Here is a 56,116-nt window from a genome sequence, read left to right as displayed (position 1 = left end):
ATAAAATTTATTTTAAATTAATGCTCCCTTAATAAACGAACAAAGAAAAGAGCGTGTTTTGAAAAATGATTGTTCAAAACCTGCTCTTATAATATTTAATCGAAATATTCTTTAATAAAAAAGATTGATAATTTTCGTGTTCCTTATTTAATTACGCTACCCGTTAACTGAATAAGAATTGTCTCAAAAACTACTTTTTTCCCAATGTTCTTTAGCTTGGTTCAAATGAATTAATACTTCATTTGCCACCTATCGTATACATCCAATATTCATTATTTTCTTAAATGTATCTAAACCAGTCCCAATATTATTTATTTATCGCATCAACGAACATACTCCATTGAATTTGCTTTAGCTAACTGATGAAAACCAAGTTCTTACCCAATTCGGGCCAACGGTACCAATAGGAGCAGTTATCCGAATACTTTGTCGCTATTCCTTGAAAACCTCCCTTCCCATGTTTCAAACAGTGGTGAAAGGTATTAACATGCTGTAGGGGGAAAATCCCCTTTTTTACAGGGGAACATTAGCATAAATAGCCCTCACAAATGAGAAGAGTTTTATCATTATTTTATACAAATGAACTCTTACTTTTTATTTGAACCATTTTATTTCCATCGCATACATTATCAAAGATAAAAGCCCAATGTGTTTTGGTTATCAGGAGGAAATTATATGAGAAGAAATTTAAAGAAATACGGGCAAACTCTACAATTGGTGGGAGGAAATTTAGTTTATATCTCTAATATGGTACATCCTACTTATATTGATGGAATAATTTCTGATTATGACCAGTACTGTATAGATTTAAAAAATGCGATTAGTGTAGGACAGTGTAGTGTCCAATCTCTAGAGACTATTGTTCCCCCATATCTTTTGGATGGGGAACATGGATTATTAATAAAATCATTCAAGGAAATTTTAGATTGTTTGAATAATTTATTATGTAGAATTGATAATGAAACCCTAACAGAATTGAATGAAGACGATATACAAAATGAAATTTCCAAATTAAAAGACATCGAACAAGAGCTAAATGTGGCAACATTGAGCTTATTAAAAAAAATAAAGTAACAGCCAAGAAGGTGAGAAGTTTTGAACCAGTGGAAACCCGAAGAAGATCATATTTTAAATTCCTTACCTACTAATATTGGAGATAAGATTGATTTATTTGGTTCATTGATTGTTAACATAGGAAACATTCTTACTGTTCTTGGGATTGCAGTAGAAGCTCAAGAGGTAGAAGAAATTGAAGAAGTAGAGGAGTTAGAAAACCCCGATACATCAGGAGCAGGAACAGGTTCAGGAACAAGTTCAAGAAAAGGAAAAGGAAAAGGAAAAGGATCAGGTTCAGATTCAGGTTCAGATTCAGGTTCAGGTTCAGAATCAAATGTAGGCTTTGCATTAGCTTTAATAGGTGCCATTATAATTACAATTGGTGACTTAGTTTCATCAAGTGGTGTCGCGATTGAAATAGAACAATCCGCTATATTAGAAAAAAAAGAAGAACAAGAAGCAAAGGAACAAAGTAGGAAAATGAGGAAAATGGAAAATCAAATCACCTCATTGCAAAAGGATGTGAATTCATTACTCCAAGTTTCCGAATCCCTAAAAAGAGAAGTGATTTTCTTACAAAACGTCATCTATCCTAATTATCACCAATAACAATCATTTTGTGTTCACCAAAACGTGATAATATAAATAGCTATCAGTTTGTAGGAAATTCATAATGAATATTCGACATAATGGGCACTTCCCCTCTGTATATAGCAATTATATTTCGTCCCTAAAAAACCTTTATATATTTAATAAATTAATATACTCCTTTCATAAGGAGTTTTTGCTATTTAGCTCTTTTTCTCTAATGAAAACTGCTGAATTTTATCAAATACATATTATTCTAATTCAATATGGAAACTTATTCACTTTTAGTTGAACATATAGAAAGGGACCTTTATATAAAAAAACCGCCCTTGAAGGACGGTTATCAAAGAGAATTTAAGGTATAACCTTTAATTATTCATCTATCTCCAATTGAATCTCCTGAGTTTCTTCTTTAATTTGTCCAATTAAAGACAACACCGAACCGATTGCTTGAATCCAACTTCCGATTACCCCAATTTTTTTGTGCGTCTTTATTGTTGATCTTCTCAAGTTGATAGACCCCACCCAACGCTAGCATAGAGTTCCCTATTCCTTGTAATAACCCTCCTATGATATTCTCGGCTCGACCAGATGGATTATTATCTTCAAATTCATCGGTAAGCCCCACCAAACTACCTAAAGCTTGGAGCCAATTCCCTGTAATTATTAACTTTTGATTAACCTCATTTTCAATTTAATTAGCAGGCCCATTATTACGGTTGCATCGCCCGTAGCTTAAATTTCGTCGCCTAGTAATTCTAGAGATATCGTACCTTGACCATCAGCTGAGAGCTCACTTCCACCATTTCAAAGGAAGGCACTGATAAATCAAGAAAAGAAATTGACGTTTCAATGGATGAGTTATTTGAAGATTAATGATCGTGCCTCTTCTCTATTAAGAAGGGTTTTTCTTTTTTAATCCACAACCAATAGATCAATTATTTCTGTAAATTGAATATACTCAATAGAATTATCTTTCTTCTGAACTCGTAGCTCCTTAATAATCGGGTGTATATATACGCAATACCCCTGTAGTTCTCTTGGAAACCCGTCATTATATAATTGAAACTTTATCGGCAAATGGTTTTCCATCGAGTAGTGAATTTGATTTTCATGTTCTTCAATCTGGTATTCATCAAGAATTGGTTTCTCTATTCTAAAATAATCTTCGTTCATTTGCTTTTGAAATGCTTTATGCTCAGGTAAAATCAAGGCTGGCTGCCACTTTTGAATTCCTCGGTCACGTATAGACATCTTAAGAAGACCTCCCTTTTTTATATCATACGCGAACAAACGTTCTTTTATGAATAGAAAAAATCCCATCCCTATATTTGATTCAACCTTTATGAAAGATCTTTAGTTTTCATTTGCAATTGCCTGATTGATATACAAAACGCTATAAAAAAGCATGGGAAATCAACTGTAAATAAGGGAGTTTCAGTGTGAAAAAAGCTGCATCAAAAGATTTATCTAAATTAAGATTCACTAGTGTAGTTGTTTTAAAGACCGGACATTTCATCTTTCACTGGTTGAATAATAATGGCATTAGCAATCTGCAGCATATTTTTTCTCCTCATTGCTACCTGGCGGATAATACCAAGAGCTTCTAGTTTTTTATCATACAAGTTCCAAAAACGACTAAACGATCGAGCTCCGATTGAATATCCAATCTCGATGGCTATCTAGTCTTTTTTTATAACTGTCTGTTTGACAGTGATAAGTACATACATGGGTCTTTTTCTTACAGGTTTAAATAATTTTCATACTGAGTTAGCAATTGCAGATAGTTTTCAGTGGGTTTTATATCAGGTTTTTTTTGTTTAACCAAGTAAAGGGCCTCTTCTCGATTTAATCTATATTTTTGCATATAAAATGCAGTAATGATAAAGCCCAATCGTTGTATTCCTAAAGTATCGTGAATTAATATTCGATAGCCCTGGTCAAACAATTGATTAAGCTGTTTGATCAAGTTATCGACCAATTCTAAACTAGGAGTTACCCATATAGTAATAGGAACCCATATCATTATTCTTCTTGAAAAATCAAATGGAGGACGATCAGGTTTCGTACGTAGGTTCACGATGACTGATATATTTCTCTGAACAAAACCCCAATCATCGGAAGAAATTCGTCCTCCAATGTACATTCGTCCTGGTATCATCTCCACAAAACCCATTTACATTGCCACCTACTCCATATTTTTAACTAATGCATATTATGATGGAATACAATTTAGTATTCTTAAAAAATCACTCTCGACTTTAGAGTACGAGAAGACCTAAGCTTTGTTTACTTAGTAGAGGGAAAGTCTTCTAGTGTAGTTCTTTTAATTGATAATTCCCTCCATATTTTGATACCTCCATGAATAATGGTCATGCAATTTCGTATATTTTTATGATCATATTGCCATTGATTTTTTATACGGAATTTAAAAGGAAGGAATATATGAATCAAAATATTTATTAAACAAACGGGGGATAAAAGAAGAAAATTTCATTACCATCTCTCTCTGGAGATGGACATACGTGGATTGTAGAAAAAATAAAATTGAACCAGAAATAACTTTTTATAAGACATCGAAGCGAATAAAACAACTGTAATCTTTAGGTCATTCATAGAAATATTTAATAACCTCTACGAACACATAGAAGATGATATTGAAGTAAGTGAATTTGAATATGAGATACCTGCTAAACGCGCTAAAGAGTTATTGAAAACCTGCTATAAAGGAAAAAGCCGATATTAGATACTTGTAAATAGAAAAGAAGATTTTTGATCTTTAGAGGTTACTCTGAAGTGGAAATTGAAGAGCTTTAAGAATTATTACGAGTTACAAAACATTAACCACCCTTCACAATCCCGAAAAAATAAAAAGGGAATAGTAGCAGCCATACAGAATTAGTATGGCTGCTTATAAATGAAATCGGGATGTATGAGCTGCGAACTGCTTGTGAATCTCATTTCACATTGGATTCATTGTTGCTAAGAAGGCTTCTAGTGTACTTGGTTTAATCCATTGACTATTTCGAAATCTCCTTTGAATTTAGAGCTTTGGCAAACTCGCTTTTTCCTTAGCTAGTACTTACAAAGCACCTAGTAATTCTATGTGATTCCTAGAAAATTTTGTGAAAACATAGACTAAATCATCCTACATCTTTTTACCTTCCCTTACTTAGGGAGCAGTTTTATTTAGTTATAATTACATTTGCTACTATATCGTATAAGTATAACTTGAGTTTAAACCTCTCTGGATAGATATATTGCCTCAACCTCTTTTTCAGTAAGATTGAATTTTACAGAAGCTTTTTTAATGGATTCTTCCATGCTTTCAATCTCTCCAAAGGTATTTCTAACAAAATCATAGATCATTAATTGGACCTTATCTCTTTTAGCGTCTATATTAACTTTATTTGGATGTAAATCTGGTGTAAGTTGTACAGCTCTACCATTAATAGCCTCTATAACTTCACCAACTATTTTCCATCGATATTTCATTGTTAAATGTGCTACTTTTACGTAATAACCTATTTCATCCTTATTTACTACCCAATCACCATTAGGATGTTTTTGTTTTAAAAATTGGTTTACACTTACACCTGTACTTGTTTTGTGATTTTTTAGTGTTTCCAACGTAAAAATTGATAATTGACTACTATCCATTTTATCAACTCCCTTTGTCCTATAAATTCGGCACAAGGAGATAATTTCCTGCAAATGAAAAGCACCCATTATTATGCTTTCGAATTATCATTTTAAAAAGTCTCTCATTTCTCTAGCCATTATTTTAAATTTATTAATTATTCTCTTCTAGACTTGCATCCTTTTAACGTAGGTATAGCCTCGCCCAAACCGGCACCAAGTTTGATTATTGCTGATTCATGCACCATTAATAATTTATTAATTTTGGTCGTTCCTCCTCGTTTTTTTCAAGATCATTTAATATTACATAAATAAGTTTCAATGTATTCATGTCATTAACTCCTGTCGCCTACTCATTTTGACAAAAGAGATAATCCCCTTTTATTAAAAAAGGCAAAAGCACCCAATGAAATGAGTGCTTTGAACTAAAATGATTACGATTCATTTAGGTATGTTTTGAGTTTCTCTTTATCAGAAACATGAATCCAAGGTAAATCAAGATTATCATCATTAATTCCAGGCGTGATAACACGGGTATATAAAAGGTCATAAATACAATCATTAATTAAAAGGGTATCTTCATCTGATATTCTTTCTCTATTGGTTATAGTACCGCCACCTGAATGTTCAGTTACCCCAAATATTAAGCCTTGTTGTTTTAAAGAACTCCTAATCACTTCTCTAATAGCCTCTAGACTAGTTAACGGGAATACATCAAGGTGTTTAACAATCATTCTTAAAATATCCTCTTTAGTTAAAACCAGTTCACTATTTTGTCGCAATTATCCCACCCCCTCTCGTCATATTCTCCAAACGACAGGTTATTTCCTTCTTTATCCATAAAAAGACGACACTCTCTTCATGAGTGCCGTCCCTTTGCTTATTATAAATTTTCTATGCCTTAATCAAACAACATTTCGACTAAAGGAGATAATTTCCTGCAAGTAAAAAACACCATCGCAAGGATGCTCCTACATTGGTTCAAAGCTTTTCATTTTAAATTCATTTACAGGCCGATTAATCGACTTTCCTAACTTTATATTAAGTTCTTGGTAATCCTTAGTATCATCAGGATCAATATCTTCTCTGACGTTTAGTATCTCGTATCGGTCATATTTCTCGGGAGTAAGACCTCCGTCAACATGAATAAAAAGCCTATATTTAACTCTCAGATTCATTTTTACCATCTCCTTTATCTAACAGTTCGATATTAGGAGATAATTTCCTGCTTATTTCCTCCTGACAGCTCTATCAAATTACTGATCAGCATTATAAATAGCTATATCTCTCGTCTGATCACTAGTCTAATTAGTCGGTATGGATACGAAGAAATACATAATTATTTTAATCCTAGATTGAGAAATAGATGTGAGGAGTTATTAAAATTTTATTTAGGTGATAGAACATGAACATTAATATTGAGGTCAACTTACACGCAAAGGGAAATATTTTTTACAGAGTGGTAGTTTTCCAGTCGTCGGTTCACACTACAAGAATGATCCAGATTGGACAGCTGCAATTACCGCCTACGAATGGATTCAGCAGATGAAAAGGGAACATGCTTCTAGTGATATTTTAGGATTGATAAAGTCTTTATAACGGAGACGATGATATTACGAAGTTAGAAAAGAAGGTTAGGCCTGTAATTCAGGATAATTTACCTTTTTAAATAAAAATAAGCCCTTCTTAATAGAAAAGGGCTTTAAAATTAGAAGTATCTGTACAATTTCATATACGCGCTCTCAAAGTTTCTATTAGCCACTAACGTCTTTTTCAATAAGGGTAGTATGAATATGCATCTGGGTATGGGTATGGAGCATATCCTGGATATCCATAATCATATCCATAATAGCCATCATATCCATAGCCACCCCCATAATAGGGCCCTGCAAGCAACGCTCCTGCAGCAAGACCTCCTAGAAAAGGAAATCCAAAACCAAATGGTCTTCCAAAACCAAATGGTCTCCCAAATCCAAATGGTCTCCCAAAACCAAATGGTCTCCCAAAACCAAATGGTCTCCCAAAACCTCCAAAGTGACCTCCACCACCAAAACCAATTCTTCTTAAATCATTTGCATTTATATCTTCATTTATTATTAAATCATACATTTTTAATAATTCCCCCTCAATTCTTTATTTGATTTAGATTATGTAAAGATAAGGAGGATGTTTAGGTTCATTACCTAGAAATATGTACATTCGTGGAGTTTTTTACTTCTTGTTACTAACTACATTTATCAAGAAATATAATACCCCCTCTCGGTAGGAGAGGTCCTGTTAGTTTTTAATGAGTAATTTTTATTATTCCTAGATTGAGAAATAGATGTGAGGAATTATTTGAATTTTGTTTAGGTGATAGAACATGATCATTAATATTGTGGTCAACTTACACGCAAAGGGAAATAACTTTTTACAGAGACGTAGTTTTCCAGTCGTCGGTTCACACTTGAGCAAATATGTTTGAGTGAATGGAGAATATTTATTAGGTAAACAGTGAAATCAAGGTTTGTTCAATGACTAGAGGATCTAGTACAGGCAAGTTTATCTATGCCTTGTATCACCCTCTAAATTTTTTACTTTTAATCTCAATTTCTATTTTTTTAATGCGAATCCATATTTTTACGCTTATCAAAAAAATAAATCAAACTAGCAATAATCACCATAATAATTGAATAAAGAACAGCCTTAATAAAAGTGAAGTCTAAAATAAAATAGGAAACCATTAATAAAACAACAAATAATAATATGTGCTTCATCATCTCATCACCTCATTTTTAACAAATTAGTATTTTTAGAAAAACGGTTCCACGATAGTGGACTTCTTATATCAGTTCTTAACCTGCCCCCCGGATCTTTTTTAAAGATTTAGTAATTATCCCCACTTTTCCGATCTCATAATTCACCATAATATTAGAGGTCTCTTTCAAAACTTCTATGCTATTACTATATCAGGGGTAAACCAAAAATTAGCCAAACACTTACTCAAGTAATTCAACATCATCATATGCATCAAAATCAATAAAAACTAACCTTGAATCATTTACACCACCATGATTTAAATCTAGTACTTTGCAGAGATGGTGGTAGCTTCATGCCAAAGTCTATTTTATTTAATGCATTCAGTCGTATATTAAAAAAATCTGAGTTGCCTTCTCTGCCCATCCATTCCTTACGTCATACATATGCGGTGCCCCTACTTAAAGCTGGAGCAGATATGAGTAAAGATTAGTTTATGGCAGCCTTGCTATAACTTCTGATGTTAACGCACATTTAAGCAAAAAGATAGAAAAGACAAACATGGACAAGTTTGAAAAATACATCAATAGAATAATTGATGTATTTTTTTTGCTCAAGTTGGTGGGCAATCGATGGGCAATTATCTATTTAATATATTTCCGGAAAATCTGCCCACCAAATAAAAAAACCTGACACGAAAGGCGCCAAGGGTTTTAGTTATTAATAAGTTGACATATATTGTTCGCGTTCCCATGGGTGAACTTGTGTGCTGAACATATCTTCGCCTTTCGTACTTTTCAGAATGATACATAAATGCTTATTTAATAAGGTTTTACATAGCTTGTATACAAATTCCCATTAAGTCTTTTCACCTTTTAATTTTTATTATGTGGTCAGATGGCGGTCAATTATATTTTGGTGATCACCTATAGGTCTTCATGATTTGTTTTTATAAATTCAGCAACCTCCATTTTTGAAGCAAATCACTTAATCCAATAGCATACATTTTAAATGAAGTAACGTGATTCCCATAAATACGCCAAAAGTAGTCCCATTTTTAATCATAAAATCATTGTTCGAGCTATAAGTACAGGCAACTTGTCCAGTATGTTAATAGAAATATAGTAACTTGAATTAGGAGGTGCTAGTAATTTGAGTGAACAAAAAAAATGTTCAGATTGCAAGCACAGTAAATGCAGATGCAAGCATGAAAAATGTAAAGTTTGTGGGCACAAAAAATGCAAATGCAAAGTCGAGAAAAAAATCAAAGTGAAAGTAAATGTACCTACAGAAATGTCAGGACCAATTGTATGCAATAGCACATGTGGTAATCTGTTATTGACCGATCAGGTTCCGAGTCTAGAAATTTGGAAAGCGAGAATTGCGATGGACGCTACCGTAACAATCTCTGTATTCAATAGCGCTATGAGCACTGCATCGGTTTCGGTTCTAGTGATTCGAAATGATGGAAGTCCAGTTGAATTCTCCGTTCCTTCTGGCAATACGCTTTCAGCAACAGTAGATGCTGCCGAATCGATTATCGTATTTAGGGTAGACACAGGGAGAACTGAGGGTAAATATTTTTTAGAAGTATGCTTTCCTGTTATTTGCGATGACCAACGTAAACATAAAAAAGATAAATAAGAAAAATGCAACCAGGAACGCAGCCATTGTAAAATACAAAATAGTTACTGAAATGTAAACTTTTCTACAAATGATCAAACTATCTTTTAGATCCTCAAGGGGTTCTAATCTATTCTTTATCCTTCCCCTGTATTCCTCATATTTAAGGGAAATTGCCTTCCACCTTTTCTATTTCTATTAATAAAATAAAAATAATTCAGCAAATATTACACTGATGTCAGTTGCAAGATTGCAAAATTTACATTCTATAATACTGAATGGCTATTACAAGCTGTTTAATAGTAAATAGGAGGAATTCATAATGTGTGGTTCAAATGGAATTAACGGAGGTTGCTGCCCTCCTGCACAGGTGTTTCAAGAAAAAATTTGTGGTAATTTTAACGGACCTTTAGCAGGTGTTGAAATATGGTCTGCTCCAGCAGGCGCTTATTCTTCAGGAACTTTTGAAATTTTCAACTCAGCTGCTAGTACGGCTACAGTAACGGCTACGGGGACATCAACTCCAGCAATAGCTTTAAGTGCTGCTCCAGGAAATGCTGACTCACAATCAGTTAATCAACCTACTAGTTTTACTATTACAGCAGGTGCTGGAGATAGTGGATCATATTGTATCAATTTGTATAAGCGTGTTCTAGCCTAATATAGATATAAAGAAATACCTTTTTCTAAATTATTACTCTATATCTTTTAAAATGGACAAGATATATAAGAAATTTCTATAAATCTTTCATACTCTATTACAGGAATGAAGATCAAGTATCGCACAGATAAAACGTATCTGGAAAAAATCATTCGAAAGGAGAAATATACAATGTGTTTTAATGACTCTTGTTGTCCTCCTGCTCAGATATTTCAAGAAAGCATTTGTGGTAATTTTAATGGTCCAACAATTGGAGTAGTAGATGAGACGGTATTTACTGCTCCCGTTGGCGCTTACATTGAAGGGACTTTTGAGATTTTTAATTCGGCTGCAAGCGTTTCAACTGTAACAGGTACAGTCAATTCATCAACAGCTCCTGTTACAACTACGATTGGGCCAGTACCACCAGGAAATACGATTGGTAAAACTGTGCAAAATCCGACTTCTTTTGTTATTCAAATGCCCGCAGGAACAAGTGGGACATACAGTCTGACGCTATACAAGCGTATTCTAGCTTAAAACACTTTATGTGCTGCCCCAGGAAATTCAGACTCATAATCAGTTAATCAACCTACTAAAATTGCTATATCCTCACTAGCAAATGGGTTCTGGTGCAAATATAATTTGTTAGGGTTGATGAAGGAACACAAAAATAATCAATCTTTTCTCAAAACATGCTTTTGTTCATTTATCAAGAGTTATAGCATAAATTTGTTTAACCTATATTTCAAAGAGCTACAGAAGAATCTGCGCCAATAGTTCAAGAAGAAAACTCACAGCCTTCTTTAACAGAAAAACATGCCCCTCTCAACTATGAGAAGGGCTTTTTTTTAATCCTCTACGATCACACCAATAGGCTCATCAAACTGAATATATTCAAATGAATTATCTTTCTTTTGAATACGTAACTCTTTATTAATTGAGTTTATGTATACACAATGACCCTGTAATTCTTTTAGGAAACCCCTTATTATATAATTGAAACTTTATCGGCAAATGGTATTCCATCGAGTAATGAATTTGATTTTCATATTCTTCTTTTTGATAATCATCAAGAATTGGTTTTTCTTGTCTAAAATAGTCTTCGTTCATTTGCTTTTGAAATGCTTTATGCTCAGGTAAAATTAAGGCTGCTTGCCACTTTAGAATTCCTCGGTCACGAATAGACATCTTAAGAGGACCTCCCTTTTTATCATAATAAACGAACGCAAGTTCTTTAGAAAACAAAAAGATCCCTTCCCTTTTTATACAGAAATAAGCCTCTCTCTAATGAGAAGGGCTTTTAAATTAGAAGTATCTATAGAATTTCATATTCGCTCTCTCATAGTTGCTCTTAGCCACTAACTTCTTTTCTCAATAAGGGTAGTATGAATATGGGTATGGGTATGGGTATGGGTATGGGTATGGAGCATATCCTGGATATCCATAACCATCATATCCATATCCATATCCACCATAATAGGGGCCTGCAAGCAACGCTCCTGCAGCAAGACCTTCTACAAAAGGAATTCCACCTCCAACGGGAGCTCCACCAACACTACCTCCAACACCACCACCGTGACCAACGTGACCAACACCACCAAAACCTCCGACGTGACCAATACCACCAACAGCAATTCTTCTTAAATCATTTGCATTTATATCTTTATTTATTATTAATTCATACATTTTTAGTAATTCCCCCCAATTCTTTATTTGATTTAGATTATGTAAAGATAAGGAGGATGATTAGGTTCATTACCTAGAGATATGTACATTCGTGGATTTCTGCTTCTTGTTTTCCGTAATAGATAGGATGTCTTTATCGATTTCCCACCGTTTATCTATGTCTTCCCTTCTTTTAGGCAGGATGTCGATAAATCGACCAGTTATCCTATTATCCTCAATTTCCACACGGTCCCTAAGTTCACCTCCCCACGTATTAATACATTCTGTTATCGCTTCAGTCGGTGTAATGTAATAATAATTCGTGGAATCTAAACCTAACTCTGCCACTTCTCCGACTTTCCACCTTACACCTTCCAGTGCTTTTGTGTGACCTCCTTTTGGACTTCTCTTAAAATTTCAATCAAAAAGTGGTAAGGCATACTCAGTATTTCATTGATATCCTTTCCATCTTTCATGAGATCAAGGATGAGTTTGTCCATGTAATCCTTTTGCCTGGGTGGGAAAAAGTTCTCATCCATTAACCTTTCTTCGCCAAAAACTTTTTTGTTTCATCATTTTAACGTCCTTGTGCAACAAAGATGATGTGTTCTTGCAGAGTTTGGATAGCATCTGGCGGTTGAAGACCATTGAATAGTTCTTCTTTTGTGAATTGCTTGTTATAATTCTTGTTTGCTACAAAATCTTACAGTTTTTCAATCAATTCTTTTTCTGATATAGCACTTTAAGCCTCTTCGCTTTTATCAATTTCTTGTGTCATATCGATTGCTTCATAAACTACTGAAAAAGGAATGAATACAGGTGTGAGATACTTTACCGTTTCAATTTCGCCTTCCTTCACTTCCTTTACCAATTCGATCATGTTTCTTTTTAATTTGCCATTTCAAAACATCTCTTCGTTTTTTAAATTAGGCTTTGATAAACATTGATGTTGATTTTTGACAAATAAAAAGAGACCACTTATTGTGGTCTTCTTTAGTTCAACCTGTGGAACTATTTCAACTGTTAGTTCAATAAGGAAAGCATGCCTTATTAAAGAACTGCACCCTTTAATGGTATAACACCTAAGCTTCTAATAGCGTGTATTGTTAAGATAACTATAAAGGTTTTCATGAATGGTTTGTGTAAAAATCACAGAATTTCACACAAGTTACTTTTAAAAAAACACCCAATCTTAGTTTGGTCCATCATTTTTTGTGAACTTTGGCGATTGTTAGTAATAACAATGGTAACAGAAACCCGAATGTCATAGCATAAAAAGGCCAGATGTCTAAAATAAAGTTACTATAATAGACGGTATTGGGTGCCATAATCAATGTAAAGACAATCAAAATCATACCAAATGGAAAAACCAGAGGACGATAATCTTGCAATTTTAACGTTTGTGCCAGACCTAAAACGGTCACATAAAAAGACAAACTAAATCTAATAAAAATTGTGATGAACCATATTATGGCTAGTATTGCTTCCAGCCTCGTCAGGAAATTAGCGATATTGATTTTCTGAGCCAATTTATAGCTTGGATAAATTTCTTTTGCTGTTAAATCGACACCAAGAACAAGAATGGCTAACATTGTTATTATGATCAAAACACTTCCAGCCAACAATTGACCGACAAACAGACTTTTTCTTATTCTGTCTTTTTGACTCACGAACGGGAGGATCATCAGAACCGCAACCTGTTCTATAAAGGGAATGACAATAAATGGTATGGACCCCCGTATAACTGGTTTCACTCCTCCCTCCCAGACGGGTTGCAGATTTTGAAATTTAATCTCAGGCAATAGAAGAATCATCAATGATGATAAAAGTATTACAACAAAAGGAAACAATATTTCCGCGCTTCGGGCCAAAGGTTCCAAACCGAGACGTGCGGACATGAGGACGATACTCATAAAAAGAAACATGATCACTTGAATTGGAGTATCAGGCATAATCTGACTTGTCATAAAATCACCAATTTCTCTCAGGTAAGTCGCTGTGGTTATAAAAAAGTAGCTTATAAATAGAAGCGAAATCGCTATTCCCAGCCACTTACCCAAAATTTTTTGGCTGTATTCCACTAATGTTAAATCAGGATAGCATTTCCTTAAAGCGTCATATAAAAAGACAACCACTAGCGGTGCTATCGCCACGCTAAAAATACCAGAAACCCAACCATTTTGTTTTGCTTCAGAAGCGACAATGGAGGGAATAACTAAAATAGAATCACCAATCGTATATAATATCACTAATATCGTCAGTTGACGGCTTCCGATTTTACCCTTCTCGAGCATTTTGATAAGTTCCTTTCACTACATAACGGTAAGTTATATACAAACGGTAAAAAAACAAAGAAGAGCAAAATTTGTTTCCTTTTTTTCTGGCTCACAAAGCTCATTTGTGATTTCATAACCATTATTGACAGAAGAAGAATATACAAACCCTTTTGAGGACAAGTTATTCAACAACATCCTTTAATAGAGCATTAAATTAAATAAAGATATAGCAGGAGTATTCCAGCTCTTTATCCTTCTAGTGTCTCTACTCTCGCTACTATTTCGTTCCACTGTTCTTCCATCAGCACCCTTGTCTCTTTGAGCCCTTTCGGACCCGGAACACCTTCTTCTCCGTTCTTTACATTACGGACATAGCTAACAACTTCTTTTCAATTGCCGCATTTATTGAATATCCGATGGGAGGCGCATCTTCTCCAAGAGCTTCAACGATTTTTCCATCTTCACCAGTTCCAACAGAAACACCTGCTTGAATGTCTTCTCCCGCTGCTGCTTATTCATACTGTACGGTAATTTTATCCCTATACATACATATGAGGTCCAGTCAATAATGATAAGGGTCTAGTTATAGTTGTTTGATAAGATTTTGTAAATCTCTTGTCTCTTTGTTAAATATTATCTATAATATTACCTATTGATTTTATTTTTTGAAGATTATTACAAATGAACAAGAGAAAGGTTTTGAAAACTGAAGTGTTATCCCTTAATGAAATGAAAAGCAATATTGATTGCTTGAGAGCCCATTTGATTGAAATTGGAACCTTAAAAGGACTTTCTCATCCCGAAACGATTAAATCTAGTCAAGAGTTAGATAAGTGGTTGTACAAATATCAAAAGTCCATATCAAACTGATCCTATATTCCGGAAGTTACTTTTTCTACACTCTTCCTTCACAGTCATTGTCCACTATTCTTCAGCCACTTTAAACGCAATCCAAGTATTCTTTTAATCGATTTGTTTCTTTGATTTTCCGATGTTCTCTTTTGGAACAGCATTATCGTTTTGCCACATAATCATTGTTTCCCCGAAAACTCCAATTGGTAAAATCATCGGAGTGAGTTTTCGGTTGCTCACAATATAAATCATATTTTCTTCTAAACTAATTTTCGCTTCCTATACCACTTGATCCACCCCCTATTTTTCTTCTGCGAAAGTATTTAAATCAATAATTTTCGACATTTGCTTTTCCTCCTAAAACCACTTATTAGCGTCACTGGTTGCATTGATTTCTTTATACGCTGCTAGAACTAACTCATATTTCAAATCATCATAATCCAGTAATTCAATGGACTTTCCGTGATGGGAGTGAGTCACTTCAAGTGCTATCAACTTTCACAAGACAAAATTCCTTTTCATTTGGTTTTGAGATTGAGATTGTGCAGCATCATATAGCTGACCCATAAATACTTTTCTGATATTCTTTCAACAACTCATTCATTCTCGGCCTATTATTCTCCTTAAAAAAAAGATCGAGTACGATTTATCGTCAGTAAAGTTGACCGTGTTTTTTTCGTATTTCGTATACCAGAAATTCAATCAACAAACGGAGTGATGTATGCTTGTTTTTGACGGACTCATGATAAAGTTCTCTAACCGTCATGTCTGCGCTCCAGATTGAGGAACACCCCATATTCTTTGATGAATGCAAGTGATATGGTTCGAATGGGACCATTTCTTTGTTTACCAATAATAATTTCTATAATGTTTTTGCTCTCCGATTGCTGTTTTATTTAAGGGCGTAATGTAATTTTCCGTAGCAACATTTTCCCCGCAATTTGGACAATGGGCCTTCTTACGAGGTGCTAGTTTCCCATGGGTTAATATGTAATCATTCCAAATGTACTTCAGTTTAGCACCCTCCTTAATTGCCTAATGTATGGCTTATTCGAACTGTGCAGTAATAAAATCAATTTATGGTTTTAAAACCAACTTTGTCATGTTAACCTTTTTATAAATATATTTTACATATATAAGGAGGGAATAAAATGTCTATTAGCGTACGCCTTTTTATAACCATAGTTACTGCTCTTTTATTTGTCATTCTTGTGTTCATGAATTTTTTGGGATATTGGAAAGCCAACTCAGCAATACAAATACTTTTTTTCTTTATTATGGTAGTATCTATTTTCAATGCGGGTACTGAAACCGGTAAAAATCTAAAAAACAGGAGCTGATTGGAAAATTCCAATTGGCTTTTTTACTGCACAGTTTGTGTCTACTCTTCGATTCTTCTTAACTTAGCAATCCAAGGAGAAGAAAAATCTTCTACCTTGAATCTCCTCTGTTCGAATGAAAGATTATGAAGCACTTCAGATTGAGGATTTTGCTGTTTAAGAGGAGAAATAACCTCAAATCCTCTCGCCTCTAAATCCTTGATATCTTGTTCAGCTACATAAAAAAACAATTAATCCATATACATAAAAATTCACCATAGGAAGGATTCTATAAAAAGGTAGAATATTACACCGAGGTGAATATGAAAACAAAAAAACACGAAGTTCCAAATAAGAACTTTTCAATTCTAATATGGAATATGGCAATAGGTTCTACTCTGTCCTGGGAATTATCAAAACTATTGGGTTCTGATCATCCTTACTTAGCTCCACTCACGGTCATCCTATGCCTTCAATCAACAATTGACATAACGGTCCAACGATCCATACAACGTGTAATTGGAACCATGATTGGTATTTCCGTAATTGTACTCATTGCAAGACATATGAGTATAAATGGATGGAATTTAGGACTATTAATTCTTTTAGGATGTTATATCACACAGTGGTTAAAATTTAACAAAACAGTAATTCATCAAGTCGCACTCACGATATTATTTGTCTTTGTACTTGAACACCAAACGAAACATTATGCCATAGATAGAATGACAGATACTCTGGTCGGTGTAATTATTGCAGTTTTGATACAGTTTGTTTGGTTCCGTCTAATTTTCAAGAGAAAGCAACAAGCCCGGTAGAATAGATTTACACAAATGACGTTACTTTTTATTAGACATGTATTTTCCTCGCTTTTGCTTTTTCAGTATCAAATATGCTTTCTAATTCGGTAAGGAAAGTTCATATAATTGTCGACCCTCAGGAGTTTTGAAATAATCCATTCTCAAAAGTTCAGATTTATAAAAATCCCTTTGCAAAACTATGGATTTATTTAATTGATTAAATGAAGAAATAAATACATATAAATTCAACTATATTAATCCCGACTTAGATGAAGCGATTAATAATGGTTTTAAAAATCACCCTAATTTCCCATCACTTACAGATGATTATGAAGTGACAGGAAAGCTTTTCAAGGATATAAAAAGCCGATTACCACAACCACGACGTCCTGATTATGTAGATATTTTAGAACGTTATGGTCTTGATTCATCAAGTACTGAAATGGAAGTTTTAGAGGCAACTCGTGGAAGAACGGCAACCGATAATTTCGAGTTTGTTAAGGAATTCAAATATTTACATGATACACCTTTTTATTTTTCATTTGATTTGGCTGGTGCTCGCTATCATAAATTTTTGAATGTCAAAACTGAGTTAAAAATAGGTGATTCAATTGAATTAATAAAACATGAAGAAAATATTTATGACGCCTACGCTGTAGAGGTATTTTTTAAGGGGATGAAATTAGGTTATGTCCCTATGTATTATTCAAAAGAATTTTGTAATATGATTGATGATAGCGCACCTTATATTGCTATAATTTCGAGGTTAGATATCGAAAATTCATCAACTGATGAATGGGCGCAAATTAGTATTAAAATTAATATGGTTTAGTAATAAAAAGCCCCTCTCAAATGAGAAGGGCTTTTTTAAATGATAATTTTATTATAATTACATTTTTCCAACTTTAATTAGACTTTCTCTTATCCAATTTAGTGTCCTTTTATCTTTTTCCTCTTCTGTCATACTTCTTGGGAGTTCTACCCATTGATCTTTTTCAGGGACTAAATGAATCTGCCCTCTTAATGAATTTGGCTCTTCCCTGTCCAATAAACGTATCTCTTTATCATTATTAACAGTTACATATATATGCCCAGTATATTCGATTTCTTCAATTTTCAAATTAAAGTGACCTCTTGTATTGGGCCTGCACCAAATATGATTTCCTTTAAGTTTTCTCAAAGAGTGCTCAAAACCTAGAAGTTGTGCTTCAGTTAAATAATAATCTTTGATGTAATACAAATTTTCACTATGTTTTTTGTCATTCACATCATACACATCATACATAAAATGTATAGTTGAATCTTTTCTTATTTTGGTATTTTCGTCGGTCCATTTGTTGTTTTTCTTTATTGGTCGTACATAAGGTTCAAGCCTTTCTTTTACTAAATATTCAATATTGCTATGATCCAGATTACAACCAAAAGTTAATAAAAAATAGTCTATCATTTACTTCGATCCCCATTTCGGTAATGAATCATGATCTAATTTAATATTCCCTTTATGATCACTCCAATCATCTTTTGTATGATAATGCCAATTTGTTGAATTTCCAGATTGGCTTTTAAATACATGGAATCTTAAGTAAGAATTTCCATTGTCACCGTATAACTCAAAAATATGCTCTCCTTGTTTGATACCATTAGGTGCTGTACTGCTTACTGGTCCTACACGTCTAGAATACCCATACTTATCATATCCTTTTTTTTCCTCTCTTTCTATTTTAGGCCATACTTTCTTACTCTTTATTATGTGGACCAAAATAGTTCTGATTTAACAGAAGGTACATCTGTACAGAGTAGAGGTAGAATTTTATGGAGTGTTCTTAGGACCGCCTTAAAAAAAGATGCTAAGAAAAAAATGGGACCCAAAGTTGAAAAAAAGATTGGAAATGATTTTGATGCATTGATAATAGGAATAATTTTAATAATTTATCAATATCATCATTCAAAAGAATTTAAACCTTATGTACTTTTAGTACCCTTGGTCTTCTGGCTGTTCTATTATAGTTGGATATATATTGAAAAGAGGAAAATGAAGAAGTTCAAATAATTATTTTAAACTCGCTCGGTTAGGTTAATTTTTCTCACGAATGCTAACCTAACTGGGGCAAACCACATTCAGTAATATATCTCTTAAAAGGTAGTGAAAATTCCTAAATAACGGGGAGTTGAATAAGACTTAAATACTAAAAAGTCCCCTCTCAATTAAGAGAAGGGCTTTTACTTATTTCACACGTAATTTTTGACCGACATAAATTTTATCGATATTCTTTAAACTATTCCAATTTTTAATTTGTGCTGTGGAACTTCCGTATTTTTTAACTAATGCTGATACGGTGTCGCCACTTTTAACAGTATGATACTTTTTGGTACTATTTGTTGATACTGATCCAGTGACTTTAAGTTTCAGACCGATATTAATTTTGTCTGGGTCTTTAATCCCATTAAAACTTACTAGGGCTTTTACGGTTGTTTTGTATTTTTTTGCAATCAAGCTAAGTGTGTCGCCTTTTTTTACAGTATAAGTTGTTGTGGATGTATTGGGCGGGCTAACAGTATTTTCTGTTTCCGTGAAATCCCTATAGGCTACATTTAAATCTACCTTTGTGCTAATACCATTTATTTTACCTGAATCAGAATGTTGCCAAATATCTGCGCTACGTCCCAATGTGCTGTTGTATCGAGCAATCCACAAAGTATACTTCTTCAATCTTGATTCATCTAAAGCATTTTCAAGAAAACATTTACCTGTATATAACATAGCAGTATGTCCTGCATCTTCAATGGCCTCTAAAAATGCAATAGCGGCGTCAGTTAGTGTCTTTTTCTTTGCCTTTTTTTTGTTTTCTTCAAGGTCAAGAACAGCAGGGTAATTTAAACCAATAGAAATGATAGAATCTATAAAATACGCAGCCTCAGCCTTTGCTTCTGCTACAGTAGCAAACTTAGCATAGTGATAGGCCCCCACTTTTAATCCCGCTGACAATGCTTTAGGAACATTTTCTTTAAAGTAGGAAAGCTTAGAATAACTCGTTCCCTCGGTTGCTTTAATAAATACAAACTTCACACCATCTTTTGCGACTTTGTTCCAATTAATTACACCTTGCCAATGTGAAACATCAATTCCTTTTATAGTTGTCATATTAATATCCTCCTCTTTTTTTAAAAGAATAGCCACCCAACGGGCAGCTTTTTTTTTGAAGTTCCTTCTCTTTTTGCTATTAACTCATTAAGCCCTGTTCCACCAAGACCAGCGAATGCACCAGCCCATAACCTTAAGACAATATCCATATCTGTGAAAGGAAAAGCAACAGAACCTACTCCTAGCCCGATTACTAGACTTAGTATAGGTAAAGCGTTGTTTGGTAAATTGACTGTTTGCTTTACGACCTGAACCACGGCCGCGACTATGGGAGCCAATATAGTTGTAAAGATTAATACTTGCTGCATGATTTCGTTATCCATTTTAAATCTCTCCCTTTTTTTCGATTTGATCAATACGTTTATGTGCCTGTTTAGTACTTTTATCTATGCGTATTACTGTCTTTGACAATGCAGTCCACCGTTGGTCACTAGCTTTAAAATCAATCCTAATTGAATCAACTGATTAACCAATATTGTCTAATTTTGTTCTTATAATTGCCGATTCTGTAGCATCACTTTTAACATCCTTGTCCCTATTTCTGTTAAATGTAAAGAAACCAATAATAACACTAGCAGTTGCGATTATTACACCGATTTCAATTGTCAAAACATGACCTCCTTGAACGCTCTATTTATGCATAATAAAAAGCCGTTTCAAAATTTAGAGACGACTTGAAATTTGTTGCGATTTAGTTTTTTAGTTACCGCACAGTTTGTTCCTATTGGGGTCCTACCAACAAAACGCGGAAAACATACGCTAAGGGAGTAACATCAGGAAAATACAGATTTACAACTGTAAAGAAATCCAAATATAAAAAGCCTAATTTCTCGCTTTTAACACCGAGAAATTAGGCTTTAGTTACTTCATTAAAGCGCCCGTTAACGGAGTAGCGAAAATGATCCTAATATGAGTATACTTTTAACAAGAAATTCTTTTGTGACTAACATCTTATTAAACTATATGAACCTTTACAAAGAAAGAGTGCATGTCATATTCCTATGCTCCCTAAACTTGCTTATCTATTTTTCCCCCATCAATTTATACCATTTCTTAAAGATAAACCTGCTTAATTCAACCCATACCCAGCTATATATAAAAGAAAAAATGTAAATAAATCCTATAACCTTTAATGAAAGAGATGTACTGGCGATTGGTCCTAAAACAGGGAAATGGACAATATATAAAAGAAAACAAATTCCACCCATTAATAATATAGACGTAAAAACTATGATGCCAATTCGTCTTTTTAAAATAAGAAGAGCTATTCCAAGTCCTAAACCTACCATCCCTGTTGTAAACGGGAAAACAAATGATTCGCCAGGTTGGATCAGAATCAATAAAAGAAACGTTAAAACATAACTTTGAAGCCCAAAGGGAATAGATATAATGGTACAAATCAAGATAGGGAGAGTGGCAAAAGGACTGATTAAATAACCGATCCCTGGGAGAAAGTTTCCGGTTGACTGCAAGATAGCTGCAAGTGCAGAAAAAAGGGCGGCTAATACGAGCTTTTTAGAATAAGAAAACGTTTTAAAATAATGGTGGAGCATGTATGGTTCATGTGATAAAATGCTAAACCAATTCATGAGTTCCTCCTTCTCTTCATACAGCACATAAGCTTTATTACTCCATCTTTTTTTCGGTACATAAGAAACGTCACATAAAACGCATTTATCTATGCAATCGCCATCATTACATCACTTATACCTACTAACATCACTAAAAAAAGAAAAGAAAATCAATCATATTTCGAGTGGTATTTCAGAGTAAACAGCAGTCATTTCAATTAAAGTCCAGGTCCTCTATCCTTCTTAACGCGTCATATAGAACCGGTTTTAGGGATCGTTTTTCCCAATAGTCCGAATTCCTAAGATTCCAAAATCGACAATATATAAAGACTTTCCCTTCGGACTAAATTTTGCTTGAACTGGACGAATACAACCATGGGAATTCTCCTCACCTTTTTTATTCACAAGGAAGTCCTAATTTGCCGGTTTTAAGATTGACTCGTACGACTTTAAAGCCAAAGTTCTTTCCGATGATACAAAGTCCATATCCCTGGTTTGGTCGATAAACATTTCACCGACATGACCGAATGACTGTTGAGTTGAAAAATCGAATATATTTGATGAACTGTGACGTTCAAAACGAGCCAACGTTTGTCCGGCTATTTTTATCGTTAACTAAAAAATAATACAAATGACTACGAAGAAGCATCATATGCAGCAGGAATGAATTTTGGTCTTGAAGAGGTAGAACTTTTTTTAAACCGTTATCATCCTCAACATTGGATTCAGGTTTTAGTTAAGACGAAATCAATACTATTTAATGAAAGAAGACAACGAAGTAAAAGAAATTGGAACCTTAGATGTTATTTATGAAGGACAACCTACAAAAATACGGATTCAAGCTGAAATTCATATTGAAGATGTTTAGAAAGAGATTGTTCTATATATGTTTATATTATTAAGTAAATTCCCGAAATTCCCCGGCCCTAATTTGATTCTAATAGAACAGTTCTAATCATATTCTTATAAAAGAAAACAATAAGAAGGAGTGTAAAGTTAGTTGATAAAAGTTAAGGTTAGTTTACGGCCCATTGTAAGTAAAATAAATTTACCCACTGTTTTGAAAACAGCAATACTTCCGGGTGACTCAATTGAAAGATTATTTATTGCAACTCAGGTAGGAGAGATCTTTTACATAGGGGACGGGGTTATAAGGACTTTTTTAGATATTCGCCCGCGAATCATAAAACTTGGTGATTCTGAACTAGGTGTTTCTCGTGGTGGATATGATGAACGAGGATTGCTAGGGCTAGCGTTTCATCCAGAATTTTATTATAACGGTCTGTTTTATCTTCATTATTCAGTAGCTGGAACACAAGGTCCAGGTGCTCTTTCTGAACCTTTTAGGCCTAACCCGTGTGATCCCAGAACTTTAAACCTAAGATGGATAAATAGAGAAAATCAATATGATCATATTGATACAGTTGAAGAATGGATTTTACAATCGAATGGTCAACCTCAAAAACGACGAACATTACTTAACTTAAGAAGACCATTTTTTAATCATAATGGTGTCAATAGCTTAAACTTTTCACCTGAAACCGGAAACCTTGTTTTAACAACCGGAGATGGTGGATCTGGCTATGATCCATTTAATTTAAGCCAGGATGATATGGAAATCGCTGGTAAAATAATCGAAATTGATGTAGTTAAGAATACATTTATCTATAATCCACCGGTAATCACACGTTTTAATGAACTTCCCGCACCTATTCAGGAAACGCTTACGGTAATTGCCAAAGGGGTTCGCAATATACCAGGCATTTCATTTCAAAGGTTTTATAATCAGTATATCAAATATGTGGGAAATGTCGGACAGGATTTGGTAGAGTCGATTTTTTCATTCGTTCATTATAAACCAATACCGGTTACTCAGCTTATTCAAGCTTCTTTAATGAAATCTAAACCTGACCTAGAAGGATTTATTAACTTTGGCTGGCGAGGGTGGGAAGGTGCTTTTCCTACTTCGTTTATAAGGGGCTGCTCTGCAAATCCAACTTTGGATGAGAAAACAATTGCTTATTACAATGAAGCAATAAATTCTTCAGTGAAGCGTATTCAGCCTATAACTAGTTATTTTCATAAAGATCCCCGACCCGATAAGTTTGGAGGAACTGCACTTACAGGAGTTCAGCCATATATGGGGAATGGAATCCCCAATTTAACGGGAAGCGTTGTGTTTACCGATCTTGCCAAGGATAAAGAATCTCAGCCTCCGGTTAGAGGGGTTTTAGCTTATACCAGGGTAGGTACAGATTGTAAACTAAATGATTTTAGTGTTATTGAAACCGATTATAATTTTGGGTCTCAATCTTCTTATTATGTTAATTTGGGAACGAATCTGGATCAAACAAGACTATATTTAGGGGTTTATGGCTCTATGAAAGTGACTGATTTTAACCAAGGTACAGTTTTTGAAATTGTTCCATGATTTATAACTATAAAATTCTACTTAATACCAGATAAATCTCTTTCTTGGATTTAATTGAATTGAAATATAAAACAAACAAGAGAGCAATCATGTTCCTTCGTTTGTTTATTTTTCAGGAAATTTAAAAGCCGAACATCTTAATTTCATCCCAAATATTTGTATTTCTCTTACAATAGAACAAATATTATGTTGCTTGTCCTCTTGAGATAACTCGTCGTCTTTGAAGAAGTTATATTCCGCGACTTCTTAGACAAGGTTCTCCTGTATTTGGAACTTAAGTATAATTCTCCACAATCTTCTCCATAGTTTTCACATAAATATCCAATTTCTAAAAAGAGTTATTCCACAAAATGGCCCGATTGTTGAACAAAATTAAAAAAGATATTTAATTCATTAGTTCATGGATAAAATCACTCTTTTTCTTAGTGCTTAATTATTTTTATTTTTTATTTCATCTTCTAATTCTTCAATTTCTAAACTCCTTAAGGACAATAAAAAAAGCCTTAAATTAGGCCTTAGTGTCTTCAGTGTATAAATCTTCCTTCAAAATTTCTTGTTGTTTTTGCAAGGCTACAAAGCCTTCTGAAATTTCTTCTAATTTAACAGATAAAATAGTATTCTCATGTTCTTTCCTTGCTATCTTCTCTATTAATTTATTTTCGATTTTAATCGATTTATTTAGATCATATTCTAAGCATTTGACTCTCTGTTGCAATTCCTCTTTTGTTAATTCCTTTTTCTCACTCATACTACTTACCTACTATGCAGCTTCTTTTGTAGCTTTTAAATAAAGTTTAATCAAAAAATATCTCGCAAACCCATATTTTTCGTTTAATAAAAAGAATCCATTTTGAAAAAAGATTGATCAAAATGGATTCTTCTCCAGCAGATTTAAGATTGTTTTTGTTAAAAAAGATTGATCATTGTGGAACTTTGGTTTTTCCAAAGGAACAGGCGTGGATGAATGGGATACATAAAATTCTGATTGGCTGATAGTACGGCCAATCATATTGATACATGGTTGAATGGACAATTGTTTCATGTGAATTTTCTTGGAAGTATCTTCGATTAAATCAAAGTCCAACATGAATTCAAGTTCTTTATTTCTGCTTTTCACTAAATCCAGAAATCCCAATTTCTCACCTCCTTTTTTTAAGGCTTTGTTTAACATTAATGTTGATCTTAGTCGCACTATAATGCGGGTTATTGGAAGTTGTTACTTCCTACTAACAATTCCAGATATCTGAATACATAAAAAATGATAAATGCAAAAGATAGATTTAAAATTTAGGAGGTATACTTTGCGGAAAGTGGAATAGATTTTCGGGATCATACTTGGCTTTTATTCTTTGTAATCTATCAAAGGTGGTTCCATAATTAGCCGGTCCAAAGTTTATAATATTCTGATCTGAAGAATTTACGTAGGCCCCTTCAATGAATGAATGGCTTTAGGATTACGGATAAATTCTAATTCAAATCCCTCTGCTTCTAATGCGGTTCTTACTAAATCCAAACGGAAAGTATCAGCTACAAAGCTGAATATTAGCAAGTTACTTAAATTGAGTTAAAACCTTTTGAATAATCCTTTGGCATATGGGCTCCTTGGTTCGCTGAACATAGGATCCGCCTTTTCCCAAAAGTCGGGATTATCAACCTCGTTAGGGTCATCAATTTTGCAGATGAAAGGGAATAAAGGGTCATCCAGGTCTTTTCCTTCAAGGATGTTCATAGCTCGTTCTTTCATTTTGTCTAGGGATCCTTCACGCACCTGTTAGCTCAATAAGAAAAACGATACCTCTTATTGAAGTATCGCTCTCATTAGTTTAAGAAGAACATCATTAATCAATTAATTGGTTCTTTTCAATTTTCTTTCTTATTTGAATCTGTAATTATATTAAAATTAGGATTATTAGGCTTATTCCAAGTATAATTGTACCTACCATACTTACTCCCATTCCTGCAAATCCCCTAATTAACTTCAAAACTAACCTCCCCCGAAAAGAAGGTACGCTGACATGAACAAGTCAGCTTCCTGTTTTTTCTCTATTAAACCAATTGAATTAAATGTTTTTTTGCTTCGTAATCAACAAGTTTTTTATCCTGCTTAATTCGTGCAAGATAATCCGGATTGGCGATAAGCGGACGGCCAATCGCGGCAACGTCAATGGTGCCTTTTTTTAGTGCGTCCTCTGCTGTTTCAGCATCAAGCCCGCCTACACCAACTATAACTCCATCCCAGTGGCGACGTACCAATTCATGCATGGTTAACCCTCTGGCAATCGGTTTGGTAAATTCCATTGTAGAAGGGTGAATCATTTTGACGCCTGTTTCTTTAAAAGCTGCAATAAACGTTTGAATCGCTGATTCAGGATCTTCCCACATGTAAGATGGCTGGTCAATTTTCAAAGCCGAGAAACGAATAAGGGTACGGTCTACTCCAACCGTATCAATGACTGCTGTTAGCACTTCCTTCATAAATGTCAGGCGTTGTTTTAAATCACCGCCGTACCGATCCGTCCTTTTATTGGAAGTGTCAGAGTTAAACTGGTCGATTAAGTAGCCGTGTGCACCATGAATTTCCACGCCGTCAAAGCCAGCTTCCATCGCATTTTTTGCAGCTTGCGCATATTGGTTGACTACTTCTGCAATATCTGTCTCTGTCATTTCCTCAGGAATATCAAAAGGTTTTCCGAATCGTGAAACCTTTCCTTCAGCAGCAAAAGGGGAAGGAGCCTGTGGTGGAAGTCCTCCTGCAATTTCGTGGTGGCTTGCACGGCCGACATGCCAGATTTGCGCAATAATGGTTCCGCCTTCAACGTGTACAGCTTCGGTAACTTTTTTCCAACCATTAATTTGTTCTTGAGTGTAGAGCCCAGGAACGCCAGGATTACCCTTTGCTCTTGGTGAAATTACAACACCTTCCGTAATGATAAGTCCGATTCCATCTTGAGCTCGCTTTCGGTAATACTCTACGGTTAGGTCATTCACAACACCAGTTTTATCATCAGCAAACGACCGTGTCATAGGAGCCATTGCTGTTCTTGTTTTTAAGTCCCATGCACCAATTGTTACAGGTTCAAACAGCTTAGTTTTTATTTGATTCATTTGAATTCCTCCTGTTAACCTCTTATTTATTGAGAAAGCTAACTTTTAGTAACCATTATGTGTAAGATTATATGAAAAGTGGTTAATTTTCAAATGATTCACTCCATCACCGGAGCTAATCGCGACCTGTTGACTAAGCCATACACATAAAGCAATTAATTCTTGTGCTTGATATTTACTTGTACGTTGAACAAAACCAACTTCTTTAGCTAATTGTTATAGAGAAGATGGAGATAAGTAGTTTTGAAGTTCTTGAGAAAAGAGATTCATTTCGTCTAAAACAGAAAAACTCATAGAAAACGCCATCCTTCCTGTATATTTCTACAAAAAGAATAGCGTTTTTTTCGTTATGATGATACAAATTCACCTTAGCTTGATGGCGATGTGGCGCTATCCTAATAAGTAAAAGGTTTAAGCTGAGGATGGTCTTTTTTACAATGTGACCAGGGTTGCGAAAAAAACATCTGCATAATCGAATGAAATACAGTCATTGGCATGAATTTTTTTTCACACCCTTCATTCGGAATGTGTTTATTGCTAACAATAACATTGGAAATACAAATCCAAATGTAAACGAATAAGGAGCCAAAATGTACTTATTGAATTTTTCAATAGCAACAATATTTGGGCCTGAGACCAGGGCTAGGACCATTAAAATCATTCCTAAAGGCAAAGTAAGAAAGCGATAATCTTTTAGTTTCAATGTTTGTGCAAGACTCAATGCTGATGCATAAAAAAAGACGGTTAGTTTAATAAAAATGGTTACAAACCAAATTCCAGCCAAGATCGCTTCGATTCGTGTTAAAAAGTCAGCGACATTTATTTTCCTAGCTAATTCATAGCTAGGATAAAGATGTCTTGATGTTACTTCACTGCCCATCGTCAAAATTGCTAAGAGTGAAATGAAAATTAATATAATTCCTCCTATGAGGGTTCCTGTAAGAAAGGATTTCCTTAACTGATTTGTTTTGTTGGCGTAAGGAAATATCATTAGAAAAACAACAAGCTCTAAAAACGTAGAACCAATAAATGGAATAGCCCCCCGAATTATTGGCTTTATTCCTACTTCAAACACAGGTTGAATGTTTTCGAATTTTATTTGAGGAATAAGGGACGTCGAAAAAATGATAAAGAGCAGGATAACCAACGGGAATAAAACCTCTGCTGAACGAGATAAAGGTTCTATTCCGTTTCTCGTCCCTATGATAACAATAGCTAAAAAAACGATAAAAATAGCTTCAATTGGAGTTTCCGGGATGAATTGCGTTGTCATAAAATCCCCTATATTTCTAAGGGTTAATCCAGCATTGATCATAAAATATGTAAAAAATAGTAAAGATATGAGTTTTCCTACCCATTTTCCTAGTAGTTCCTCACTATATTCAGCAATGGTCTTATCTTGAAAACGCTGCCCTAGGGCATAGTAAAAAGGTATTATTAACAGTCCGATTCCTAGCGCAAGTAAGCCGGCTATCCAACCATCTTGTTTCGCTTCAGAAGCTAGGCCTGAAGGAACAATCAATATTGATCCGCCAACTGTAAATAAAATAACTAAGATTGTAAATTGACGTATCGAGATTTTGCCGTTTTCCAACATGTTCTGAAATCTCCTTGTTAAAAAGTTATCCAGTTCATTTCACATTATTGTCAAACAAAAGATACAGTAACCTGTTTTATGATAATAAAGTCGTTTTATTTACAATAAAGTTGTTAAAAAAGTATGAGAAAATCGTTTCGATAATATCCCTCTTGTTTATCCTGAACTTTTATATTTAATCGTCATGATATTAAGCTACTTTATTTTATTGGCAATTAATACCAGAAAAATAAGTACTTAATAAAAGTCGGGGATGGATTCACTTTGGAAAATCAGATACGAGAATTACGTAAAATACATGGGCTGTCTCAAGAAAAACAGGCAGAGAAATGTAAAGTCTCCATACAAACAAATGCCATAGAAAATAACAAATACGATTCAACATAGTAGTTATTAGTTTTAAATAAATTTATTGTTACTTTTCTTGAAGTATTTCAGTATCGTATCCAAAAATTAAACAGCTATTTTTTCAGAACCGTGGAGTTATCACACTTTTATGAACCTATAGAATGGGTACCACCACATAGCCATCAAGCTAAGGATACCCCAAACAGTAAAAAACTATTTCTTATGTACTAATCCACAAAAACACAGGCTTATTTTTATCGTTTTGGGGGTGTGAGAGTTTCTTAGCTTGATAGGCATGGGGTCCTACCAACAAAACGCGGAAAACATACGCTAAGGGAGTAACATCAGGAAAATACAGATTTACAACGGTAAAGAAATCCAAATATAAAAAGCCTAAATTCTCGCTTTTAACACCGAGAAATTAGGCTTTAGTTACTTCATTAAAGCGCCCGATTATGGAATATCTTTTAGTTGTCTTATTGAAGATAAGATAAGCATCTGTTAGTTGAAGTAATTTACATAAATTCTTCGTTAGTGAAATAAAAAAAAGCCCTCCAATTGGCAGTTAGAACTACACTCATGTACCCTTAGAGAATTACAACTCCTGCGTTATTCCAATAATTTAAGATTCCAGTTTTTTTCTCGGACGGATGGGATTGTTTGATTAGGTAATAAAATGGTTTCCAACCACCTGATTTTGGTTCTGATTTCGTTTTCATATTCATCACCTGCACAATTTTGTGTTTTAGCGCCAGCGCTCTAATTTTTTTAAGAATTTTTTTGTATACATTTTATTGAGAAAAAATTTTTCAACCCGATTCATATCTGATTCCTGAAACCTTTTTAAACTGAATGCATAAAATTCATCAAATGTTACATCAGACTGCATCCATTCACCATTTTCGTAACAATAGTGACAGTATTTTTCTGACGGTGTCCCATCCTTTTCAGTTCCAAAGTCACTTGACACTTTCATGGGCATTCCACAGCTTTGACACATGTTTGGTTTTGCCATTTTTATTCCTCCGATTTTGTTAAGTTTTGAATTTGTCATCATTCACATTTACGAGTTTAAACTGATTCGCCGATGCACATCCATCATATTTATTTCATCTAGGAAATCGAGTAAATGGCCCTTATTGGGGATTCCATTTATACGTAATTCATCTAATTATATAGATGATTCATATCAGTTGCAATGGTTGCCAATTGTTTACTCATTCTTGCGACCGCTTCATCGGCACTGAATCAGAAGTGCTGAATAAGTGCCTTTCTATCAGCCCTAAGTTAAAACAGGCTTACGATATATATCAAGACCTTTTATTACGCATTTGAACACAAAGAAGGAATTAGAGAGTTTTCGAATGTGTTTAGGAACAGTAGAGTAAACGCTCCACTTGCCTGCACTGTTGTCAAAAATCAATCAACGAAGTTTCTTGTTCTTCTCGGGAATAGCCCATATCGTTGATACCTTCCTTTCCCTCGATCTGCGATATCGTTCGTCTGTGTCCCGCATTATTTTAATCAAAACTGTATATCAACTAACTATTTTAAAAGGAGAAATAACCTCAAATCCTCTCGCCTCTAAATCATTAATAGCTTGCTCAGCTTCATACTTCCTTTGACGACGAATGATAACCGGTTGAATTTTCTTTGCCATCAATAACAGTCCTCCTCTACTCTTCCAAATAACCCGACATAACAAAAATGTTTCTGAATGCACGAGTCAACCTATCCTTTTTTCTCTTTACCAGAGACTTTTTCAACCGACGTTTTCCTTTACGAGTCATGTATTTTTCTCGCTTTGGCTTTTGCTTTTTCAGTATCAAATATGCTTTCTCAATCCACTAATGTCATTCGCTTCGGTAAATATCAGGTAAAAACTACAATCAATACCATTGAACGTCAAAGATACCGCTGCAAAGAGTGCGGTAAAACATTCACAGATATGACGAACACTCCTCTTCACAGAACTCATATGCCTAGTAAATGGCTTCAGTTCATCGAATGTATGATTGAAGGGTATTCCCTTCGGAAATCAGCTAAACTCATTGGTGCTCATTATGTGACGCTTTTTTATTGGAGGCATAAAATTCTAACTGCATTGAAACAGATGGATTTTGAACTTTTCGAAGGCATAGTAGAAATGGATGAAACCTATTTCCTCTATTCCGAGAAAGGAAAACGGAATATCCAAGGTCGAAAACCAAGGTTACGCGGTGGTAGTTCGGAGTTTAGAGGAATAAGTAAGGACCAAGTATGCGTTCTTGTAGCCAGAGACCGCCAAAAGAGAACGTTTTCCAAAACAATAGGAAAAGGACGTATTATAAAAAAGAGTTTGGACGAAGCGTTAGGTTCCAAGCTATCAATACAAAATGTTCTATGTACGGATGCTTGGCGGGCGTTTATGACTTATGCCAAAGAAAAAGGAATTGAGCATCATCGCTTTAAAGCAAATGGTAGGGAGCGAGTTAAAGGGATTTATCACATCCAGAATGTAAATAGTTATCACAGCCGTTTAAAGAGCTGGATGGAGCGTTTTAATGGTGTAGCGACTAAATATCTAGACCATTATTTGAGCTGGTTCCAATTCTTAGACACCATCAAACATATAAAAGATAACTTTACGATAACCAAAATGGTTTTAGACAGTTGTTCTTTCTCAGTTAACACAACTTATGATAAACTAATTTTATCAGAATTTTCCAAATAACGGAACGTTCATTGTTCCGTTAAAGGGCCAGTTTAATTGAACAAGGAATTGGAATGACACATTAATTAGTGAGCTATCTACAACACGCCGCAAATGAATTTTGACCAAAGGGATTATCTATTAAAGGGATTAAATTGGAGGGAATAGAAAATGGATGTAAAGACACTTTTGTTACAACAATGGGCAAGCTGCTTAGATGAAGAAGACTGGTTTCCACCACTTGAAAAAGTGCTAGAGGATATTACTTTTGAACAGGCAATTTGGAAACCAGTTGAGGGGGCAATGAATTCCATTTGGGAATTAGTTTGTCATTTACTTTTCTATAAAAAGAGACTTCTGATGCGATTTCTTGGTGAAACAGCGAATGAACCCCAGGCAAAAGATAATGAATCTACATTTCGATTACCAACTGAGACGTTTCAAAATTGGAAGGAAACAAAACAAGAATACTTTTATGTTCATCGTGAACTGGAAAAAATACTAGCAAAATCAGAACATGAAGATTTGTATAGACAGATCCCTGGAGAAAGATCATTAGTGCTTGAACTGAAGAGTTTAGCATTGCACGACGCATATCATATTGGACAAATTGTATTCCTAAGTAAAATGCAAGGAGCTTGGGCAGGGAAACGCAGCTTTTAAAAAAGCTTCATTAGCTTTACAGTTATTCAATTATAGGGGGCTTTAATGGAATAAGAACGGGAACGTCCAAATCGGACGTTCCCATATTTTATACCTGAAAAACAACAATACTACTTAACAAAGCCAATTGATTAGTAGATACAGAACTGATCATATAAAACCTCTTTTCAACAACTCACGAGTCATATAGTAAAAATGATGGTAAATGTAATTGCCGGTTGCACCAGGAGCTAAGAAAACAGTTGAGAAATTATATCGAACTTCAAATGTTTTCAAGCTTCCTAGCAGCGACTTCGGCTTATATTTGCTCCGGTACAATCCGTTAAAATTTTTTGAGTATCCTTCCAGGTCCTCACAAATTAGGACAAAAGGATTTTTTTGAAACCCGAATCAACTCATTTTCAAACCAGTTACGATCTTTTATTGATTCCATCAGCTCGTCTACACCGTTTTTCCGTTCAATGCCGGCCGCTAAGTAAATATCCCGGGTGATACCCATATCAGGATTTTTCGGAATCATTGCTGAGTAATCCGCGGGCATGAAATATATACAAGAGCGTTTAGGACATGGCAGTATGCAAATTACAGCGGACGTATACTCTCATATTAGTAAAAAAATAGATAAGGACACTATGGGTAAATTTGAGCAGCATATGAAAAATGTCCTTGAATAATTTTTTCGGATTTTTTTTTGGACAATAATCGGGCAGTTGGTATATCCATTAGAATTAATGAAAAGATGCCCGAAAAACAAAGAACCCTCAACACCAATGGCGTCAAGGGTTTCAAAGCTTATTTTGATATTAATAAGTAGACATATATTGTTCGCGCTCCCATGGGCGAACTTGTGTGCGGAACATTTCTTCGCCTTTCGTACTTTTTCAGAATGATTCATATTGGTTGATTTAATAAGGTTTTATATAACCAATATACAAATTTCTATTAAGTTTTTTCAGCTTTGAATTATTATTATGTGGTCAGTTGGTGGTCAAATATATTTTTTTGTATTACAACAAAAGATGCATAATTAATGTTAACAAAGTTCTTTTGCCACGAGGTTTTTGGACAGGCAAGTTTATCAACACCTTATATCATCCTCAATTTTTTTCTTTTTAGACAAAATTAAAAAGAGTAGCAATTGCTACTCTTTTAATCTAAATTTCTAAGAATTTTATTTTTAATGCGAATCCCTTTTTTTACGCTTATCTAACAGATTAATCAAACTAGCAATAATCACTATAAAAATTGAAAACACAACAGCCTTAATAAAAATGAAGTCTAAAATAAAATAGGAAACCATTAATAAAACAACAAATAATAATATATGCTTCTTCATCTCATCATCTCATTTTTCACAAAATAGTATTTTTAGAAAAATGGTTCTACTATAGTGGACTTCTTGTATCTGGTCTTAGTCTGTCCTCCAGAACCTTTTGAAGATTTAGTAATTCTCTCTACTTTTTTGATTTCATAATTACCCATATAAGAACCTGTAGGGCCAAATTTCCCTTTGCCTAGTTCTCTATAATAATACTTCAAAAAAGTATAAACATTTTGAGTATCAGTCTCTACAAAATAGTAAGTTGCAAATGCTCCACCAGCTATCTTTCCAAGAGCCGCAGCTCCACCAGTAAATCCAGTCAGCCAAGTTGTAACACCTGCTGCAAAAGCAGTTTTTGTAGCCTTGGTGAACTTTTTATCCAATATGTTAATTATTATCATCAATATAAAAGTTTGTAAATGTTTTTTATAAATTATGGCAATTTAGTAATAAAAAAAGACTAGTTATGTATAAAAAAACGTTTTTTAGGGTCTGTCAACGGTACCAGACCGAAGTTATATAAATACACTGAATGGTGTAAAGCTACTTATATACCTTACAAAAAGTATGGAATTTAGCTATGAACCCTAATCCTTCACTTCATACACTTAGTCTTTAAAAACATAACCTACTATGGGAAATTAGAATGGAAATAAAGAAAAGTGTTGAATTTATTATAATCTTATAGTAACTTAGAGTGAGAAAAAGACTAAATTTTCCCATGAGGTTTCTTCATATAAGGATTCGGTTTTTAAGTAAAAAATTAAGATAGCGATGCGATAATATGTATATAAAAAGTTTTATCTCTTATTTCATCATTTATCCAATGATATTTGTAGGGGTATTTGTATCATTTAATATTTTTGAACTTGACGCTACCCCAGTTTCTATAAATGATGCTCTTCATATGACTTTACTTTATTATTTTGTAATAAGTGTGTATAATGTTTTGCCTACTATAAAAACTAATAGAAATAAAAAAGGGAGCCAATAATTGGCTCCCTTCAGGCTGTCGACAAAGTCGACAGCTATTTTTTGTATCAAGTTTAGCAACAATATATGATGTCCTTCTTTCATGTAGACAACTAAATTTGCTGGTTTAAAGATATGAAAACCCTCTTTTTACCAAAAACTTCTTTGAAAAAGGGGTTTGTCTACACACTGAAACCGCTACTCAAAACGAGTAAGGGCTTTTACTTATTTCACACGTAATTTTTGACCGACATAAATTTTAGAAAATAGAAAGGATTTATAACTATGATTTTAGGACAAAAAATTATTCTTATAAGTATAGGCATATTTTCATTAGTCGTGATATTACTTTTATTGTTCAAAACAAATAGGAACAATTTTTTTGCGAAAAACAATTTAATTAAATTGGAAAAAATTATGATAGCTCTTTGTATTCTAAGCTTCCTATGTACAATAGTTAATCCTTAACTTTCTGTTATTAATCTGGCATTGCAAATTTTGTTAGTAATAATTTTTTGCAAAATAACTATTAGATTTATAATTAATAAACCCAATAAGATATATTATTTAATCTTATCTATACTCTTTTTTATAATACTTGTTATTCAGTTGATAACTCCAATAATACTTTAAATAACAAAAAAGCCCTTCTCATTTGAACTGTGCCCCATTTTACGGACAGTATAAAAAAGTGCCTGCCTTCAAGGATTTTGTGATGAAAGTTAAATCCGGAACTAAAATGATTAAGGGCCAGTTTGCTTACTTCGGCGGAATTGTGAACAAATTGATGGCAAAGCTTTATTTTGATGAGGATTTTATAGCAGGATAACCATTTGCAGAGGCATTACTTATTGAGGAATTCGAGATTAAATTATAAATTGACCTCGAAATGTGAGAGGAAGAAAAATATCAATCCATTCCTACATACCATAATTCGGTGTATTATTTTATTCTAAAAAAGTAATAAAACCCCAAAAAAACTACATATTCATATAAATGTATGTTATATTATTTTACAGCAATGGAGAATTTTAGGAAAAAGGTGAACGAAAGTGAAATTAAAGTCGAAATTATTTTCAATTCTATTTGTGTTATCATTATCTTTTATAGTTGCAATTCCAGCATTAGCAGCTTCTTCCTCTTACGATTTTAATATAGTAGTTTCAGTAGATGGAAAAAACAAAGGAAACTATCATAGTTTAGATAAAGGCTCTGTTTCAGCTGCCGGCCTTGCATATTATACAGGATCTAAGAAAAGTTATGCTGCTTCTAAACCACCTGGACAAAATGTTAGTTATGCTTTGTACAAAGATGACGCAGGTGCAGATACATATTACGGAACTGTAAGTCAGTCTGTTAGTAGTTCTAGTACCCCGAATAAAGTTAATAAATTTGATAAAAAGTTTGATAAAGCACTTGGAGCAAAGTCATCTAAATACTACCTTGTAATTTATACTAGTGATACTGGTTGGAAAATATCTGGGGAAGGTAAAGTAAAAAATTAAGATAGAACAGTAAATTTAAAGTTTTAACACTCCATTGCCATACATAATAAGAGGTGTATCTTATGAGAATATATTTTGAAGATTATATAATTTTGGGCGCGGCTATTATTTGGTTACTATGCGTATTAGTATTGAAAATTATGTTAAAAAGAACAAATGCTTTTTTACTTTTCTTTACTTTATTCTATATCTATATTTGTGAATTAATTAAATACACGCAATTTCCTATTACTATTGTTCCTGAGTTTCGCGGTAACGTTGATATATATAAACAAATAAATCTTGTTCCGTTTGAGGGTATATTATATTACCCGGAAAACTTAATACTAAATGTAATAATGACAATACCATTCGGTTTCCTGTTACCGTTTATAATGAAATTTAATCTAAGAAAAATATTAATTTGTGCAATTACTCTACCTATTATATTAGAAGGTATTCAGTTCTTATTAGCCTTATCTTTAGAGTATACTGAGAGAAAAATAGATATTAATGATGTAATTTGTAATTTTATCGGAACGATGATTGGATATGGAGTATTTAAATTTTTTATTTATTTATTCACAAGATACATAAATAAAAAAAATGTACAATTAGATTTCCTTACTAACTATATAGCTAGTATTGCAGGTATTTCTAAAACAATAGATAGACATTGAAAAGCCACAATATCTGTGGCTTTTTTAATTTTGAACTATAGCCCAGTTACAGATACTTTTCAATTCTATTAAATTATTTCACACGTAATTTTTGACCGACATAAATTTTATCGATGTTTTTTAAACTATTCCAAGTTTTAATTTGAGATGTGGAACATCCATATTTTTTAACTAAAGCCGATACGGTATCGCCACCATTAACAGTATGATACATCTTATTGATATTTGTTGTTGAAACAGGTCCATTGACTTTAAGTTTCAGACCGATATTAATTTTGTCCGGGTTTTTAATTCCGTTAAGACTAACAAGAGCTTTTACGGTTGTATTATATTTTTTTGCAATCAAGCTAAGTGTGTCGCCTTTTTTCACAATATAAGTTGTTGCTGTGTTATTCGATGGATTAGAGGTATTAGGTGGTTTAATAGTATTTTCTGTGTCCGTGAAATCCCTATAGGCTACATTTAAATCTACCTTTGTGCTAATACCATTTATTTTACCTGAATCAGAATGTTGCCAAATATCTGCGCTACGTCCCAATGTGCTGTTGTATCGAGGAATCCACAAAGCATACTTTTTCAATCTTGATTCATCTAAATGATTTTCAAGAAAGGATTTACCTGTATATAGCATAGCTGTGTGTCCTGCATCTTCAATAGCTTCTAAAAATGCAATAGCAGCGTCAGTTAATATCTTTTTATTTGCACCTTTTTTATTTTCTTCAAGATCAAGAACGGCAGGGTAATTTAATCCAAAAGAACGGATAGAACCTAAGAAATACGCAGCTTCAGACTTTGCCTCTGTTACAGTAGCAAACTTAGCATAGTGATAGGCCCCGACTTTTAACCCTGCTGCCAAAGCTTTAGGAACATTATCTTTAAAATAGGAAAGCTTGAAATAACTCGTTCCTTCGGTTGCTTTAATAAATACAAACTTCACACCATCTTTTGCGACTTTTCCCCAATTAATTGCACCTTGCCAATGTGAAACATCAATTCCTTTTATAGTTGTCATATTAATATCCTCCTTTATTTTTATAAGAAAAGCCACCCAAAAGGGCAGCTTATTTTAATCCTTGTTTTTCTAAAGTCTTTTCTTGCTCTAAAGCTTTTTTTGTAAGTAAATATTGGTTCTTATAAACACCGTATAAAGCAAATGCTAACGGAACTGCCGCCAATAAAAAATTCAAAAAGGCATCTATTGTTTTTTCGTTAAACAACGAGATTTCAAAACAACGCCTGAAAAAATAAAAGCAGTGCCCCCAGGACACCGCCAACCATCGCTACATATTGTTTTGCTTTCTCCATTTCAAAATTCCCCTTTGTTTTCGATTTTATCAATTCGTTTATGAGCTTGTTTCGCACTTTCTTCATTTCGAATAACTCTTTCTGACAATGCAGTCCAACGCTGGTCACTTGCTTTAAAATCAATCCTAATTGAATCAACTGATTGACCAATATTGTCTAATTTTGTTTTAATGATTGCCGATTCTGTAGCATGACTTTTTACATCCTTATCTCTATTTCTACTAAACGTAAAAAAACCGATAATAAGACCAGCGACTGTGCATAAAAGCCCAATGCATGTAGTTAAAAACCCGATTCCTATTTCCAAAGATTTATCTCCTTGCCGATTTTTTATTTATTCAAATAAAAAAGCCTCATTCGGCTTTTGGCTGCAATCGAACGATTAATTTTGTCCTCACGACTTCCGTTAATGCTGAAAGAGCTTCGTTCCCTAGGTACTCTTCAGAATTAAGGGGAATGTAACCACTAAGATTGATGGTCCCCTCCGAATCCTTACTCTGGAACTGCACATTTACTGCAGATACTCCACCATCGGCATAACGGATATTAGTTGCTATGATTTGAATTTCCAACATTATTCTTCCTCTCCTTTTTCGTCCTCTACATCAACGCTAAACTGTTCACAAAGATAATCATAAATTTCTGAGGCTTGTGCCTCGTACTCTTCATCCTCAAATTTTTTCAATACATGTTTAATGGTTCGGATCATCTCACGATTATCACCACCTTCAATAACAAGCTTTTCAGCATTCAGTTCTTTTAAATCATTCGACAGGGCATCCATATCTTTAACGTCATATTGACCATCTTTTACAATCGCTTCACCCTTTTCATCTTTATGAGAGTGTTCCTTAAGCAACTCTTTTCGGTCATCTTCAACTACTTTCAGGCTTTCATTCATAAGGTTGATAAAATGCCGGCGGAAGCGCGAATGCTTTCTCGTCAGTTTTAGCTCATACATAAAATTAATTGCTGTCACTAATTTTCCGTTTTCGATCTCTACTCTCATAATTATTTCCTCCTTGAGTTACGCTACATTTAATAAGTCTTCTAAATGAGAAATTCTTTCTTCTTGGTTCTTTACTTTATCTTTTAAATATTGATTTTCGATGTTGAGCCAATTAATTTCATCTGCATGATTATCCGTGACTCCGATCAATTCTTTGACACCTTTCGCTAAATAAGAAGCAAATGCGTAAAGCTCAATTGAGTCTCCCCTTTGACCATGCAATATCCTAGGCATTTCATCGATCATTACTCCTAATCTCGATGGCGTACCAGGCTCTTCCCACTTGTACACGTAGGTATAAATATTTGCGTTCCTTAGAGTAGATAAGACTTCCTTGTTATATACTTCAATATTGGCTTTAGTTTCCCTAGATGAGCTAGGAGGCAAATGTTCACTGGCCCTTATAGCTCTCCAATTATCCGTTGTATTAGTTGCTGTCACTCTGACTTCACCATTGGAAGCAGGCCTTAAATACATGTGAGTACCTGTATTAACATCAACTGCATTCATATACCCAAATAACCCTCTAAAGCTTTGGTATGCAGTAGTGCCACCTACCGAGGTAAAACGGACCTCTGAACCAGCTTGTGGCCTTACATAAACATGAGTGCCGCCTGTAGATGTATTGCTGTCTAAAAAGTCCGCATATAAGCCCGCAGCTCTAAAGTTACGGTATATAGGATTGCTGTTGTTGTAGCTGCTTCGAACAGTAGCTCTTACCTCGCTGTTTGCGCCTAAATAAAGATTGTCTCCCGCGTTAGTAGCGATAGCATCTGCCCACACAAATTGAGCCCGCAGGTAACGATAAATTGGGTTTCCACCTGACCCATCCGCATATCCTTTATTGACTAATCTTAGCTCACCATCAACGCCAAAATACCCATTTACTGTTGATGTAACAATAGATGGGGTCCAAATTGATGTATTTACATTTATGCTAGTTGAGGCTGATAAAAATATCGCACCTCCATTGGCTTCTATGGTTGTGACACCTTCTGATGTAAGAGTCACACCACGCCCCAATGAGCTATTTACCGAAGAGAAAAACTCTAAAGTACCGGAAGCGTTAACCCCATCAACCTGAGTGGATACCCCAAAATCAGTAAAGTACAGTGATCGGTTTTCCGGGTCATTTCTGGCTCTAAGATATCCATTCTCAAATCTCAGTTTGATATCATGCGATTTTGTAGAGCCGCGCCACGTTATTGTGGTCTTCTTTAGTGCACCCTATGGAACTAAAGCACCCGGTTGTTGAAGAAGGTTTTTAACCTCCCCCTCAATTTTCCAATTTATTCAATCATTAATTTCGGATACTCTATAGATGATAGCTTTCTGAGTCTACAGCAGAATTGATTTGTAAAACAGCAAACCGCCTATATTTAGTAGAGATAAGCTCTTTAAAAACTAATCTACATAAACTATGAAGAATTAATAAAAAAGAAGGTGAATTTAATGCCTAATGGACAATCACATTCCTCATTTGTACCTTGGGAACAGTGGCATCAGCACCATCCTCACAGTACTTGGCAACAGTGGCATCAACAACATCCTTACGTACCTTGGCAGCAGTGGCATCAGCACTATCCTCATGGTTCTTGGCAACAGTGGCACCAACAACATCCTTACGTACCTTGGCAACAGTGGCATCAGCACCATCCTCATGGTTCTTGGCAACAGTGGCACCAAATGTATCCAAATAGAGCGTGGTAAATTAGGTGAAATCTCGAGGTGAATCAAAACAAAAGGGAAAAAGAAAGAACCAAAAGATAAAATACTAGCCTTAAAGGCTAAAAGGTTGCCATCAAGGCAACTATGTCCAAGATAACTTATTCCTTTTCTATATAGTATTAAAAAAAGGAGGTGAGAAAGTGAGTAAAAATAAGGATTGCTCTTCACGCAAGGATGAAATGAAAGTGAGCAAAAAAAAGGATTGCTCTTCACGCAAGGATGAAGAGAAAGTGAGTGATAATGAGCATAGCTCTTTACGCAAAGATGAAGCAAAATTAGGATCGGCACACCAAGAGTGTATTGACCGTGCTTATCGTATTCCCATATTTTTAAGTACGACAACTCATTTAAATGATAACCAACGACAGTTTCTAAACCGTCTAATTTTTGAGATTGAGAATGCTTTGCTTTTTCCACGTACATTACCTTTAAGCGAAAGTTATCCCGAAGCCATTTTAACCGATATTCGTCGGTTAGTTTCATCAAGCTATGGAATGTTGGCAGTAAACCTCCGTCGTTTTCAAATTAAGACAGTTGGCGTCAATGAGGGACCCCTTCCACCATCCACTCCGTTCTGGGAAGGATCAGTTTATTCACAAGTAGAACCTTCAATGGCTTTTCAATTTGGTCTACCCTTATTATTAGTAAGGGAAGAAGATACTGACGCAAATAATGGAATTTGGGCAGGAGGAATTGCCCCACTCAACCTATTTATAGTTTGGCATTCTGAAACTCAAACTGTAGATCAATTCTTTAACACTCCTGAATGGAGATCAGCCTTTGCAAATTGGAGTGCACAAGTAAGAAATGCCTTTTATATTCAGACAGAGCCTAAGTTCAAGTACAGTTGTGAATGATAAAACTGGTACTTTTGCATCAAGTCGATACAAGGTTTTGTTCACCCTTATATATTTTCGACTTATTCACATAAAAACAAATATTTCCATTTGGTTACCAATTACAAAATTGAACCCAGAAACAAAAGATTTACTTCATTAAATAAACAGCCTTTAATGAAAGTAATTCACCAGTTGAAAGAAGTGTCAAGGACAGTAAATTGTTTCTTTAAAACCTTCACTAAAAGTAAAAATTAAGATAAAGCAGGAATATTCCTGCTCTTTATCCTTCTAGTGTCTCTACTCTCGCTACTAATTCGTTCCATTGTTCTTCCGTCGGTAATCCATCAGCACCCTTGTCCCCTTTGTCTCCTTTTAAGCCTTGCGGACCCGGAACACCTTCTCCTCCACCTTTTACATTACGGACATAGCTAACAACCTCACCTGCATTTGCCGCATTTATTGAATACCCGATAATAGGAGGCGCATCCTCTCCAAGAGCTTCAACAATTTTTCCATCTTCACCAGTCCCAACAGAAACACCTGCTTGAATGTCTGCTCCCGCTTCGACCTGCCACGTTTCTCTATTCTTAATAGTTACATAGACCCCTTCGCCTTCTTTGATCGCTCTTGTTGCTAAAAAGTCAGGGACTTCTCCTTCTTGGGCTAAACGAATATTAATTTCATTTTCCTTTTCTTTGACAGCTAATACTACTAATCTATTAGCGTGGATATCTTCAACTACAACAGCTTTAAAGTTTGTCATTATCCTTCAACGCCACCTTGCTTTCCATCATTTGTTCCTCGATAAGGCTTGCCAAATATCTTTTGGAATAGAGAATCCCGGCTGTCTGTTACACCTTTTTTGTCAGCTCCAAACAGAACAGATTTTTCAGATGAGGCCCCTTCAACATAACGCTCCATAAATTCTCCAGTTACTTCTTCATCTTTGGTTTTACCGGAAATTTTAGAACGCATGAACATTCCTTATGTAAGCCCCACCCATTCTTTAGAGCCGTCCTCAAATGTCTTGGTAAATACCGCTGCCACATAAGGTGGCACATCCTCACCGCCAATGGAAGAAAGACCATCCACTTTTTCTAAACCAAATAAAATATTCTTATCCTGAATGGGTACTTTGTGAAATTGAGTGGATACTGTTACATTTCCACCTGAAATAGCAATTTCAGCTGTACCATTATCCCCATACGCCCTCATCGCTTCTTGCGGCATTTCTACCTCAATATTTTGTAGAAATTTAATCCGGGTAATTTCACCACCCGTAAATGAATGGTCATCGTCATCTGTTAAAACCGCATAATAAAATTCATTCACACCGGTTGATGCACTATAGCTTTTTTTCTCTTCTGCCAAATTAATCACTCCTATCTTAAATAATAAAAAAAGACACCTTATAAAGTGTCTAAATCGTCTCTATACAATTTCCCTCGATACTTTCTTGCATCTCGAAAAATACCTGTATCTTCATCCCATTCACCCGCACCCGTTCCTTGGGAAAAACCAAAGTTCCACATGACGTTGCGGATACGTCCGGATAATTCGTTTGTGGCCATCCTATTCTTTGACCAAACTTCTATTTGAAATAGGCAATCATATGTCAGCCATGTATCATCTGCGAAATCTTTAGGAAGAGGGACATCTAATGGATCTATGATGATATATGGTGCTGTAACATCTCCAGTTCCGGGAAACTCATAATATTTGATTCTTCCAGGTGCTTTCTCTTTAATATACGAGTCTGCAATCAAGGCATTATATATCATCCCTAGAACATCCATTAAATCCCCTCCCTTATCTCCTTTTTAATAGCCTCACGATAAGAACTTTCAGCATTCCGCATGGCTCTTGCAATGGCTCCTTTACCTCTAGGGTTCGGATTTTTCACTGTGCCAAATTCATTTAAATGAATGATTCTATAGCGACTTTTAGGTCCTTTCCAATAAACCTTTACAGTGCGAACGCCGCTCACCCACATCGGCTCTGATATTTTCTTTTCTTCATTGGATGACACGGTATCTTTAAAGGATGCAAATTGACTTTTTAGTTCCTTTATAAATACTTGGGCACCACGTTTTAAGGCTTTATCACTTAACTGCTGCGCCTTCATTTTTCCGATACGTCTTTCAAGTTCTGCATCATTAATGTTGATTTTTTAAACAAAGAAAAGAGACCACTTGCTGTGGTCTACTATATTGCATCCTCCAATTAATATAAGGGCGACACACATTATTCAAATTCAAAATTCTTTTCGAAGCTCGATTACATATGAACTGTCTACCCCTAATAGTTCCGCTAATTCGTTTTCTTTCGCATTTGGGTGCTCTTTCAGCAATTGTTTAAGCTTTTTCTTTTGAGATTTCCACTCTGCTTTCTGCAACGATTTTTCTTCTTTAGCTTGTGGTTCACTTTGATGGTTGGTTAATGGAGATGCTAGCCACGAATCAATTTTTTCTTTGTACTCAGTCAATGTTTGATTATTTTTATTGGTTGCTTTCATTTTGCCTTTTTGCTTATGAAGTTCTGCATTTTTTTTTGTGCTGTTTTCAAGTCTTGCAGCTAATACCTCTTTTAAATCTTTTAGCTGCACTTCTCGTTCAACTATTTGCCCGCTTAACGAATCAATTTTTTCTTTGTACTCACCAATCAATGATTGACTATTTGCATTGGTTACTTTCATTGCGTCTACTTGCCCGCTTAACGAATCAATTTTTTCTTTGTATTCACCAATCAATGATTGATTATTTTCATTGGTTACTTTCATTGCGACTACTTGCCCGCTTAACGAATCAATTTTTTCATTGTATTCACCAATCAATGATTGATTATTTGCATTGGTTACTTTCATTGCGTCTACTTGCTTATGAAGTTCTGCATTTTCTTTTGTGCTGTTTTCAAGTCTTGCAGCTAATACCTCTTTTAAATCTTTTAGCTGCACTTCTCGTTCAACTACTTGCCCGCTTAACGAATTAATTTTTTCTTTGTACTCTCCAATCAATGATAGATTATTTTTATTGGTTACTTTTATTGCGTCTACTTGCCCGCTTAACGAATCAATTTTTTCTTTGTATTCACCAATCAATGATTGATTATTTGCATTGGTTACTTTCATTGCGTCTACTTGCTTATGAAGTTCTGCATTTTCTATTGTGCTGTTTTCAAGTCTTGCAGCACTTACCTCTTTTAAATCTTTTAGCTGCACTTCTCGTTCAACTACTAGCCCGCTTAACGAATTAATTTTTTCTTTGTACTCTCCAATCAATGATATATTATTTTTATTGGTTACTTTCATTGCGTCTACTTGCTTATGAAGTTCTGCATTTTCTTTTGTGCTGTTTTCAAGTCTTGCAGCTAATACCTCTTTTAAATCTTTTAGCTGCACTTCTCGTTCAAATGCTAGCCCGCTTAACGAATTAATTTTTTCTTTGTACTCTCCAATCAATGATTGATTATTTGCATTGGTGACTTTCATTGCGTCTACTTGCTTATGAAGTTCTGCATTTTCCATTTTGCTGTTTTCTAGACTTGCAGCAAATGACACAATTACTTTTTCTTTGGTGCCAATTACTTCTTTTAGATCTTTTAGCTGTATTTCTTGCTCAGCTACTAGTCTGCTTAACAACCCATTCAATGATTGATTATTTTCATTGGTTGTTCTCATTTCCTCTATTTGCTTATAAAGTTCTGCAATTTCTTTATTGTTGTATTCAAGGCTTGTTGCAATTGAAGCTATATCTTCATTTTTTGTTGCTAATTCCTCTTTTAAATAAACTTCTCGTTTAATCATGTTAGCCACTAACTCATGAATACGAGTCGTATGGACTTCAAGTTCTGAAAAGTATTCATTATGATCACCTACAGCTATGTTTAAACCATGAATTTCAGTTAATACTACCGCCTTTTCAAACCATTCTTTTGACGTAACTCCACTTGAATTTATCATTCGCATAACTTTATTGTGTAAATCGTCACTGATTTTTACATCGAATGTTTTATCTGCCATTCCTAACGCTCCCTTTTGGTTACCTATTAAAGGCTAAAATAATAACTGCTACATCATAATTATCAAATCATCACTAGTCTCTTTCAAATACTTACTATAAAATATGGTTGTATTAAAATATTGAATAGACAAGCGTCTACTAAAATCAATAATTCATAATAAAAAGAAATAAATTCATCATCCAATCGATTTTAGGTTACAAAGGTCGCAGCAAATGATGGGATAGTTGTTTCATCAAATCTCCCTTTCTCTTAAGTAATAAAGGATAAAAGGCATGGAATATTAATTAATTTAGGCGTTTTAAAGTTCTTATTGAACTAACTGCCCCTTTAGTTCACCAAAGTAACACCTTCTTTCAATACCCTTCCCAGTTAGTTCAAAAAGAAAATCAACAACATCCTTTAACAGGGCCATTTAAAAATCTATATCATCCAAGGAAAAGTCCACATCATCCATTAAAATTTCATCTGCTTTAAATAAAGCGTGGCTAAATGCCTGGAATCCATCTGTTTTCCTTCTAAATTCGTCTTTTTTCAGATATTCCCATCCTTTTTAATGTGAACATAGACATTATTGGTATACCAACGCATGAGTGGGTTGTCATCAAAGATGATATTATTCTTAGCGAACATTGTTTCTAATCTTGGTGCTAATAATGAATGAATAGCTTTAGGATTACGGATATATTCTAATTCGAATCCCTCTGCTTCTAATGCAGTCCTAACTAAATCCAAACGGAAGGTATCAGCTACAATTTTCGTCAGTCCGTATAGCTCACGCATCTCTATAAACCAATTAACAATATAACGAATATCAATAACAGGCTCATCCACAATTGTGAGGTGTCCTAGGCTTTCCCATTCTTTGCTAGGTACTTTTAACTTAACAGTATCCAAAAATCCTTTACGAACGTATGAGTGGGATTTCCAAACTTAATCCTCACCGACTTTAAAAAACAACCCGACTGCAGCAAAGTCTTTGATATTGGCAAAATCCAATCCGCCTACACAGGTTCGGTGCGATAAGTCAGGGAATGGTCTGTTTGTGGACAAGATATCTTCCCAGCTGGGAACACTTTTTGCTAAGTCCACTTCCGGAAGATTCATCCGTTTGGTCATGAATTCTTCACGGTTAGATGGATTATTAACTAGTTGTTTAAATTGGGTACGTACCTTTTTGAATAATCCCTTTGCATAAGAACTTCTCGGTTCACTAAACATAGGATTCGCCTTTTCCCATACCTCGGGATTGTCAACCTCTTTAGGGTCATCAATTTTACATATGAAAGGGAATAGAGGGTCATCTAGGTCTTTACCTTCCAGGATGTTCATGGCGCGTTCTTTCATTTTGTCTAAGAATCCTTCACGGACATATCCATCCGTGCCTATAAAAAATTCCCTAGCATTCGGCACTTTTCCAAGTTCGCTAGAGAATACGTTTACAACATCAAAATTTTCATATCGGTGAATCTCATCATAGATCACACACCCATCACGAAGGCCATCTTTAGATCCTGCGTTCGATGTGTGGTATTGCAATACGCTTTTTGTATCATTTCCTGTTATTTCAACTTTTGAGCGATAAAACATGTCTTCCAATAATTCATGCGACTCGATTGTTTCATAAACCTCTCTAAAAGAGACCTTTGCTTGCTTTTCATTGTTGGCAACAATAGAGATATTGTACCTTGGGATACCATGCAAAGGACTTATAAAGAAATGACTCAATGCAGATATAAGTCCATTCTTCCCACCACCACGAGCCATCATGATTAGAAATTGCTCATAAAAAACAGCGTTATCCTCTTTATAAAAAAGAAAGACAAACGCCGAAATAAATATTTGAAAAGGCGCTAGTGGGAAGTACCATTTCTCTGCAAATTTTATAAAGTTTTCGATTAGTTCTTCATCAAAATATATATCATCACGTATCAACACGTGTTCTTGTAGATAATCAATTAACATTACACGCTCTTCATTGAGCTTGATTTTACCCGACTCATACAAGTCAATATATTTATCAACGTATTTATTTGAAATTATATAAGGTCACTAGCGCTATGCTTGATCTCCTTTTCACCCTCGAAACCAAATGACTTTTCTATACTCAATAAAGATGCATTAATCTTATTCCGTTCACCAATCAGGGGGGGCTTTAGTATAAGACTGGGATCCATTTTTCGTTGTAACGGATTCGCCCTCTTTGATAATGATTTTATTAACCCTTCTAAAAGACTTGACCAAATCGATATACCTTTCCACTTTCTCAACCTGGATCAAATCATCCAAATTTATTTTGTTCATTACCTGTTCTTTAAGTACCGTGATCTTAACCGCCATGTACCCACCCCCCTAACGTGAAAAATTGATGATAAATCTGAGAAAACGACCCCCTCCCCGGTCCCCGGGGTTTTTTTGATGATTGAAACAATTTGGTGGGAGGTGTTACCATCTCTCGTCATCCCATTTTTACTTTTTCTGTCTCTAAATACTCTATTGTGTATTTTGTTATGACAGTTCAAGCACAGTGTTTCCAAGTTATCCAATACAAAAGCTAATTGAGGATAATCTTCAATCTCATACTTATGATGCACATTCAACTCGATACTTTTCCGTTCACCCTCCACTTTAACTGAATCCACATGGACTCTTCCCTCGCGCTTACACTGTTGGCACTCATGGTTATCTCTCTCTAGAGCTTTGAGCCTTAACTTATTCCATTCACCTGACTTGTAAAACTTACGCTTCTGTTCTTCTGTCTTGTACTCTGCCAAGTTAACAGCAACTTCTCGCAAATACAACTGCACGAAACTTCTTCCAAGCAGATGAGTAATAGAACTTCTTGGCTTCTTTATCACGCTTGTATTTATTATAGTGAGCTTGCTTACCCATGAAATATCACGATCATAATAGACCCAAGACCTCCCCCTACTATCTTAATAAAGATAGCTTTTCAGTGAACCCTAACCTATAATTAGTCTGATAATCTACTATAAGGAGAAAACCATGTATATCTGGAATATTAACAAACTCGTTACGGCCTTAAAGGAAAGAACAGTAAATGACAAACAAAGGAAAAGCTACAGCATTACTTTTTGGGCAATAGTTGCTCTTACTGTGCTTTCACTTCCTGTAGTCTATAATCCTTCTTCAATGAATAGGTATGATGTTATTGATCTTTTTTTGTTTATTATTATCAATGTGATTGCAATCTTTCTTTTAATCAGTATTTATAAAAAGAGAAGTAGAAAAGATTTAGATTTCTTCTTGCCCTTTTTTAGCTTAATGATTCCGCTGTTTTTACGGAACATCTTATGGACCATACTTTTAACTATCATTGGTTATATATATATAGAATTCTTTGCACCTTATCATTCTATGGATGAAACTAATCTGATCGATGTAATTATCGCTGCTATAGTCGAAATTGTAATGAACATTATGTTTGTTCATTACTTTAAAAAGATATATAACTAGTAAGCACCTTTATTAGGTGCTTTTTAATTTAGACTTCACAATTTTATTTCCTCCTAACAGATCCATTCACACGCTTATAGGTATCACGATTCATTCCCATTAACTCCTTAACATCTTTAAAATTTAATTCTTCTTTTCTCTTAGGCTTGGATTCGGGTTTACTCTGTGCTGCCTCTTCTAAGTTGATTAAACTTCTGAATGTCCAATTTAGATAAATGATGGTCAGCAAACTTCATCTTGAACACCTTTCTTATCCAAAATAAAAACACCGCGGGAAACGGTGTTTTTACTAGGATCGTTCTCATCAAGAGACAAAGTGGTTACTTTCGTGTAATCGCCTTTATCAATCTCTTCTTTAGTAGCATCTCTTTTCAATTCATCTTCTGTATTAATTCCTTCAGCAATTGTAGGTTCATCAGAAGAGCGATTTTCTTTTTTCATCAGCACACCCCTTTTAAGGTTATTGTGCCCAGGCATATTCATTAAATACTTGTAGACCCATCCAAAAACATTGTTATGTTCCCTTATTAATTCTGAGACAACACCGCCAATTTGAATGCCTCCCCTTTTCTTTATTACCGATGATATAAACCTAAATGAACAATTCAGAGGGTTTTCTTTATTTATTTTCTTTAAAGATTTTCTTTAGGAATCTCGTTTTAGAGCAATTAAAAAGCACCCAATTAATGGATGCTTAGATTCAATTTCTTTCGTAATCTTATTTCAAATTTATCACTGAAAAATTCATTTGCATTAAATATAGTACTAATGTCTGAAATATCACCTACGTTCACAATTAAAGCTTCATCAACTTCTTGATTTGTGAGAACTATGCGATATTCATATTGATTTTCAAAGTATTTATCTTTCCAAAAATAAATATCTGTCCCTTGATTTTTATAAGAGCTCATCCTAGCTGAGGAATTGATGTTATAATCATCATACTTTACCACCCCCCCTCTGTAAGCATATCCTTTTTCATTAAATGTTTTAGTAATTCTGTCAATAAATTGCGATGGGTTAACAAAAATTAATCTATCTCCGAACTCCCTAATCATTTTATCGATTTGTTCTTTAGGTAAATCAAATTTAGTATAGTAATACTTTTCATCCTCTTTAACCACTTTTAACATATCGCCGACAATTGCAAACATACAATATAATGGTCTTTTTTCATTTATATTTTTTCTAAAATTCATCTTCTTAGTTCGCCCCGACATTACTAATTCATGGGTATCTTGAGTAAAGAAATTCAATGTTAATTCCGTAAAAACATGTGCTGCTTCAAATTTGTCTCCTACACCTTTTTCTCCCAAAACACTTTCCATATCAATATACTTTTTGAAATTGTTCATATATAAATCTCCAGACAAGAAACTTTCAACATAAGATGTGAACTTTATAAATCCAAAAACTTGACCTTTAAATCCAACGTCTGATAATTTCATATTCTTCCTTCCCTCCTAGTTGACTAAATTCGACAAAAGGGACTATTCACCGGTATTTATTCACACTAAACTAGGCACAAGACTTTTACATGAACGTTTATTTGTTAGCGGACATGTAAGACTGTATGCCAAGTTTACAAAGAATATACTTCATTAAAAAACGCCTACCCAATGGATAGACGGTTATGATATATATTCAACAAAAGAAGGTATGCGTAGCAAACCATTCTTCGTATAGTTTCTGAACTTAACTCTGCATTTAATCTTGGGGTCCAAGTATATGAATTTCTTGTTCTCCTCTACAATTAAATCTTGATACTGGTTATAGAACTGCTTCCTTGCTGCAGGAGTGACAAACTCCATTATGCCAGCTGGCTTTATTCGGTTGTTTTCTTCAATCCCTAGTAGCAAACCAAATTCATCTTGATATCGTATTCTTCTTCCTGGATTTCAAGTTCTTCAAACTCGATCTCAATCTCTCGTTCGTTCGCTTTATCTTCGTTTTTAAGACAAAATTTAATTAAACTCACCTTATAAATTTCTTACAAACATCACAAAGACCAATCTCATTTAAAGGGAGTTCCTTAAGAAACTTTCTAAGGTTTTTAGCTGCGGCTGATGTTTCACCGCCTTAAGTTGATAGTTCAAGTGGCAATTCAGGTTTGTATCCAATATCATTACAAGCACCACATTGATTTATCCATTTTCTAAGTTCTGGGTACTTTCTAAATATTCTTCGCCTTCTGTCATAAGGATCTCCTCTATTTATTCATCCTGAGTCATTGAATCTCTGTAATGTACGGCAGAAAGTAATTTCAACCCTCTCAAGTGTTTTATCTGTTCATCCAATATCGCAATCGCCTCATTTTTGTATCCTTCAAGAACTAATTCCTCTGCCTCAAGCCAGGAGAGGTATACGGTATCCTTTATCTGTTCTTTATAAGAGTTATAGGAGTTTTGGTTACCCTCGTGAAGGGAAATAACAGCACCATAATAGGATTTGTCTTTGTTATCCTTCATTTTTGATAAGAGTGCTTTTGACTCTTTGTACTTTTTTTGCTTAGTAAGAAGCATGACGTTTGCGTGATTCCTAGCTGTTTTCTGTTTGATGCGATTCAGTGTTTTTTCCGCCTCTGCTTCATTACTGTAAAGTAGCTGGTAAATGAATTGATAATTCGGTATTTTTGATTTTCTTAAGTATTGCTTAATTTTATCTGCATTTTTTCCAAAAAGAACTGGATAGTAGTAAAATATAAAAAAGTAAGCCAAAAAAAGGAACAACAAGACAAAAAGCCCCCATTGTGGTGCACCAATGACTCCCATTGCAAATATAGCTAAAAAGAATATGATAAAAGCCCAGATCATATGATTTCCCCCTAATGGCACTCCAATACTGAACGCCTAGTTGATAGATTCTAACCAACACTCTTAAGATCTCAAATTGGTCTTTTAATAACGAAAACCGATTTTTAAATCTGATCGTAGAGACTTCCTTGGAACTTCTTCAGTTGTTTAGTCAAATCTTTATTCTTGTTTTCAAGCTCTTTCACTTTCATTCGCAGAATTTCAATCAAACATCTTTATTTTCATCGTTCATGTTTTGTTTTACTGCCTTTGGGGTTTGTACTTTTGTTTGTTGAGAGCGTAGTGTTTCGATACGCCCTCGAATTGCTGGATTCTTGTACAAATATGGTTTTGATACACCAACTGCTTCTGAAACTGTATTAAAGTTAATCAGTTTATGAATAGCCATACCTACCTTTTCATACGATATACGACTTTTTAATTGTGCATGTTTTTATTTATTAGAAGTCTTCTTCAAAACTTCCATACTATTACTTTAGCACATCCAAAATGAATAAGTGTCCGTTTATTGTTCGCGAATCGTTCGGAAATCGTTCGCGAATATATAGACATTAATTTGTCAGCTTTTATTTTGCCTTTTCGATTTAAAATGAGGTTTAAATACCCCTTTGAATTAGCTATAATCCAGATTGTGTATAATTCAAAGGCACACACCTTATCTTACAGTCCCAAGGGATTAACACGTTTCCTAAAAATGAATTGAACAACCACCAGGTTGAGGCGAATTAAATAGGAAAAAAAGAAAAAGAAAAAGAACACACAAAAAAGAGGAAATCACCAATCGATTTTCCCCTGCATTTTGTTGAGTTCATCTTGTTTTATTCCTATGTAAATTAAGGCTTCTCGTTGATCCGTGTGATTCAGGATTTGTTGAAGGGTTACGACATCTTTGAATTTCTTGTAATAATTATACCCGTACGTCTTTCGAAGGGAATGGGCCCCGATTCGTTCCAGTCTGAATTCCTCCGCCAACTGACTCAAAATCACATAGGCCATTCCCCTTGTAATCGGTTCGTTTTTTACGTTTCGACTTTTAATCAAATATTCATACGAGGGTTTGTCTTTCACATAACTTTGAATCGCCCGTTTCAATTCATTAGACATCTTCACTTCTTTATGTTTATCCGTCTTCTTTTCCTTCAGCTCAATATCCCATCCCAACACATCCCTCACACGCAAACGAAGAATATCCGAGATACGCAATCCCGTATGGATCCCGAGTAAAAACATGATGTAATTACGTTCATTATTCTTTTTCAGGAAGTCTTTCATGTCCTGCAGCAGGACCTTATCACGAATGGGTTGGACGACGTTCATCCAACACCCCCCCTTTTTTATAGACTTCGATTTTTAAGGCAAAGGCCAGGCGCAACATTGCTTCTCCTTTAATGGCATAATACTTGGTTTTTCCTAACCCTAATTCTGTCCAAATTAGCAGGTCGTAACCATGTTGTTCATGGAGCAGATACTTTTTTACGATGATCATTTTCTCGATGTCTTTCAAACTATTCACCGCATCGTGCATTTTATTTAAGCAATCGGCCCGGTTTTGCTCAAATTCAATCCGTTCAAGTTCAGTGCTGGAATGAAACGCATTGGTATTAGAAGGAGGAACCAGAGAATAGGATGGTGTCACTTTTGGCATTAAAAAAATAGGAAGTGTGATTAAGAAATCTCGATATTCTGAAATCGCCTTCTCGACTTCTCTTTTGGTCTTTTTTTCACCAACAACCGGCATATCACTTCTTCTATACATGTGTCCTGGCACCTCCTTCTTCTTTAGGAAATTGACGTTCTAATTCATCATAAGCATATTGTACATAAAGACTTGGCTCTACCGGACTGATGGCACCCCTGCGTTTGTCTGTCCGATACCGATCCCTTTCCATTTGATTAGAAGCTTCATTTTTCTTTCTTTTTTTCGTTTTCCATTTCCAATACCTTCTCTCATTTTCTATATAAAAAAGGACATCCATTGAAAACAGGAAATCTAGTTTCCTATCTTTAATGAATGTCCTCCAGTTTTTCGGACAGACGTTTATGAACTATACAAACCTGCTAAACTCTAAGAACTTTCTTGACTTTATTTTTAAGCATTCATTATTTCCCTATTCCCATCATATTTATGCAATATGTTACTTCATTTGTTAGTTTTTTATTTGTGGGATTTTTCCAAATGTTTGTCGAATCTTTTAATGATGGAAGTGACTATATGAATACTACTCAAAAAATTAATATTGGTCTTTCGCAGTTTACTGAATTTACTCTGAAAGGAGTTTCAGCAAAAACCAACATGGTAAGAAAAATCAAATATCAAAAAGAGTATCATCCAGCCTTCGATTATTGGAAGCAACTTAGAGATCAGATTGTTTCGTATCATAAAAATGATTTAAACAAAAATTGTTTTGAGAACCTAATTCCAAGGATTGATATAAAAAAACAACCGAACTATATATATGCAATCAGACAATATTTAAAATTCCTAAATAAGAAAGAAACTATATGGTTTGATCCTGGAAAGTCTGTCTGGATTGGCGAAAAACTTTCAGTTCGCTCTTCTTCTGAATTAGGTCTTTTAATTAACGGTGTTCCACACCTCATTAAACTTTATTTCAAAGGAAAAAATGATAAGGTTGATAAGCGAAACATTAACTCATCACTGATACTGCTAAATACTTCAAGCTATGATAAAACGTTCAATTTCGAGGTTAATCATTCTGTTTTAAATTTGCATAAGAACAAACTTTATATAAAGAATGATTATAATGAAGACATGTTAATCGCTTTAGAATCCGAAGCAAGTCAATTTGTTTATATCTGGAATAAAATTTAATTAACTTCATTTCCTAAATCATTCATGTACTGAGCACAAGATTTACATACCCACTGGTCTTTATTAATTTGTAATTCAGCATCGTTATCTGAACAAACTACACATTGCTTTTCTGAATCACTTCTTTATAAGTGGTTCTTTTTTTCATATTTCAACACCCCCTTTCATTTTAGGAGACATAATTAAGATAATTGGAACCATTTTATTTTATTTAAACCACTAATCGATACTGGTTTAAGAAAGGGTGAAGCTCTAGCTCTCCAGGTACTGGATTTAGATTTCACAGATAATAAAATTAAAATCTACAAAACATTAAATTATGATGTTTTGGATATTGATAACATGTTCGGACCACCTAAAACCGAAACATCTTATAGAAAAATTTTAATCGACGAAAGCCTTACTGCTCTATTAACGCGTCATGTCATTAAGCAAAAGGAAATAAAACTGAAATTGGCAGAAAGGTATCATAGAGAAACAAATCTTGTTTTCGAACGAAGAAATGGACTCCCCTATTCAAAATCTACTTTACACAGGGCATTTAACCGCATATGTAGGAAAGCAGGAATTTCAAAACATATAACCATTCATGGTTTACGACATACACACGCGGTTTTACTTCTTGAATCTGGAGCAAGTTTAAAAGATGCACAAGAACGACTGGGGCATAAATCAATTCAAACAACAGCAGATGTTTATGCTCATGTCTCAAAGGAACTCGAAGAAAAAAGTGTGGAGGGTTACTCAAAATACATGGATTATGCTCAATTTAATATGAAATAGTATGAAATGTGGTCACAATGTGGTCAATCAGCCAACTCATAGAAATATCACTAAAATAAAAAAAGCCTTGGCAACTGAGAAACTCAGTAATGCCAAGGCTTTTAAGCTA

Annotated in this window: 67 protein-coding genes and 13 pseudogenes; 22 read left to right on the top strand and 58 right to left on the bottom strand. The window is 34.5% G+C overall.

Going from position 1 to position 56,116, the window contains the following annotated elements; translation table 11 throughout:
• Nucleotides 1-675: 675 nt before the first annotated feature.
• Complete coding sequence (locus tag NST21_RS10080; protein ID WP_340888926.1) at nucleotides 676-1,074, top strand: hypothetical protein; 399 nt, start codon at nucleotides 676-678, stop codon at nucleotides 1,072-1,074.
• 21 nt (nucleotides 1,075-1,095) lie between these two features.
• Nucleotides 1,096-1,665, top strand: a complete 570-nt coding sequence (locus NST21_RS10075) for a hypothetical protein (RefSeq protein WP_340888925.1) — start codon at nucleotides 1,096-1,098, stop codon at nucleotides 1,663-1,665.
• A 351-nt stretch (nucleotides 1,666-2,016) separates the two neighbouring features.
• Here NST21_RS10075 and NST21_RS10070 read toward each other — a convergent pair whose 3' ends face one another.
• The 9 genes and pseudogenes from NST21_RS10070 to NST21_RS10035 form a co-directional block, all read right to left on the bottom strand.
• Nucleotides 2,017-2,154, bottom strand: coding sequence for a hypothetical protein (locus NST21_RS10070; RefSeq protein WP_157444492.1), 138 nt, complete (start codon nucleotides 2,152-2,154; stop codon nucleotides 2,017-2,019).
• Between the two features lie 34 nt (nucleotides 2,155-2,188).
• Nucleotides 2,189-2,275, bottom strand: a pseudogene (locus NST21_RS28775) (DUF6944 family repetitive protein); the annotation flags it as partial.
• A 284-nt stretch (nucleotides 2,276-2,559) separates the two neighbouring features.
• Nucleotides 2,560-2,898 (bottom strand): YolD-like family protein, encoded by a 339-nt coding sequence (locus tag NST21_RS10065; protein WP_057218054.1) that lies wholly within the window; start codon nucleotides 2,896-2,898, stop codon nucleotides 2,560-2,562.
• A gap of 487 nt (nucleotides 2,899-3,385) precedes the next feature.
• Entirely contained in the window at nucleotides 3,386-3,820 is a 435-nt protein-coding gene (locus NST21_RS10060; protein ID WP_340888919.1) for a protein-tyrosine phosphatase family protein, read from the bottom strand.
• A gap of 1,061 nt (nucleotides 3,821-4,881) precedes the next feature.
• Entirely contained in the window at nucleotides 4,882-5,304 is a 423-nt protein-coding gene (locus tag NST21_RS10055; RefSeq protein WP_340888918.1) for a hypothetical protein, read from the bottom strand.
• Between the two features lie 413 nt (nucleotides 5,305-5,717).
• Nucleotides 5,718-6,065 (bottom strand): hypothetical protein, encoded by a 348-nt coding sequence (locus NST21_RS10050; protein WP_340888917.1) that lies wholly within the window; start codon nucleotides 6,063-6,065, stop codon nucleotides 5,718-5,720.
• Between the two features lie 189 nt (nucleotides 6,066-6,254).
• Nucleotides 6,255-6,461: a hypothetical protein gene (locus NST21_RS10045; protein WP_053345473.1), complete on the bottom strand. Its 207-nt coding sequence runs from the start codon at nucleotides 6,459-6,461 to the stop codon at nucleotides 6,255-6,257.
• Between the two features lie 595 nt (nucleotides 6,462-7,056).
• Nucleotides 7,057-7,392, bottom strand: coding sequence for a hypothetical protein (locus NST21_RS10040; protein WP_340888915.1), 336 nt, complete (start codon nucleotides 7,390-7,392; stop codon nucleotides 7,057-7,059).
• Between the two features lie 491 nt (nucleotides 7,393-7,883).
• The gene (locus NST21_RS10035) at nucleotides 7,884-8,039 is read right to left on the bottom strand and encodes a hypothetical protein (protein WP_340888913.1); all 156 of its coding nucleotides are present in this window, start codon (nucleotides 8,037-8,039) and stop codon (nucleotides 7,884-7,886) included.
• Between the two features lie 335 nt (nucleotides 8,040-8,374).
• On the opposite strand from NST21_RS10035, the gene NST21_RS10030 reads away from it, so the two are divergent.
• From NST21_RS10030 to NST21_RS10015, 4 genes are all read left to right on the top strand, one after another.
• Nucleotides 8,375-8,512 carry a hypothetical protein gene (locus NST21_RS10030; protein WP_340888911.1) on the top strand — a complete coding sequence of 46 codons (138 nt, stop codon included), beginning with the start codon at nucleotides 8,375-8,377 and terminating at the stop codon, nucleotides 8,510-8,512.
• A gap of 776 nt (nucleotides 8,513-9,288) precedes the next feature.
• Nucleotides 9,289-9,663 carry an S-Ena type endospore appendage gene (locus tag NST21_RS10025; protein ID WP_340888909.1) on the top strand — a complete coding sequence of 125 codons (375 nt, stop codon included), beginning with the start codon at nucleotides 9,289-9,291 and terminating at the stop codon, nucleotides 9,661-9,663.
• Nucleotides 9,664-9,964: 301 nt separating this feature from the next.
• Nucleotides 9,965-10,303, top strand: coding sequence for an S-Ena type endospore appendage (locus tag NST21_RS10020; protein WP_340888907.1), 339 nt, complete (start codon nucleotides 9,965-9,967; stop codon nucleotides 10,301-10,303).
• A gap of 171 nt (nucleotides 10,304-10,474) precedes the next feature.
• On the top strand, nucleotides 10,475-10,822 hold the full coding sequence (locus NST21_RS10015; RefSeq protein WP_340888906.1) for an S-Ena type endospore appendage: 348 nt from the start codon (nucleotides 10,475-10,477) through the stop codon (nucleotides 10,820-10,822).
• A gap of 396 nt (nucleotides 10,823-11,218) precedes the next feature.
• Here the strand turns inward: NST21_RS10015 and NST21_RS10010 are convergent, their stop codons facing one another.
• The 6 genes and pseudogenes from NST21_RS10010 to NST21_RS09990 form a co-directional block, all read right to left on the bottom strand.
• Complete coding sequence (locus tag NST21_RS10010) at nucleotides 11,219-11,473, bottom strand: YolD-like family protein (RefSeq protein ID WP_340888905.1); 255 nt, start codon at nucleotides 11,471-11,473, stop codon at nucleotides 11,219-11,221.
• A 183-nt stretch (nucleotides 11,474-11,656) separates the two neighbouring features.
• On the bottom strand, nucleotides 11,657-11,971 hold the full coding sequence (locus tag NST21_RS10005; protein WP_340888903.1) for a hypothetical protein: 315 nt from the start codon (nucleotides 11,969-11,971) through the stop codon (nucleotides 11,657-11,659).
• Between the two features lie 69 nt (nucleotides 11,972-12,040).
• Complete coding sequence (locus NST21_RS10000) at nucleotides 12,041-12,298, bottom strand: hypothetical protein (protein ID WP_340888901.1); 258 nt, start codon at nucleotides 12,296-12,298, stop codon at nucleotides 12,041-12,043.
• Nucleotides 12,299-12,315: 17 nt separating this feature from the next.
• Nucleotides 12,316-12,426 (bottom strand): phage tail assembly chaperone GT, encoded by a 111-nt coding sequence (gpGT, locus tag NST21_RS28770; protein ID WP_445670590.1) that lies wholly within the window; start codon nucleotides 12,424-12,426, stop codon nucleotides 12,316-12,318.
• 101 nt (nucleotides 12,427-12,527) lie between these two features.
• Nucleotides 12,528-12,830: pseudogene (gene gpG / locus NST21_RS28765) on the bottom strand (phage tail assembly chaperone G).
• Nucleotides 12,831-13,155: 325 nt separating this feature from the next.
• Nucleotides 13,156-14,244 (bottom strand): GerAB/ArcD/ProY family transporter, encoded by a 1,089-nt coding sequence (locus tag NST21_RS09990; RefSeq protein WP_340888897.1) that lies wholly within the window; start codon nucleotides 14,242-14,244, stop codon nucleotides 13,156-13,158.
• A 663-nt stretch (nucleotides 14,245-14,907) separates the two neighbouring features.
• On the opposite strand from NST21_RS09990, the gene NST21_RS09985 reads away from it, so the two are divergent.
• Nucleotides 14,908-15,096: an aspartyl-phosphate phosphatase Spo0E family protein gene (locus tag NST21_RS09985; protein WP_098177536.1), complete on the top strand. Its 189-nt coding sequence runs from the start codon at nucleotides 14,908-14,910 to the stop codon at nucleotides 15,094-15,096.
• Nucleotides 15,097-15,189: 93 nt separating this feature from the next.
• On the opposite strand, the gene NST21_RS09980 is transcribed toward NST21_RS09985, so the two are convergent.
• Both NST21_RS09980 and NST21_RS09975 read right to left on the bottom strand, forming a co-directional pair.
• Nucleotides 15,190-15,348: a hypothetical protein gene (locus NST21_RS09980; protein WP_340892492.1), complete on the bottom strand. Its 159-nt coding sequence runs from the start codon at nucleotides 15,346-15,348 to the stop codon at nucleotides 15,190-15,192.
• Between the two features lie 485 nt (nucleotides 15,349-15,833).
• Nucleotides 15,834-15,968, bottom strand: a pseudogene (locus tag NST21_RS09975) (hypothetical protein); the annotation flags it as partial.
• Between the two features lie 261 nt (nucleotides 15,969-16,229).
• On the opposite strand from NST21_RS09975, the gene NST21_RS09970 reads away from it, so the two are divergent.
• Together NST21_RS09970 and NST21_RS09965 are read left to right on the top strand one after the other, a co-directional pair.
• Nucleotides 16,230-16,418, top strand: a complete 189-nt coding sequence (locus tag NST21_RS09970; protein ID WP_340888894.1) for a hypothetical protein — start codon at nucleotides 16,230-16,232, stop codon at nucleotides 16,416-16,418.
• Between the two features lie 302 nt (nucleotides 16,419-16,720).
• Complete coding sequence (locus tag NST21_RS09965; RefSeq protein ID WP_340888892.1) at nucleotides 16,721-17,215, top strand: FUSC family protein; 495 nt, start codon at nucleotides 16,721-16,723, stop codon at nucleotides 17,213-17,215.
• Nucleotides 17,216-17,296: 81 nt separating this feature from the next.
• On the opposite strand, the gene NST21_RS28760 is transcribed toward NST21_RS09965, so the two are convergent.
• Complete coding sequence (locus NST21_RS28760; RefSeq protein WP_445670589.1) at nucleotides 17,297-17,356, bottom strand: hypothetical protein; 60 nt, start codon at nucleotides 17,354-17,356, stop codon at nucleotides 17,297-17,299.
• A gap of 175 nt (nucleotides 17,357-17,531) precedes the next feature.
• On the opposite strand from NST21_RS28760, the gene NST21_RS09955 reads away from it, so the two are divergent.
• Nucleotides 17,532-18,029 (top strand): HIRAN domain-containing protein, encoded by a 498-nt coding sequence (locus NST21_RS09955; RefSeq protein ID WP_340888890.1) that lies wholly within the window; start codon nucleotides 17,532-17,534, stop codon nucleotides 18,027-18,029.
• 57 nt (nucleotides 18,030-18,086) lie between these two features.
• On the opposite strand, the gene NST21_RS09950 is transcribed toward NST21_RS09955, so the two are convergent.
• The 6 genes from NST21_RS09950 to NST21_RS09925 all read right to left on the bottom strand — a co-directional run bounded on the left by NST21_RS09950 (nucleotide 18,087) and on the right by NST21_RS09925 (nucleotide 21,928).
• The gene (locus NST21_RS09950) at nucleotides 18,087-18,644 is read right to left on the bottom strand and encodes a hypothetical protein (RefSeq protein ID WP_340888888.1); all 558 of its coding nucleotides are present in this window, start codon (nucleotides 18,642-18,644) and stop codon (nucleotides 18,087-18,089) included.
• The gene (locus NST21_RS09945; RefSeq protein ID WP_340888886.1) at nucleotides 18,645-18,956 is read right to left on the bottom strand and encodes a YpjP family protein; all 312 of its coding nucleotides are present in this window, start codon (nucleotides 18,954-18,956) and stop codon (nucleotides 18,645-18,647) included.
• Between the two features lie 465 nt (nucleotides 18,957-19,421).
• Nucleotides 19,422-20,339: a glycoside hydrolase family 25 protein gene (locus NST21_RS09940; protein ID WP_340888882.1), complete on the bottom strand. Its 918-nt coding sequence runs from the start codon at nucleotides 20,337-20,339 to the stop codon at nucleotides 19,422-19,424.
• Nucleotides 20,340-20,359: 20 nt separating this feature from the next.
• A complete protein-coding gene (locus NST21_RS09935; protein WP_445670499.1) occupies nucleotides 20,360-20,662 on the bottom strand; it encodes a holin in 303 nt (100 codons plus the stop codon).
• Nucleotides 20,663-20,804: 142 nt separating this feature from the next.
• Nucleotides 20,805-20,948, bottom strand: a complete 144-nt coding sequence (locus tag NST21_RS09930) for a hypothetical protein (protein WP_340888880.1) — start codon at nucleotides 20,946-20,948, stop codon at nucleotides 20,805-20,807.
• A gap of 413 nt (nucleotides 20,949-21,361) precedes the next feature.
• Nucleotides 21,362-21,928, bottom strand: a complete 567-nt coding sequence (locus tag NST21_RS09925; RefSeq protein ID WP_340888878.1) for a hypothetical protein — start codon at nucleotides 21,926-21,928, stop codon at nucleotides 21,362-21,364.
• 982 nt (nucleotides 21,929-22,910) lie between these two features.
• On the opposite strand from NST21_RS09925, the gene NST21_RS09920 reads away from it, so the two are divergent.
• Nucleotides 22,911-24,341, top strand: a complete 1,431-nt coding sequence (locus NST21_RS09920; RefSeq protein ID WP_340888877.1) for a PQQ-dependent sugar dehydrogenase — start codon at nucleotides 22,911-22,913, stop codon at nucleotides 24,339-24,341.
• A 508-nt stretch (nucleotides 24,342-24,849) separates the two neighbouring features.
• On the opposite strand, the gene NST21_RS09915 is transcribed toward NST21_RS09920, so the two are convergent.
• The 7 genes and pseudogenes from NST21_RS09915 to NST21_RS09885 all read right to left on the bottom strand — a co-directional run bounded on the left by NST21_RS09915 (nucleotide 24,850) and on the right by NST21_RS09885 (nucleotide 29,043).
• Complete coding sequence (locus NST21_RS09915) at nucleotides 24,850-25,089, bottom strand: hypothetical protein (RefSeq protein WP_340888876.1); 240 nt, start codon at nucleotides 25,087-25,089, stop codon at nucleotides 24,850-24,852.
• Nucleotides 25,090-25,206: 117 nt separating this feature from the next.
• On the bottom strand, nucleotides 25,207-25,476 hold the full coding sequence (locus tag NST21_RS09910) for a hypothetical protein (protein WP_340888875.1): 270 nt from the start codon (nucleotides 25,474-25,476) through the stop codon (nucleotides 25,207-25,209).
• A gap of 145 nt (nucleotides 25,477-25,621) precedes the next feature.
• Nucleotides 25,622-25,780, bottom strand: a pseudogene (locus tag NST21_RS09905) (BBE domain-containing protein); the annotation flags it as partial.
• 114 nt (nucleotides 25,781-25,894) lie between these two features.
• Nucleotides 25,895-26,109: pseudogene (locus NST21_RS28755) on the bottom strand (terminase large subunit); the annotation flags it as partial.
• A 278-nt stretch (nucleotides 26,110-26,387) separates the two neighbouring features.
• On the bottom strand, nucleotides 26,388-27,446 hold the full coding sequence (locus tag NST21_RS09895; protein WP_445670498.1) for an alkene reductase: 1,059 nt from the start codon (nucleotides 27,444-27,446) through the stop codon (nucleotides 26,388-26,390).
• 111 nt (nucleotides 27,447-27,557) lie between these two features.
• Nucleotides 27,558-27,740 (bottom strand): annotated as a pseudogene (locus NST21_RS09890) (IS4 family transposase); the annotation flags it as partial.
• Nucleotides 27,741-27,933: 193 nt separating this feature from the next.
• The gene (locus tag NST21_RS09885; RefSeq protein ID WP_340888874.1) at nucleotides 27,934-29,043 is read right to left on the bottom strand and encodes a GerAB/ArcD/ProY family transporter; all 1,110 of its coding nucleotides are present in this window, start codon (nucleotides 29,041-29,043) and stop codon (nucleotides 27,934-27,936) included.
• A 264-nt stretch (nucleotides 29,044-29,307) separates the two neighbouring features.
• On the opposite strand from NST21_RS09885, the pseudogene NST21_RS09880 reads away from it, so the two are divergent.
• Nucleotides 29,308-29,427: pseudogene (locus NST21_RS09880) on the top strand (helix-turn-helix transcriptional regulator); the annotation flags it as partial.
• Between the two features lie 551 nt (nucleotides 29,428-29,978).
• Here NST21_RS09880 and NST21_RS09875 read toward each other — a convergent pair.
• From NST21_RS09875 to NST21_RS09865, 3 genes are all read right to left on the bottom strand, one after another.
• A complete protein-coding gene (locus NST21_RS09875; RefSeq protein WP_321175433.1) occupies nucleotides 29,979-30,110 on the bottom strand; it encodes a hypothetical protein in 132 nt (43 codons plus the stop codon).
• 26 nt (nucleotides 30,111-30,136) lie between these two features.
• Entirely contained in the window at nucleotides 30,137-30,406 is a 270-nt protein-coding gene (locus NST21_RS09870) for a zinc ribbon domain-containing protein (RefSeq protein ID WP_340888872.1), read from the bottom strand.
• Nucleotides 30,407-30,928: 522 nt separating this feature from the next.
• Nucleotides 30,929-31,051 carry a hypothetical protein gene (locus tag NST21_RS09865; RefSeq protein ID WP_340888870.1) on the bottom strand — a complete coding sequence of 41 codons (123 nt, stop codon included), beginning with the start codon at nucleotides 31,049-31,051 and terminating at the stop codon, nucleotides 30,929-30,931.
• 183 nt (nucleotides 31,052-31,234) lie between these two features.
• Here NST21_RS09865 and NST21_RS09860 point away from each other — a divergent pair.
• Together NST21_RS09860 and NST21_RS09855 are read left to right on the top strand one after the other, a co-directional pair.
• Nucleotides 31,235-32,104, top strand: a pseudogene (locus tag NST21_RS09860) (IS1595 family transposase); the annotation flags it as partial.
• Nucleotides 32,105-32,254: 150 nt separating this feature from the next.
• A complete protein-coding gene (locus tag NST21_RS09855; protein WP_056526145.1) occupies nucleotides 32,255-32,746 on the top strand; it encodes a DinB family protein in 492 nt (163 codons plus the stop codon).
• A gap of 150 nt (nucleotides 32,747-32,896) precedes the next feature.
• Here the strand turns inward: NST21_RS09855 and NST21_RS09850 are convergent.
• Nucleotides 32,897-33,287, bottom strand: a pseudogene (locus tag NST21_RS09850) (ERCC4 domain-containing protein).
• Between NST21_RS09850 and NST21_RS28750 the strand changes: the two are divergent.
• A pseudogene (locus NST21_RS28750) lies at nucleotides 33,280-33,420 on the top strand (site-specific integrase); the annotation flags it as partial. The pseudogenes NST21_RS09850 and NST21_RS28750 sit on opposite strands and share 8 nt — an antisense overlap.
• A 694-nt stretch (nucleotides 33,421-34,114) precedes the next feature.
• On the opposite strand, the gene NST21_RS09845 reads toward NST21_RS28750, so the two are convergent.
• Complete coding sequence (locus NST21_RS09845; protein WP_340888869.1) at nucleotides 34,115-34,450, bottom strand: hypothetical protein; 336 nt, start codon at nucleotides 34,448-34,450, stop codon at nucleotides 34,115-34,117.
• A 1,641-nt stretch (nucleotides 34,451-36,091) separates the two neighbouring features.
• Between NST21_RS09845 and NST21_RS09835 the strand changes: the two genes are divergently transcribed.
• The gene (locus NST21_RS09835; RefSeq protein ID WP_340888868.1) at nucleotides 36,092-36,544 is read left to right on the top strand and encodes a hypothetical protein; all 453 of its coding nucleotides are present in this window, start codon (nucleotides 36,092-36,094) and stop codon (nucleotides 36,542-36,544) included.
• A gap of 62 nt (nucleotides 36,545-36,606) precedes the next feature.
• Complete coding sequence (locus tag NST21_RS09830) at nucleotides 36,607-37,203, top strand: VanZ family protein (protein ID WP_340888867.1); 597 nt, start codon at nucleotides 36,607-36,609, stop codon at nucleotides 37,201-37,203.
• A gap of 73 nt (nucleotides 37,204-37,276) precedes the next feature.
• On the opposite strand, the gene NST21_RS09825 is transcribed toward NST21_RS09830, so the two are convergent.
• From NST21_RS09825 to NST21_RS09800, 6 genes are all read right to left on the bottom strand, one after another.
• Nucleotides 37,277-38,215, bottom strand: a complete 939-nt coding sequence (locus NST21_RS09825) for a GH25 family lysozyme (protein ID WP_340888866.1) — start codon at nucleotides 38,213-38,215, stop codon at nucleotides 37,277-37,279.
• A gap of 49 nt (nucleotides 38,216-38,264) precedes the next feature.
• On the bottom strand, nucleotides 38,265-38,420 hold the full coding sequence (locus NST21_RS09820) for a phage holin (protein WP_340888865.1): 156 nt from the start codon (nucleotides 38,418-38,420) through the stop codon (nucleotides 38,265-38,267).
• Between the two features lie 89 nt (nucleotides 38,421-38,509).
• Nucleotides 38,510-38,815, bottom strand: a complete 306-nt coding sequence (locus tag NST21_RS09815; protein WP_340888863.1) for a hypothetical protein — start codon at nucleotides 38,813-38,815, stop codon at nucleotides 38,510-38,512.
• 46 nt (nucleotides 38,816-38,861) lie between these two features.
• Nucleotides 38,862-39,083: a hypothetical protein gene (locus NST21_RS09810; protein ID WP_340888861.1), complete on the bottom strand. Its 222-nt coding sequence runs from the start codon at nucleotides 39,081-39,083 to the stop codon at nucleotides 38,862-38,864.
• Nucleotides 39,083-39,517: a hypothetical protein gene (locus tag NST21_RS09805; protein WP_340888859.1), complete on the bottom strand. Its 435-nt coding sequence runs from the start codon at nucleotides 39,515-39,517 to the stop codon at nucleotides 39,083-39,085. The genes NST21_RS09810 and NST21_RS09805 overlap by 1 nt, the downstream gene beginning before the upstream one ends.
• 18 nt (nucleotides 39,518-39,535) lie before the next feature.
• On the bottom strand, nucleotides 39,536-40,528 hold the full coding sequence (locus NST21_RS09800; protein WP_340888857.1) for a hypothetical protein: 993 nt from the start codon (nucleotides 40,526-40,528) through the stop codon (nucleotides 39,536-39,538).
• 485 nt (nucleotides 40,529-41,013) lie between these two features.
• On the opposite strand from NST21_RS09800, the gene NST21_RS09795 reads away from it, so the two are divergent.
• Entirely contained in the window at nucleotides 41,014-41,217 is a 204-nt protein-coding gene (locus NST21_RS09795; protein WP_340888856.1) for a hypothetical protein, read from the top strand.
• 258 nt (nucleotides 41,218-41,475) lie between these two features.
• Nucleotides 41,476-42,102, top strand: a complete 627-nt coding sequence (locus tag NST21_RS09790; protein WP_340892489.1) for a hypothetical protein — start codon at nucleotides 41,476-41,478, stop codon at nucleotides 42,100-42,102.
• A 262-nt stretch (nucleotides 42,103-42,364) separates the two neighbouring features.
• Here NST21_RS09790 and NST21_RS09785 read toward each other — a convergent pair whose 3' ends face one another.
• The 9 genes and pseudogenes from NST21_RS09785 to NST21_RS09745 all read right to left on the bottom strand — a co-directional run bounded on the left by NST21_RS09785 (nucleotide 42,365) and on the right by NST21_RS09745 (nucleotide 48,875).
• Complete coding sequence (locus NST21_RS09785; RefSeq protein ID WP_340888855.1) at nucleotides 42,365-42,847, bottom strand: head fiber protein; 483 nt, start codon at nucleotides 42,845-42,847, stop codon at nucleotides 42,365-42,367.
• A complete protein-coding gene (locus tag NST21_RS09780) occupies nucleotides 42,847-43,059 on the bottom strand; it encodes a hypothetical protein (RefSeq protein ID WP_340888854.1) in 213 nt (70 codons plus the stop codon). Before NST21_RS09780 ends, NST21_RS09785 begins: the two co-directional genes overlap by 1 nt.
• 9 nt (nucleotides 43,060-43,068) lie before the next feature.
• A complete protein-coding gene (locus NST21_RS09775; protein WP_340888853.1) occupies nucleotides 43,069-43,455 on the bottom strand; it encodes a major tail protein in 387 nt (128 codons plus the stop codon).
• A 38-nt stretch (nucleotides 43,456-43,493) separates the two neighbouring features.
• Entirely contained in the window at nucleotides 43,494-43,880 is a 387-nt protein-coding gene (locus tag NST21_RS09770; RefSeq protein WP_340888852.1) for a DUF3168 domain-containing protein, read from the bottom strand.
• Nucleotides 43,880-44,245, bottom strand: coding sequence for an HK97-gp10 family putative phage morphogenesis protein (locus tag NST21_RS09765; protein ID WP_340892488.1), 366 nt, complete (start codon nucleotides 44,243-44,245; stop codon nucleotides 43,880-43,882). The genes NST21_RS09770 and NST21_RS09765 overlap by 1 nt, the downstream gene beginning before the upstream one ends.
• Before the next feature lie 93 nt (nucleotides 44,246-44,338).
• Nucleotides 44,339-46,102: a hypothetical protein gene (locus NST21_RS09760; protein WP_340888851.1), complete on the bottom strand. Its 1,764-nt coding sequence runs from the start codon at nucleotides 46,100-46,102 to the stop codon at nucleotides 44,339-44,341.
• Nucleotides 46,103-46,516: 414 nt separating this feature from the next.
• Nucleotides 46,517-48,144 (bottom strand): annotated as a pseudogene (locus tag NST21_RS09755) (terminase TerL endonuclease subunit).
• A pseudogene (locus NST21_RS09750) lies at nucleotides 48,141-48,441 on the bottom strand (P27 family phage terminase small subunit). Before NST21_RS09750 ends, NST21_RS09755 begins: the two co-directional pseudogenes overlap by 4 nt.
• 105 nt (nucleotides 48,442-48,546) lie before the next feature.
• Nucleotides 48,547-48,875, bottom strand: a pseudogene (locus NST21_RS09745) (HNH endonuclease).
• A 232-nt stretch (nucleotides 48,876-49,107) separates the two neighbouring features.
• On the opposite strand from NST21_RS09745, the gene NST21_RS09740 reads away from it, so the two are divergent.
• Nucleotides 49,108-49,578 (top strand): hypothetical protein, encoded by a 471-nt coding sequence (locus tag NST21_RS09740; RefSeq protein WP_340888850.1) that lies wholly within the window; start codon nucleotides 49,108-49,110, stop codon nucleotides 49,576-49,578.
• A gap of 222 nt (nucleotides 49,579-49,800) precedes the next feature.
• On the opposite strand, the gene NST21_RS09735 is transcribed toward NST21_RS09740, so the two are convergent.
• The 7 genes from NST21_RS09735 to NST21_RS09705 form a co-directional block, all read right to left on the bottom strand.
• On the bottom strand, nucleotides 49,801-50,019 hold the full coding sequence (locus NST21_RS09735; RefSeq protein ID WP_340888849.1) for a hypothetical protein: 219 nt from the start codon (nucleotides 50,017-50,019) through the stop codon (nucleotides 49,801-49,803).
• Between the two features lie 242 nt (nucleotides 50,020-50,261).
• Nucleotides 50,262-51,026, bottom strand: coding sequence for a hypothetical protein (locus tag NST21_RS09730; RefSeq protein ID WP_340888847.1), 765 nt, complete (start codon nucleotides 51,024-51,026; stop codon nucleotides 50,262-50,264).
• 765 nt (nucleotides 51,027-51,791) lie between these two features.
• On the bottom strand, nucleotides 51,792-52,391 hold the full coding sequence (locus NST21_RS09725; protein ID WP_340888846.1) for a hypothetical protein: 600 nt from the start codon (nucleotides 52,389-52,391) through the stop codon (nucleotides 51,792-51,794).
• Between the two features lie 205 nt (nucleotides 52,392-52,596).
• Nucleotides 52,597-52,779, bottom strand: a complete 183-nt coding sequence (locus tag NST21_RS09720; RefSeq protein WP_340888845.1) for a DUF6262 family protein — start codon at nucleotides 52,777-52,779, stop codon at nucleotides 52,597-52,599.
• Nucleotides 52,780-53,165: 386 nt separating this feature from the next.
• On the bottom strand, nucleotides 53,166-53,708 hold the full coding sequence (locus tag NST21_RS09715; RefSeq protein ID WP_340888844.1) for a tyrosine-type recombinase/integrase: 543 nt from the start codon (nucleotides 53,706-53,708) through the stop codon (nucleotides 53,166-53,168).
• Nucleotides 53,683-54,147, bottom strand: a complete 465-nt coding sequence (locus NST21_RS09710; RefSeq protein ID WP_340888843.1) for an ArpU family phage packaging/lysis transcriptional regulator — start codon at nucleotides 54,145-54,147, stop codon at nucleotides 53,683-53,685. Before NST21_RS09710 ends, NST21_RS09715 begins: the two co-directional genes overlap by 26 nt.
• A complete protein-coding gene (locus NST21_RS09705; RefSeq protein ID WP_340888842.1) occupies nucleotides 54,140-54,367 on the bottom strand; it encodes a hypothetical protein in 228 nt (75 codons plus the stop codon). Before NST21_RS09705 ends, NST21_RS09710 begins: the two co-directional genes overlap by 8 nt.
• A gap of 236 nt (nucleotides 54,368-54,603) precedes the next feature.
• Here NST21_RS09705 and NST21_RS09700 point away from each other — a divergent pair, with 236 nt between their 5' ends.
• The gene (locus tag NST21_RS09700) at nucleotides 54,604-55,224 is read left to right on the top strand and encodes a hypothetical protein (RefSeq protein ID WP_340888840.1); all 621 of its coding nucleotides are present in this window, start codon (nucleotides 54,604-54,606) and stop codon (nucleotides 55,222-55,224) included.
• Between the two features lie 204 nt (nucleotides 55,225-55,428).
• Nucleotides 55,429-56,007 carry a site-specific integrase gene (locus tag NST21_RS09695; RefSeq protein ID WP_340892487.1) on the top strand — a complete coding sequence of 193 codons (579 nt, stop codon included), beginning with the start codon at nucleotides 55,429-55,431 and terminating at the stop codon, nucleotides 56,005-56,007.
• Nucleotides 56,008-56,116 lie beyond the last annotated feature (109 nt).

It is taken from the genome of Peribacillus sp. FSL K6-1552, from assembly GCF_038005205.1.
GTDB lineage: Bacteria > Bacillota > Bacilli > Bacillales > DSM-1321 > Peribacillus > Peribacillus butanolivorans.
This window is presented reverse-complemented; position numbering and strand designations above follow the sequence as displayed.

Excerpts from the sequence above, each read along its gene's own strand:
- NST21_RS10080 (WP_340888926.1), top strand. The coding sequence starts at position 676 with ATGAGAAGAAATTTAAAGAAATACGGGCAAACTCTACAATTGGTGGGA.
- NST21_RS10065 (WP_057218054.1), bottom strand. The coding sequence starts at position 2,898 with ATGTCTATACGTGACCGAGGAATTCAAAAGTGGCAGCCAGCCTTGATT.
- NST21_RS10060 (WP_340888919.1), bottom strand. The coding sequence starts at position 3,820 with ATGGGTTTTGTGGAGATGATACCAGGACGAATGTACATTGGAGGACGA.
- NST21_RS10055 (WP_340888918.1), bottom strand. The coding sequence starts at position 5,304 with ATGGATAGTAGTCAATTATCAATTTTTACGTTGGAAACACTAAAAAAT.
- NST21_RS10045 (WP_053345473.1), bottom strand. The coding sequence starts at position 6,461 with ATGAATCTGAGAGTTAAATATAGGCTTTTTATTCATGTTGACGGAGGT.
- NST21_RS10040 (WP_340888915.1), bottom strand. The coding sequence starts at position 7,392 with ATGTATGATTTAATAATAAATGAAGATATAAATGCAAATGATTTAAGA.
- NST21_RS10035 (WP_340888913.1), bottom strand. The coding sequence starts at position 8,039 with ATGAAGCACATATTATTATTTGTTGTTTTATTAATGGTTTCCTATTTT.
- NST21_RS10030 (WP_340888911.1), top strand. The coding sequence starts at position 8,375 with ATGCCAAAGTCTATTTTATTTAATGCATTCAGTCGTATATTAAAAAAA.
- NST21_RS10020 (WP_340888907.1), top strand. The coding sequence starts at position 9,965 with ATGTGTGGTTCAAATGGAATTAACGGAGGTTGCTGCCCTCCTGCACAG.
- NST21_RS10015 (WP_340888906.1), top strand. The coding sequence starts at position 10,475 with ATGTGTTTTAATGACTCTTGTTGTCCTCCTGCTCAGATATTTCAAGAA.
- NST21_RS10010 (WP_340888905.1), bottom strand. The coding sequence starts at position 11,473 with ATGTCTATTCGTGACCGAGGAATTCTAAAGTGGCAAGCAGCCTTAATT.
- NST21_RS10005 (WP_340888903.1), bottom strand. The coding sequence starts at position 11,971 with ATGTATGAATTAATAATAAATAAAGATATAAATGCAAATGATTTAAGA.
- gpGT (WP_445670590.1), bottom strand. The coding sequence starts at position 12,426 with ATGAAAGATGGAAAGGATATCAATGAAATACTGAGTATGCCTTACCAC.
- NST21_RS09990 (WP_340888897.1), bottom strand. The coding sequence starts at position 14,244 with ATGCTCGAGAAGGGTAAAATCGGAAGCCGTCAACTGACGATATTAGTG.
- NST21_RS09985 (WP_098177536.1), top strand. The coding sequence starts at position 14,908 with ATGAACAAGAGAAAGGTTTTGAAAACTGAAGTGTTATCCCTTAATGAA.
- NST21_RS09970 (WP_340888894.1), top strand. The coding sequence starts at position 16,230 with ATGTCTATTAGCGTACGCCTTTTTATAACCATAGTTACTGCTCTTTTA.
- NST21_RS09965 (WP_340888892.1), top strand. The coding sequence starts at position 16,721 with ATGAAAACAAAAAAACACGAAGTTCCAAATAAGAACTTTTCAATTCTA.
- NST21_RS09950 (WP_340888888.1), bottom strand. The coding sequence starts at position 18,644 with ATGATAGACTATTTTTTATTAACTTTTGGTTGTAATCTGGATCATAGC.
- NST21_RS09940 (WP_340888882.1), bottom strand. The coding sequence starts at position 20,339 with ATGACAACTATAAAAGGAATTGATGTTTCACATTGGCAAGGTGTAATT.
- NST21_RS09935 (WP_445670499.1), bottom strand. The coding sequence starts at position 20,662 with ATGGATAACGAAATCATGCAGCAAGTATTAATCTTTACAACTATATTG.
- NST21_RS09925 (WP_340888878.1), bottom strand. The coding sequence starts at position 21,928 with ATGAATTGGTTTAGCATTTTATCACATGAACCATACATGCTCCACCAT.
- NST21_RS09915 (WP_340888876.1), bottom strand. The coding sequence starts at position 25,089 with ATGAGTGAGAAAAAGGAATTAACAAAAGAGGAATTGCAACAGAGAGTC.
- NST21_RS09895 (WP_445670498.1), bottom strand. The coding sequence starts at position 27,446 with ATGAATCAAATAAAAACTAAGCTGTTTGAACCTGTAACAATTGGTGCA.
- NST21_RS09885 (WP_340888874.1), bottom strand. The coding sequence starts at position 29,043 with ATGTTGGAAAACGGCAAAATCTCGATACGTCAATTTACAATCTTAGTT.
- NST21_RS09875 (WP_321175433.1), bottom strand. The coding sequence starts at position 30,110 with ATGAAAACGAAATCAGAACCAAAATCAGGTGGTTGGAAACCATTTTAT.
- NST21_RS09870 (WP_340888872.1), bottom strand. The coding sequence starts at position 30,406 with ATGGCAAAACCAAACATGTGTCAAAGCTGTGGAATGCCCATGAAAGTG.
- NST21_RS09865 (WP_340888870.1), bottom strand. The coding sequence starts at position 31,051 with ATGGCAAAGAAAATTCAACCGGTTATCATTCGTCGTCAAAGGAAGTAT.
- NST21_RS09855 (WP_056526145.1), top strand. The coding sequence starts at position 32,255 with ATGGATGTAAAGACACTTTTGTTACAACAATGGGCAAGCTGCTTAGAT.
- NST21_RS09830 (WP_340888867.1), top strand. The coding sequence starts at position 36,607 with ATGAGAATATATTTTGAAGATTATATAATTTTGGGCGCGGCTATTATT.
- NST21_RS09825 (WP_340888866.1), bottom strand. The coding sequence starts at position 38,215 with ATGACAACTATAAAAGGAATTGATGTTTCACATTGGCAAGGTGCAATT.
- NST21_RS09810 (WP_340888861.1), bottom strand. The coding sequence starts at position 39,083 with ATGTTGGAAATTCAAATCATAGCAACTAATATCCGTTATGCCGATGGT.
- NST21_RS09805 (WP_340888859.1), bottom strand. The coding sequence starts at position 39,517 with ATGAGAGTAGAGATCGAAAACGGAAAATTAGTGACAGCAATTAATTTT.
- NST21_RS09785 (WP_340888855.1), bottom strand. The coding sequence starts at position 42,847 with ATGACAAACTTTAAAGCTGTTGTAGTTGAAGATATCCACGCTAATAGA.
- NST21_RS09780 (WP_340888854.1), bottom strand. The coding sequence starts at position 43,059 with ATGCGTTCTAAAATTTCCGGTAAAACCAAAGATGAAGAAGTAACTGGA.
- NST21_RS09770 (WP_340888852.1), bottom strand. The coding sequence starts at position 43,880 with ATGGATGTTCTAGGGATGATATATAATGCCTTGATTGCAGACTCGTAT.
- NST21_RS09760 (WP_340888851.1), bottom strand. The coding sequence starts at position 46,102 with ATGGCAGATAAAACATTCGATGTAAAAATCAGTGACGATTTACACAAT.
- NST21_RS09740 (WP_340888850.1), top strand. The coding sequence starts at position 49,108 with ATGTATATCTGGAATATTAACAAACTCGTTACGGCCTTAAAGGAAAGA.
- NST21_RS09735 (WP_340888849.1), bottom strand. The coding sequence starts at position 50,019 with ATGAAAAAAGAAAATCGCTCTTCTGATGAACCTACAATTGCTGAAGGA.
- NST21_RS09730 (WP_340888847.1), bottom strand. The coding sequence starts at position 51,026 with ATGAAATTATCAGACGTTGGATTTAAAGGTCAAGTTTTTGGATTTATA.
- NST21_RS09725 (WP_340888846.1), bottom strand. The coding sequence starts at position 52,391 with ATGATCTGGGCTTTTATCATATTCTTTTTAGCTATATTTGCAATGGGA.
- NST21_RS09720 (WP_340888845.1), bottom strand. The coding sequence starts at position 52,779 with ATGGCTATTCATAAACTGATTAACTTTAATACAGTTTCAGAAGCAGTT.
- NST21_RS09715 (WP_340888844.1), bottom strand. The coding sequence starts at position 53,708 with ATGAACGTCGTCCAACCCATTCGTGATAAGGTCCTGCTGCAGGACATG.
- NST21_RS09710 (WP_340888843.1), bottom strand. The coding sequence starts at position 54,147 with ATGTATAGAAGAAGTGATATGCCGGTTGTTGGTGAAAAAAAGACCAAA.
- NST21_RS09705 (WP_340888842.1), bottom strand. The coding sequence starts at position 54,367 with ATGGATGTCCTTTTTTATATAGAAAATGAGAGAAGGTATTGGAAATGG.
- NST21_RS09700 (WP_340888840.1), top strand. The coding sequence starts at position 54,604 with ATGAATACTACTCAAAAAATTAATATTGGTCTTTCGCAGTTTACTGAA.